The organism is Neisseria sp. RH3002v2f, from assembly GCF_014596375.1.
GTDB classification, from domain to species: domain Bacteria; phylum Pseudomonadota; class Gammaproteobacteria; order Burkholderiales; family Neisseriaceae; genus Neisseria; species Neisseria cinerea.
Genome location: NZ_MAYZ01000001.1, coordinates 1 through 50,483 on the forward strand (window position 1 = coordinate 1; position 50,483 = coordinate 50,483).

At 50.9% G+C, this 50,483-nt stretch carries 54 protein-coding genes and 2 pseudogenes; 32 read left to right on the top strand and 24 right to left on the bottom strand.

What is annotated here, in order from left to right; genetic code table 11:
• From BBW69_RS00005 to BBW69_RS00015, 3 genes are all read left to right on the top strand, one after another.
• The coding region (locus BBW69_RS00005; RefSeq protein ID WP_188210012.1) for a glycosyltransferase family 39 protein at positions 1-1,613 on the top strand (1,613 nt) is incomplete at its 5' end.
• Positions 1,614-1,741: 128 nt separating this feature from the next.
• On the top strand, positions 1,742-2,347 hold the full coding sequence (locus tag BBW69_RS00010; protein ID WP_039854120.1) for a glutathione S-transferase N-terminal domain-containing protein: 606 nt from the start codon (positions 1,742-1,744) through the stop codon (positions 2,345-2,347).
• A gap of 68 nt (positions 2,348-2,415) precedes the next feature.
• Positions 2,416-2,799 (top strand): ClpXP protease specificity-enhancing factor, encoded by a 384-nt coding sequence (locus tag BBW69_RS00015; RefSeq protein ID WP_107859665.1) that lies wholly within the window; start codon positions 2,416-2,418, stop codon positions 2,797-2,799.
• Positions 2,800-2,997: 198 nt separating this feature from the next.
• Here BBW69_RS00015 and BBW69_RS00020 read toward each other — a convergent pair whose 3' ends face one another.
• The 3 genes from BBW69_RS00020 to ltgA all read right to left on the bottom strand — a co-directional run bounded on the left by BBW69_RS00020 (position 2,998) and on the right by ltgA (position 6,086).
• Complete coding sequence (locus BBW69_RS00020; RefSeq protein WP_188210013.1) at positions 2,998-3,444, bottom strand: GatB/YqeY domain-containing protein; 447 nt, start codon at positions 3,442-3,444, stop codon at positions 2,998-3,000.
• Positions 3,445-3,750: 306 nt separating this feature from the next.
• Positions 3,751-3,963 carry a 30S ribosomal protein S21 gene (gene rpsU / locus BBW69_RS00025; RefSeq protein WP_002214819.1) on the bottom strand — a complete coding sequence of 71 codons (213 nt, stop codon included), beginning with the start codon at positions 3,961-3,963 and terminating at the stop codon, positions 3,751-3,753.
• Between the two features lie 293 nt (positions 3,964-4,256).
• On the bottom strand, positions 4,257-6,086 hold the full coding sequence (gene ltgA, locus BBW69_RS00030) for a lytic transglycosylase LtgA (protein WP_188210014.1): 1,830 nt from the start codon (positions 6,084-6,086) through the stop codon (positions 4,257-4,259).
• A 380-nt stretch (positions 6,087-6,466) separates the two neighbouring features.
• Between ltgA and BBW69_RS00035 the strand changes: the two genes are divergently transcribed.
• The 3 genes from BBW69_RS00035 (at position 6,467) to BBW69_RS00045 (ending at position 8,954) form a co-directional block, all read left to right on the top strand.
• Positions 6,467-7,204 carry a methionine ABC transporter ATP-binding protein gene (locus BBW69_RS00035; RefSeq protein ID WP_108043521.1) on the top strand — a complete coding sequence of 246 codons (738 nt, stop codon included), beginning with the start codon at positions 6,467-6,469 and terminating at the stop codon, positions 7,202-7,204.
• 1 nt (position 7,205) lies between these two features.
• Complete coding sequence (locus BBW69_RS00040; protein WP_003777092.1) at positions 7,206-7,892, top strand: methionine ABC transporter permease; 687 nt, start codon at positions 7,206-7,208, stop codon at positions 7,890-7,892.
• A gap of 195 nt (positions 7,893-8,087) precedes the next feature.
• Entirely contained in the window at positions 8,088-8,954 is an 867-nt protein-coding gene (locus BBW69_RS00045; RefSeq protein ID WP_188210015.1) for a MetQ/NlpA family ABC transporter substrate-binding protein, read from the top strand.
• A 61-nt stretch (positions 8,955-9,015) separates the two neighbouring features.
• Here the strand turns inward: BBW69_RS00045 and BBW69_RS00050 are convergent, their stop codons facing one another.
• Complete coding sequence (locus BBW69_RS00050; protein WP_188210040.1) at positions 9,016-9,585, bottom strand: UbiX family flavin prenyltransferase; 570 nt, start codon at positions 9,583-9,585, stop codon at positions 9,016-9,018.
• A gap of 156 nt (positions 9,586-9,741) precedes the next feature.
• Between BBW69_RS00050 and BBW69_RS00055 the strand changes: the two genes are divergently transcribed.
• The 17 genes from BBW69_RS00055 (at position 9,742) to BBW69_RS00135 (ending at position 24,894) form a co-directional block, all read left to right on the top strand.
• Positions 9,742-10,602, top strand: a complete 861-nt coding sequence (locus BBW69_RS00055; protein ID WP_107859537.1) for a ParB/RepB/Spo0J family partition protein — start codon at positions 9,742-9,744, stop codon at positions 10,600-10,602.
• Positions 10,603-10,739: 137 nt separating this feature from the next.
• Positions 10,740-11,078 (top strand): hypothetical protein, encoded by a 339-nt coding sequence (locus tag BBW69_RS00060; RefSeq protein ID WP_188210016.1) that lies wholly within the window; start codon positions 10,740-10,742, stop codon positions 11,076-11,078.
• Between the two features lie 363 nt (positions 11,079-11,441).
• Positions 11,442-11,795, top strand: a complete 354-nt coding sequence (locus BBW69_RS00065) for an ATP synthase subunit I (RefSeq protein WP_107859536.1) — start codon at positions 11,442-11,444, stop codon at positions 11,793-11,795.
• A complete protein-coding gene (gene atpB, locus BBW69_RS00070) occupies positions 11,785-12,651 on the top strand; it encodes a F0F1 ATP synthase subunit A (protein ID WP_003676099.1) in 867 nt (288 codons plus the stop codon). Before BBW69_RS00065 ends, atpB begins: the two co-directional genes overlap by 11 nt.
• Positions 12,652-12,707: 56 nt before the next feature.
• Positions 12,708-12,944: a F0F1 ATP synthase subunit C gene (gene atpE, locus BBW69_RS00075; protein ID WP_003676106.1), complete on the top strand. Its 237-nt coding sequence runs from the start codon at positions 12,708-12,710 to the stop codon at positions 12,942-12,944.
• Positions 12,945-13,017: 73 nt separating this feature from the next.
• On the top strand, positions 13,018-13,488 hold the full coding sequence (locus BBW69_RS00080) for a F0F1 ATP synthase subunit B (protein ID WP_003676108.1): 471 nt from the start codon (positions 13,018-13,020) through the stop codon (positions 13,486-13,488).
• A gap of 4 nt (positions 13,489-13,492) precedes the next feature.
• On the top strand, positions 13,493-14,026 hold the full coding sequence (locus BBW69_RS00085) for a F0F1 ATP synthase subunit delta (RefSeq protein ID WP_004519004.1): 534 nt from the start codon (positions 13,493-13,495) through the stop codon (positions 14,024-14,026).
• A gap of 10 nt (positions 14,027-14,036) precedes the next feature.
• Positions 14,037-15,584: a F0F1 ATP synthase subunit alpha gene (gene atpA / locus BBW69_RS00090; RefSeq protein ID WP_188210017.1), complete on the top strand. Its 1,548-nt coding sequence runs from the start codon at positions 14,037-14,039 to the stop codon at positions 15,582-15,584.
• 24 nt (positions 15,585-15,608) lie between these two features.
• A complete protein-coding gene (atpG, locus tag BBW69_RS00095) occupies positions 15,609-16,484 on the top strand; it encodes a F0F1 ATP synthase subunit gamma (RefSeq protein WP_107961178.1) in 876 nt (291 codons plus the stop codon).
• A 38-nt stretch (positions 16,485-16,522) separates the two neighbouring features.
• A complete protein-coding gene (gene atpD / locus BBW69_RS00100) occupies positions 16,523-17,920 on the top strand; it encodes a F0F1 ATP synthase subunit beta (RefSeq protein ID WP_003676115.1) in 1,398 nt (465 codons plus the stop codon).
• A 10-nt stretch (positions 17,921-17,930) separates the two neighbouring features.
• The gene (locus BBW69_RS00105) at positions 17,931-18,353 is read left to right on the top strand and encodes a F0F1 ATP synthase subunit epsilon (RefSeq protein ID WP_188210018.1); all 423 of its coding nucleotides are present in this window, start codon (positions 17,931-17,933) and stop codon (positions 18,351-18,353) included.
• 172 nt (positions 18,354-18,525) lie between these two features.
• On the top strand, positions 18,526-19,431 hold the full coding sequence (gene glyQ / locus BBW69_RS00110) for a glycine--tRNA ligase subunit alpha (RefSeq protein ID WP_002224116.1): 906 nt from the start codon (positions 18,526-18,528) through the stop codon (positions 19,429-19,431).
• A 76-nt stretch (positions 19,432-19,507) separates the two neighbouring features.
• Positions 19,508-19,918, top strand: coding sequence for a YggL family protein (locus BBW69_RS00115; RefSeq protein WP_188210019.1), 411 nt, complete (start codon positions 19,508-19,510; stop codon positions 19,916-19,918).
• A gap of 20 nt (positions 19,919-19,938) precedes the next feature.
• Positions 19,939-22,002 (top strand): glycine--tRNA ligase subunit beta, encoded by a 2,064-nt coding sequence (gene glyS, locus BBW69_RS00120; RefSeq protein ID WP_188210020.1) that lies wholly within the window; start codon positions 19,939-19,941, stop codon positions 22,000-22,002.
• Positions 22,003-22,065: 63 nt separating this feature from the next.
• Positions 22,066-23,064, top strand: coding sequence for a glycosyltransferase family 2 protein (locus tag BBW69_RS00125; protein WP_188210021.1), 999 nt, complete (start codon positions 22,066-22,068; stop codon positions 23,062-23,064).
• A gap of 46 nt (positions 23,065-23,110) precedes the next feature.
• Positions 23,111-23,950: a glycosyltransferase family 25 protein gene (locus BBW69_RS00130; protein WP_188210022.1), complete on the top strand. Its 840-nt coding sequence runs from the start codon at positions 23,111-23,113 to the stop codon at positions 23,948-23,950.
• Between the two features lie 101 nt (positions 23,951-24,051).
• Positions 24,052-24,894: a glycosyltransferase family 25 protein gene (locus BBW69_RS00135; protein ID WP_188210023.1), complete on the top strand. Its 843-nt coding sequence runs from the start codon at positions 24,052-24,054 to the stop codon at positions 24,892-24,894.
• 230 nt (positions 24,895-25,124) lie between these two features.
• Here BBW69_RS00135 and BBW69_RS00140 read toward each other — a convergent pair whose 3' ends face one another.
• A complete protein-coding gene (locus BBW69_RS00140) occupies positions 25,125-25,850 on the bottom strand; it encodes a 16S rRNA (uracil(1498)-N(3))-methyltransferase (protein ID WP_003676133.1) in 726 nt (241 codons plus the stop codon).
• Positions 25,851-25,962: 112 nt separating this feature from the next.
• Between BBW69_RS00140 and BBW69_RS00145 the strand changes: the two genes are divergently transcribed.
• Positions 25,963-26,757: an inositol monophosphatase family protein gene (locus BBW69_RS00145; RefSeq protein WP_188210024.1), complete on the top strand. Its 795-nt coding sequence runs from the start codon at positions 25,963-25,965 to the stop codon at positions 26,755-26,757.
• A 215-nt stretch (positions 26,758-26,972) separates the two neighbouring features.
• Here BBW69_RS00145 and BBW69_RS00150 read toward each other — a convergent pair whose 3' ends face one another.
• The 10 genes and pseudogenes from BBW69_RS00150 to BBW69_RS00195 all read right to left on the bottom strand — a co-directional run bounded on the left by BBW69_RS00150 (position 26,973) and on the right by BBW69_RS00195 (position 35,502).
• Positions 26,973-27,458 (bottom strand): YchJ family protein, encoded by a 486-nt coding sequence (locus tag BBW69_RS00150; RefSeq protein ID WP_188210025.1) that lies wholly within the window; start codon positions 27,456-27,458, stop codon positions 26,973-26,975.
• Between the two features lie 64 nt (positions 27,459-27,522).
• Positions 27,523-28,269 carry a 3-oxoacyl-ACP reductase FabG gene (gene fabG, locus BBW69_RS00155; protein WP_188210026.1) on the bottom strand — a complete coding sequence of 249 codons (747 nt, stop codon included), beginning with the start codon at positions 28,267-28,269 and terminating at the stop codon, positions 27,523-27,525.
• Between the two features lie 61 nt (positions 28,270-28,330).
• Positions 28,331-29,896, bottom strand: coding sequence for a glutamine-hydrolyzing GMP synthase (gene guaA, locus BBW69_RS00160; protein ID WP_188210041.1), 1,566 nt, complete (start codon positions 29,894-29,896; stop codon positions 28,331-28,333).
• 48 nt (positions 29,897-29,944) lie between these two features.
• The gene (locus BBW69_RS00165) at positions 29,945-30,361 is read right to left on the bottom strand and encodes a hypothetical protein (RefSeq protein WP_107859526.1); all 417 of its coding nucleotides are present in this window, start codon (positions 30,359-30,361) and stop codon (positions 29,945-29,947) included.
• A 56-nt stretch (positions 30,362-30,417) separates the two neighbouring features.
• Positions 30,418-32,286: a lipid A export permease/ATP-binding protein MsbA gene (gene msbA, locus BBW69_RS00170; RefSeq protein ID WP_188210027.1), complete on the bottom strand. Its 1,869-nt coding sequence runs from the start codon at positions 32,284-32,286 to the stop codon at positions 30,418-30,420.
• 138 nt (positions 32,287-32,424) lie between these two features.
• Positions 32,425-33,351: an ACP S-malonyltransferase gene (gene fabD, locus BBW69_RS00175; protein WP_188210028.1), complete on the bottom strand. Its 927-nt coding sequence runs from the start codon at positions 33,349-33,351 to the stop codon at positions 32,425-32,427.
• Between the two features lie 25 nt (positions 33,352-33,376).
• Complete coding sequence (locus BBW69_RS00180; RefSeq protein WP_188210029.1) at positions 33,377-33,748, bottom strand: DUF1294 domain-containing protein; 372 nt, start codon at positions 33,746-33,748, stop codon at positions 33,377-33,379.
• Between the two features lie 45 nt (positions 33,749-33,793).
• Positions 33,794-34,756: a beta-ketoacyl-ACP synthase III gene (locus BBW69_RS00185; protein ID WP_188210030.1), complete on the bottom strand. Its 963-nt coding sequence runs from the start codon at positions 34,754-34,756 to the stop codon at positions 33,794-33,796.
• 26 nt (positions 34,757-34,782) lie between these two features.
• Entirely contained in the window at positions 34,783-34,986 is a 204-nt protein-coding gene (locus BBW69_RS00190; RefSeq protein WP_107996321.1) for a hypothetical protein, read from the bottom strand.
• Between the two features lie 16 nt (positions 34,987-35,002).
• Positions 35,003-35,502 (bottom strand): annotated as a pseudogene (locus BBW69_RS00195) (hypothetical protein).
• Between the two features lie 38 nt (positions 35,503-35,540).
• Between BBW69_RS00195 and BBW69_RS00205 the strand changes: the two are divergent.
• From BBW69_RS00205 to BBW69_RS00220, 4 genes and pseudogenes are all read left to right on the top strand, one after another.
• A pseudogene (locus BBW69_RS00205) lies at positions 35,541-36,404 on the top strand (hypothetical protein).
• A gap of 18 nt (positions 36,405-36,422) precedes the next feature.
• The gene (locus tag BBW69_RS00210; protein ID WP_188210032.1) at positions 36,423-37,115 is read left to right on the top strand and encodes a hypothetical protein; all 693 of its coding nucleotides are present in this window, start codon (positions 36,423-36,425) and stop codon (positions 37,113-37,115) included.
• Positions 37,116-37,153: 38 nt separating this feature from the next.
• The gene (locus BBW69_RS00215) at positions 37,154-37,891 is read left to right on the top strand and encodes a PP2C family serine/threonine-protein phosphatase (RefSeq protein ID WP_188210033.1); all 738 of its coding nucleotides are present in this window, start codon (positions 37,154-37,156) and stop codon (positions 37,889-37,891) included.
• A 138-nt stretch (positions 37,892-38,029) separates the two neighbouring features.
• Entirely contained in the window at positions 38,030-38,347 is a 318-nt protein-coding gene (locus BBW69_RS00220) for a hypothetical protein (protein WP_188210034.1), read from the top strand.
• A gap of 547 nt (positions 38,348-38,894) precedes the next feature.
• On the opposite strand, the gene plsX is transcribed toward BBW69_RS00220, so the two are convergent.
• From plsX to BBW69_RS00240, 4 genes are all read right to left on the bottom strand, one after another.
• A complete protein-coding gene (gene plsX / locus BBW69_RS00225; protein WP_108043509.1) occupies positions 38,895-39,950 on the bottom strand; it encodes a phosphate acyltransferase PlsX in 1,056 nt (351 codons plus the stop codon).
• A 100-nt stretch (positions 39,951-40,050) separates the two neighbouring features.
• Positions 40,051-40,578, bottom strand: coding sequence for a phosphoribosyltransferase (locus BBW69_RS00230; RefSeq protein ID WP_003676168.1), 528 nt, complete (start codon positions 40,576-40,578; stop codon positions 40,051-40,053).
• A gap of 172 nt (positions 40,579-40,750) precedes the next feature.
• Positions 40,751-40,930 carry a 50S ribosomal protein L32 gene (gene rpmF, locus BBW69_RS00235; RefSeq protein ID WP_002240035.1) on the bottom strand — a complete coding sequence of 60 codons (180 nt, stop codon included), beginning with the start codon at positions 40,928-40,930 and terminating at the stop codon, positions 40,751-40,753.
• 33 nt (positions 40,931-40,963) lie between these two features.
• Positions 40,964-41,467 carry a DUF177 domain-containing protein gene (locus BBW69_RS00240; protein WP_188210035.1) on the bottom strand — a complete coding sequence of 168 codons (504 nt, stop codon included), beginning with the start codon at positions 41,465-41,467 and terminating at the stop codon, positions 40,964-40,966.
• A gap of 147 nt (positions 41,468-41,614) precedes the next feature.
• Here BBW69_RS00240 and BBW69_RS00245 point away from each other — a divergent pair, with 147 nt between their 5' ends.
• Complete coding sequence (locus tag BBW69_RS00245; RefSeq protein WP_188210036.1) at positions 41,615-42,205, top strand: nucleoside triphosphate pyrophosphatase; 591 nt, start codon at positions 41,615-41,617, stop codon at positions 42,203-42,205.
• Positions 42,206-42,266: 61 nt separating this feature from the next.
• Positions 42,267-42,977: an SAM-dependent methyltransferase gene (locus tag BBW69_RS00250; protein ID WP_188210042.1), complete on the top strand. Its 711-nt coding sequence runs from the start codon at positions 42,267-42,269 to the stop codon at positions 42,975-42,977.
• A gap of 94 nt (positions 42,978-43,071) precedes the next feature.
• Here BBW69_RS00250 and yidC read toward each other — a convergent pair whose 3' ends face one another.
• The 4 genes from yidC to rpmH all read right to left on the bottom strand — a co-directional run bounded on the left by yidC (position 43,072) and on the right by rpmH (position 45,649).
• Positions 43,072-44,709 (bottom strand): membrane protein insertase YidC, encoded by a 1,638-nt coding sequence (yidC, locus tag BBW69_RS00255; protein ID WP_188210037.1) that lies wholly within the window; start codon positions 44,707-44,709, stop codon positions 43,072-43,074.
• Positions 44,710-44,875: 166 nt separating this feature from the next.
• Positions 44,876-45,097 (bottom strand): membrane protein insertion efficiency factor YidD, encoded by a 222-nt coding sequence (gene yidD, locus BBW69_RS00260; RefSeq protein ID WP_107961198.1) that lies wholly within the window; start codon positions 45,095-45,097, stop codon positions 44,876-44,878.
• 49 nt (positions 45,098-45,146) lie between these two features.
• Positions 45,147-45,512, bottom strand: coding sequence for a ribonuclease P protein component (gene rnpA / locus BBW69_RS00265; protein WP_107961199.1), 366 nt, complete (start codon positions 45,510-45,512; stop codon positions 45,147-45,149).
• A gap of 2 nt (positions 45,513-45,514) precedes the next feature.
• Entirely contained in the window at positions 45,515-45,649 is a 135-nt protein-coding gene (rpmH, locus tag BBW69_RS00270; RefSeq protein ID WP_002214728.1) for a 50S ribosomal protein L34, read from the bottom strand.
• 272 nt (positions 45,650-45,921) lie between these two features.
• Between rpmH and dnaA the strand changes: the two genes are divergently transcribed.
• Entirely contained in the window at positions 45,922-47,469 is a 1,548-nt protein-coding gene (dnaA, locus tag BBW69_RS00275; protein WP_107961205.1) for a chromosomal replication initiator protein DnaA, read from the top strand.
• A gap of 79 nt (positions 47,470-47,548) precedes the next feature.
• Positions 47,549-48,652 (top strand): DNA polymerase III subunit beta, encoded by a 1,104-nt coding sequence (dnaN, locus tag BBW69_RS00280; RefSeq protein ID WP_188210038.1) that lies wholly within the window; start codon positions 47,549-47,551, stop codon positions 48,650-48,652.
• Between the two features lie 208 nt (positions 48,653-48,860).
• Here dnaN and ppk1 read toward each other — a convergent pair.
• Positions 48,861-50,483: polyphosphate kinase 1 (gene ppk1 / locus BBW69_RS00285; protein WP_188210039.1), on the bottom strand; the 1,623-nt coding region annotated here is incomplete at its 5' end.

Here is a 50,483-nt window from a genome sequence, read left to right on the forward strand (position 1 = left end):
CAAAAACCCATGAAAAACCGTGGCTGCTGATGTTGATGGCGTTTGCCTGGTTGTGGCCGGGTGTATTTTCACATGATTTATGGAATCCTGCCGAACCTGCCGTTTATACCGCCGTCGAAGCATTGGCAGACAGCCGCGTTCCTTTGGTTGCCCATCTGTTCGGGCATGCCGACTTCGGCATACCGCCCGTTTATCTTTGGGTTGCCGCCGCGTTCAAACATTTGCTGTCGCCGTGGGCTGCCGACCCATACGATGCCGCACGCTTTGCAGGCGTATTTTTTGCCGTTATCGGACTAACTTCCTGCGGTTTTGCCGGTTTCAACTTTTTGGGCAGACACCACGGGCGTAGCGTTGTTTTAATCCTTATCGGCTGTATCGGGCTGATTCCGACCGTACACTTTCTCAATCCTGCCGCCGCCGCTTTTGCCGCCGCAGGGCTGGTGTTGCACGGTTATTCTTTGGCGTGCCGCCGTGTGATTGCCGCCTCTTTCCTGCTCGGTACGGGTTGGACGCTGATGTCGTTGGCAGCAGGTTATCCGGCAGCATTTGCCCTGATGCTGCCCTTGCCCGTACTGATGTTTTTCCGTCCGTGGCAAAGCAGGCGTTTGATTTTGACGGCAGTGGCATCACTTGCTTTTTCTTTGCCGCTTATGACCGTTTACCCGCTGCTCTTGGCAAAAACGCAGCCCGCACTGTTTGTACAATGGTCGGATTATCATATGTTCGGCACCTTTGGCGGTTTGCAGCACGTTCAGACGGCATTTAATTTATTTTATTATCTGAAAAATCTGCTTTGGTTTGCATTGCCTGCACTGCCGCTGGCGGTTTGGACGGTTTGCCGCACACGCCTGTTTGCGACAGATTGGGGGATTTTGGGCGTCGTCTGGATGGTTGCCGTCATGGTGCTGCTTGCCGTCAATCCGCAGCGTTTTCAGGATAACCTCGTTTGGCTGCTGCCGCCGCTTGCACTGTTCGGCGCGGCGCAGCTGGACAGCCTGAGGCGCAGTGCGGCGGCTTTTGTCAACTGGTTCGGCGTTATGACATTCGGACTGTTTGCCGTATTTCTGTGGATAGGGTTTTTCGCCATCAATTACGGTTGGCCCGCCAAACTTGCCGAACGTGCCGCATATTTCAGCCCGTATTATGTTCCTGATATCGATCCCATTCCCATGACCGTTGCCATATTGTTTACCCCCCTGTGGCTGTGGGCAATTACCCGTAGGCACATACGCGGCAGGCAGGCAGTAACCAATTGGGCCGCAGGCGTTACCCTGACATGGGCGCTGTTGATGACGCTGTTTCTACCGTGGCTGGACGCGGCGAAAAGCTATGCGCCGGTCGTACGCGGCATGGAGGCATCGCTTTCTTCTGAATTGAAACAGAAACTTGCAGACGGCATTGAGTGTATCAGCATAGACAGCGGCGATCTGCACACACGAACCGTCTGGACGCAGTACGGTACATTGCCGCATCATATCGGCGATACCCGATGCCGCTACCGTATAACCCGACTGCCTAAAAATGCCGATATACCGCAGGGCTGGCAGACGGTATGGCAGGGTTCGCGTCCGCGCGATAAAGGCAGTAGATTTGCCCTTATTCAGAAAATTTAAGAAAGCAATTTAAAAACAGTGAATTAACTCTAATTTCTGGATTAAGTGTATGCAATCGCATATAATTGTGCGATTAAGTGTTTATGAAACAGCCGTTTTACAGGCATCACATAGGAGCAACAATCATCATGATGACCCTTTATTCCGGCATTACCTGCCCCTTCAGTCACCGCTGCCGCTTCGTCTTATACGAAAAAGGCATGGATTTTGAAATCAAAGACGTCGATATTTACAACAAACCCGAAGACCTCGCCGTCATGAATCCGTATAACCAAGTTCCCGTACTGGTCGAGCGCGATTTGGTGCTGCATGAGTCCAATATCATCAACGAATACATTGACGAACGTTTCCCCCATCCGCAGCTTATGCCCGGCGATCCCGTTATGCGCGGCCGGGGACGCCTGGTGTTGTACCGCATGGAAAAAGAACTGTTCAGCCTCGTTCAAATTTTGGAGAACCCTGCCTCCACCAATAAGGAGCAGGCAAAAGCGCGCGAAGCCATCGGCAACGGTCTGACCATGCTCGCCCCTTCATTCAGTAAAAACAAATACATTCTCGGCGATGACTTTTCCATGATTGATGTCGCCCTCGCACCGCTGTTGTGGCGGCTTGACCATTACGATATCAAATTGGGCAAAAGTGCCGCGCCGCTGCTCAAATACGCCGAACGGATTTTCCAACGCGAAGCCTTTATCGATGCGCTGACACCTGCGGAAAAGGCGATGCGCAAATAAGTTTGAAATGCCTGTAAAACCTGACGGTTTCAGGCATTTCTATATTCAGGCACATCATGGGGTACATTATGACCACTTCCACCAAACCTTATATCCTCCGCGCACTTTGCGAATGGTGCAGCGATAACGCCTTTACCCCTCACATCCTTGTCTGGGTAAACGAGCATACGCGCGTTCCCATGCAGTATGTCCGCGACAATGAAATCATGCTCAACATCGGCGCAACCGCCACCCAAAACCTTCAAATTGACAACGATTGGGTCAGCTTTTCTGCCCGTTTCGGCGGAAAGGCACACGACATATGGATACCTGTCGGACACGTCCTCAGCCTTTTTGCACGGGAGACCGGAGAAGGTATGGGGTTTGAGTTGGAGGAGTACAGCCCTGATTCCCCGGTAGAACCGGAGCCTCAGGCCGTGCCTGCTAAAAAAGGTCTGAAATTGGTCAAATAAATCTATGCCGTCTGAACGGAATCGTGTTTCAGACGGCATTTTATCCGATGGGGCATAAACGGAATCCGTTTATCAGCAAAACCTGTTTCGGCGTATCGAAACCGCGTTGCCCCTGTCAATTCGATATTGGGACATTGAAAATGCCGTCTGAACCTGCGATATGGGCTTCAGACGGCATTTTTCCTTATATTCATACAATCAGGCGGTTAGTACGGTTTTCAAGATTTTGTTGACTTCACCCATGTCGGCTTTACCTGCGAGGCGGGTTTTCAGCAGCCCCATGACTTTACCCATATCCGCCATACCTGCCGCGCCGATTTCGGCAACGGCAGCTTCGACCTCGCTACGGATTTCGTCGGCGGAAAGCATTTGGGGAAGGTAGCGGTGTAGTACCTCGATTTCGGCGTTTTCTTTGTCTGCCAAATCCTGGCGGCCGGCTTCAGTATAGATTTTTGCGCTGTCTTTGCGCTGTTTGACCATTTTGGTCAGGATGGCGGTGATTTTGGCATCGTCCGCTTCGGTGCGTTCGTCCACCTCAAACTGTTTGATGGCGGCGTTGATAAGGCGGATGGTGCCGAGCGACAATTGATCTTTGGCACGCATAGCTGTTTTCATGTCTTCGGTAAGGCGGATTTTCAGGCTCATGATGTTCTCGCTGGGAAGGGTTTCAGATTCGGATTCTAAGGTTAAGGGAAGGTGAATCAATCCCCGTACATAAGGATGGTAAGTTTTTGTGTGTCGGTAGGGTGGGTATTGTCAGGACATATCCGGTATCAACCGGTTCGTACTGTCGGGCTTCCGAGTTTGGTTAATGGTTAATAACGGCAATCCGTGTGTTGCTGGCGGAAAATGGGCTTGCTGTCAGGCGATAAACGAAACACACCGCAGAGCAGGTCTTGCGGTGTGTCCTCATATCACAGGGCTGACCTGTAATCTGTACTGCTTGGATGTTTAGTACATTTTAGGAGGCAGTTGTTGGCTGCGCAGGCGTTTTTGCAGGCGTTTTACGGCTGCCGCTTTTTTGCGTTTGCGTTCGGTAGTCGGTTTTTCGTAGGCTTCGCGGGCGCGCAGCTCGGTCAGCAGACCGGTTTTTTCTACGGCGCGTTTGAAACGGCGCATGGCAACTTCAAATGGTTCATTCTCTTTTACGCGGATTGCAGGCATTTTATTTCCTTTAATAAATTCTGTTGTTTCATCTGCCCATAATATCGATGGAAAGGGTAGGGCAGACGGTGTTGTAGGTTTTCCGTATCGCTGTGCCTTTCGGCGGCGGGATACGCGCCGTGATGGAAACATCACCTCCTCACAGGTCGGCTTATGCCGTGAACTGCTTAACTTAAAAAAGCAGAAAAAAATAATTTTCCGATTCTCTTATATTTGCGGTTTAGTGTCAATGTGGTTTGATAAAAATGCCGCCTGGGGCTTTAGGGTGTTTTCTTTCAGACGGCATCGATACGTCAGCGTGCAGGAACGGTGCCCATACGCTGTTTGAGCGGAACGTACGGTGTCCCGAAGAGGCTGGCATAGTAGGCGGCATTGGTCATCACTTTTTTGACATAGTCTCGCGTTTCGGAAAACGGGATGGTTTCGGCATATACCGCACCCTCAAGGGGGATATCCGCCTGCCATCGGCGCGCCCTGCCGGGGCCGGCGTTATAGCCTGCGGTAGCGAGGACTTCGTTGTTTTGCAGGCGGCGTTTGGTGTCCGCCATATACCACGTTCCCATACGGATATTGCCGTCGGCGGTGTAAAGTTGTGCGGCATCCATACCGATTTTGCCGGCAATTTCGCGTGCTGTGGCAGGCATGACCTGCATCAGCCCCTGCGCGCCCACGCCGGATTGCGCGCCCATGACGAAACGGCTTTCTTGACGAATCAGGCCGTAAACCCACGCCGGATCGACATCGGCATTTTGCGCGTGGCGGATTACAGTGTCTTTAAACGGCGAAATGTAGCGCAATGTGTAGTTGAGTTTATGGTCGGTGCGTTCTGCGCTGTTGATCGCCATGTCGTAAAACTTATGGTCAAATGCGGTTTGCGCGGCGGTCAGTAGGTTGTCCTCATTGAAGCCGCGTGTGGCAAAACGCCATTCCGCCTGAGCCTGACGGCGCATTTTTGCATCGCCGGCGGATTGGCTGTTTTGGAACAATACCAGTGCGCGTTTGACTGCACCGTCTTCCGACATGCAGCGGACGCTGTTTGTGTCGGCATCGGGCACATTGTTGCGCGTATCGATTTTCCGACCCAACTCTTCCCCTGCCAGTACGGCATAAAAATTTCTACCTGTTGCGGCTGCCTGTTCATAGAGTTTTGCCGCCTGCTGCAAGTTACCCAGCGCAGCATGGCTGCGTGCCAGCCAGTAGAGCCAGGTCGGGCTTTTTTGCAGTTTTTCGGGCATATGCGAGATAACGGAAGCCAGTTCGTCCCAACGTCGGGCACGCATGGCGGCACGGGCGTACCATTCGATTTGGTCGTCGGTCAGTTGTCTGCGGTCGGAAACTTTGCCGTAATAGTCTAAGGCGGCGGGTACATTGAGGTTTTGCGATTGATGCTGCCCCAGTACGCCCCACGCGAAACTGCGTTGTTCGGGGCTTAAACTGTTTTCCATTTCGGACAGCAGGGCGGCGGCATTTGGCGATTTGCGTGCTTCTTTGCCGATGACGTTCAACAGGGCGTATTCGCGCGATCCTTGAGTGCCGGCATCAAGCGGGCTGCCCAATGCGGCTGCCAGATTGCGTGCGTCTGTGGTTTGGCTGTTGGCTAACAGTCCGCGAACACGCCTCCAGGCATCGTTGCCGTCCAACAAGCCGGATGCGGCTGCCTGTTCCAACAGTTTAGTGCAGCCCGAAGGCAGTTTGCCCGTATTTTTGACCAGTTCGGCGGCACGTCCGTAGTCGTTGCGTTTCAAGTCGGCATAGCATTCGACTTCTTGGGTGCGTCCCTCAGGTTCGAGTTTGGCGTATTCTTGTTCAAATAGTTTCCACTGCTTGCGTGCGCCTAAGGATTTGAGCCACTCGTTGCGGACATTTTCCGTCATCGCACTGTTGCCGGTATTTTCCAAATAGGCTGCGACGGCGGCATCGTTGTTCTGTTTTGCCGCATCAAGCGCAGAAGGGTAGTTGCGGTAATCTTCCAATGTTTTTTCTTCAGGTTCGGCAGGGCGGGACGGAACGGCCGATGATTCGGCGGCCTTTATCTCGCCTCCGGGCGCGTTTGTCGAAGAGCATGCGGCGAGTGCCAAAGCAGCAAGCAGTGGCAGTGAATGCTTTAGAATGAATGGATGCATCGAATTTCCTTAAAAATTGAAACCCTGAAACAATCAGGGTTGGAAGATAAGATGCCGTCTGAACCGGCATTTTCTGGATTATATGCTGAAAATGCATTGCTTTCAGAACACTTTTGGTATCATAAAATATATTTTTCAATAATTTACCGTTTTGGCGTGTGGTGTTGCACATTCAGGGGATATCGCGCGGTATCGTTTGGGCTTCTGCCGTCAATCGGTTTTGTTGACAAAAAAATACTTTCCCGATAGTATCATACGGAAACTAACTTGCCGATTTGACACAGCTTGCGGGCATAACAGCTAAAGCGTTCCGACAATTTCAGCTTTATCTTTTACGCCCGTTGTGCCCGACATCGGGCGTTGTTGTATGGAAAAAAACGATGATTATCTTGAATAATGTTTCCAAACGCTATCAGACGCGCGACAAAGCATGGTTTGCCGCCGTCGAGCCGACGCATTTGGAAATAAAAGACGGCGAAATTTTCGGTCTGATGGGCTATTCTGGCGCGGGCAAATCCACCCTGTTGCGCCTGATTAACCTGTTGGAACGTCCCGACACGGGCAAGGTCAACGTTTGCGGACAAGAGCTGACTGCGCTCGATGCCGCCGCATTGCGTCAGGCGCGGCAGAATATCGGCATGGTGTTTCAACAGTTCAATCTTTTGAGCAACCGTACCGTTGCTGACAATGTCGCCTTTCCTTTGGAAATCGCCGGATGGTCGTCTGAAAAAATCAAAGAACGTGTTAAAGAATGCCTTGAAATCGTCGGCCTGACCGAACGCGCTGACCACTACCCTGCCCAGCTTTCAGGCGGGCAGAAACAACGCGTCGGCATCGCCCGCGCGCTCGCGCCCAAACCCCAAGTCATCCTCGCCGATGAACCCACTTCCGCCCTCGATCCCGCCACCACGCGCAGCGTCTTGGAATGTTTGGAAGACATCAACAAACGCTTCAACGTTACCATCGTCATTGTAACCCACGAAATGAGCGTCATCCGCCGCCTGTGCGACCGCGCCGCCCTCTTGGATAAAGGCAAAGTGGTGGAAATCGTCGAAGTACGCGGCAACCAAATCCACGCCCAATCCGAAATCGGGCGCGAACTGATTCGGGAGGACTGATATGGCAGACTTAACATTCGAACAAGCCGTTTCCACCATCGTCGGCATGAAAGACGAAATCGTCCGCGCTTTGGGCGAAACCTTCGTTATGGTCGGGCTGTCCACCACGATTGCCGTCATCTTCGGCACCCTGTTGGGCGTATTGCTTTTCGTGACTTCCAACCGCCAGCTGCATTACAACAAGCCGGTGAATTTCCTGCTCGACAACTTAGTCAACCTGATGCGCGCCTTCCCCTTCGTCATCCTGATGATTGCCATGATACCCGCCACTCGCGCCATCGTCGGCAGCACCATCGGCCCGATTGCCGCCTCGCTGGTATTGAGCGTGTCCGGCCTGTTTTACTTCGCCCGACTGGTGGAACAAAACCTGCGCGAAGTCCCCAAAGGCGTGATTGAAGCCGCCACCGCCATGGGCGCATCGCCGCTTGCCATCGTCCGCAAAGTCCTCTTGAACGAAGCGCGCGCGGGCATGGTTTCCAGCATCACCGTCCTTGCCATCGGTCTGCTCTCATACAGCGCGGCGGCAGGTATGATCGGCGGCGGCGGTTTGGGCGACCTCGCCATCCGCTACGGCTACTACCGCTACCAAACCGAAGTCATTATTTTCATCGTCGCCATCCTCGTGCTGCTCGTTATCCTGATTCAAAGCATCGGCAACGCATTGGCGCGGAAATTGGACAAACGTTAAACCTAAAATGCCGTCTGAAGCCCGGATGAAGCCGGCCTTCAGGTCTGAGGACGATACGGCGGGATGAAATATCCGCCGTACTGTTAAAAATGCTATAGAATCTTTTCTGCGGCAAATGCCGTCTGAATGCCAAACCATGGCGGATTTATTGCCTGCAGTTTTAGTTTGAAACTTTCCCACATATCAGGAGATAACATGACAAACTTCTTCAAAACCCTTTCTGCCGCCACACTCGCGCTTATTTTGGCGGCTTGCGGCGGTCAAAAAGACAGCGCGCCCGCAGCCTCTGCTGCCGCCTCTTCAGCCAATAACGGCGCGGAGAAAAAAGAAATCGTCTTCGGTACAACGGTCGGCGACTTCGGCGATATGGTCAAAGACCAAATCCAACCTGCGTTGGAGAAAAAAGGATACACCGTCAAACTGGTTGAATTTACCGACTATGTGCGCCCGAATCTGGCATTGGCGGAGGGCGAGTTGGACATCAACATCTTCCAACACAAACCTTATCTTGACGACTTCAAAAAAGAACACAATCTGGACATCACCGAAGCCTTCCAAGTGCCGACCGCACCTTTGGGATTGTATCCGGGCAAACTGAAATCGCTGGAAGAAGTCAAAGACGGCAGCACCGTATCCGCACCCAACGACCCGTCCAATTTTGCCCGTGCTTTAGTCATGCTCAACGAATTGGGTTGGATTAAACTCAAAGACGGCATCAATCCGCTGACTGCATCCAAAGCGGATATTGCCGAAAACCTGAAAAATATCAAAATCGTCGAGCTTGAAGCCGCGCAACTGCCGCGCAGCCGTGCCGACGTCGATTTTGCCGTCGTTAACGGTAACTACGCCATGAGCAGCGGCATGAAGCTGACCGAAGCCCTGTTCCAAGAGCCGAGCTTTGCTTATGTCAACTGGTCTGCCGTCAAGACTGCCGACAAAGACAGCCAATGGCTTAAAGACGTAACCGAGGCCTATAACTCCGACGAGTTCAAAGCCTACGCGCACAAACGCTTCGAGGGCTACAAATACCCTGCAGTATGGAATGAGGGTACCGCCAAATAAGGCCGTTGTATAAAATGATGCCGTCTGAACCGTATCCGTGTTCAGACGGCATTTTTGTCCTTTAGTCCGCTATCCCCTGCCATTCCGCCGAATCCGGCGTATCGATTCCGAAAAGCGACAAAGCGTGTGCAACACTGTGTGTAACAATATCGTCTGCAGTTTGCGGTTTGCGGTACATCGCAGGAACAGGGGGAAACACCACGCCGCCCATTTCTGTTACCCGTTTCATATTCTCCAGATGGGCAAGGTTCAACGGTGCTTCGCGGACCATCAGTACCAGCCGCCGCCTTTCCTTCAAAACCACATCCGCCGCACGTGTCAGCAGATTGTCGCCGAAGCCGTGTGCGACAGAGGCAAGCGTCCTCATCGAACAGGGTGCAACCAGCATCCCGTCCGTTTTAAACGTACCGCTGGCAATACATGCCCCGATATTGCCAATCGGATGGACGAAGTCAGCCAAGGCATATACTTCGTCTTTCGTATAATCCGTTTCCGAAGTCCGGGCCATCTCCGCACCTTTCGATACCACAAGGTGCGTTTCGACATCTTGCGTAAGCAGAAGCCGCAATGCTTTAATGCCGTAAGCAAAGCCGCTTGCCCCGCTGATACCGACAATCAACCGTCGAGTCATCATCCGCCTTTCCGTTATGCCGCAGGCAGCGGCAAAGCGGTTATTATAGTGAAAAAAACGATTCGAGATAAACACGGATACAAATTGTCGGCAACACTCAATATCCGATAAAATACCGACTTTATCATTACATTTGAACACGTAAGGGAGAAAGGCATGGCAAAAGTAAAAGGCGGATTGGGGCGCGGTTTGGATTCGCTGCTCGCCAACGGCGCAGACAACAGCAGCGGCGACCGATTGACCACGGTTGCAGTTAAAGATATCCAGCCCGGCCGCTATCAGGCGCGTGTTCAAATCGATGACGAAGCCTTGCAGGAGCTGGCGGATTCGATTAAAGCACAAGGCGTGATACAGCCCGTCATTGTGCGGGAACACGGTTTGTCCCGGTATGAACTGATTGCGGGGGAGCGGCGATGGCGCGCCTCCCAGCTTGCCGGTCTGACCGAAATCCCCGTCGTTATCAAGACTATCAGCGACGAAACCGCACTGGCTATGGGGTTGATAGAAAACCTTCAGCGAGAGAATCTCAACCCTATCGAAGAAGCGCAGGGGTTGAAACGTCTTGCCGACGAGTTCGGACTAACCCACGAAACCATAGCCAAAGCCGTCGGCAAAAGCCGAAGTGCGATTTCCAACAGCCTGCGCCTTTTAAGCCTGCCCGAACCCGTGCAGGAAATGCTTTACCAACGCCGCTTGGAAATGGGGCATGCCCGTGCGTTGCTGACCCTCCCCGTCGTAGAACAGCTTGAGTTGGCGCAAAAGGCCGTTAAAAACGGCTGGTCGGTGCGCGAAGTCGAACGCCGCAGCCAAATTGCCCATCAGAACAAACAGTCCGAACCCAAAAAAAATACTGCTTCCGACATCAGCCGCCTTAACGATTTGCTGACTGAAAGGCTGGGTGTCAACGCTGAAGTCAAAACCGTTAACCACAAAAAAGGCAGGATTGTCCTGTATTTCGATACACCCGAAACGTTCGGCCACCTGTTGGAGCAGTTGGGAATAGATTACCAGCCTTAATTTTGTGCAAAATGCCGTCTGAAATATAGAGAATAGCTTTCCAGATTTTAAGTGGGAAATATAATTCCCTTGACATTTTTTTTCTGCTTCACGTAAGAATCGTTTTCCTGTTTTCATTTTTAATTTTCGAGGAAATTATGAACACACGTATCATAGTTTTAGCTGCGTTCGTTGCGTTGGCATTAGCAGGTTGCGGCTTAATCAATAATGTAACCGTTTCCGACCAGAAACTCCAGGAACGTGCCGCGTTTGCTTTGGGCACCAGCCCCGATGCCGTAAAAATTAGCAACCGCAGCAATGAAGGCATACGCATCAACTTTACCGCAACTGTGGGTAAACGCGTGAGCCAGTGCTACGTTACCAGTGTAACCGGCACAATCGGCGTTACCACTTCCGATGCAATTTGTTCGGGTGGCGGAGCGCACAAAGGCAAAGATCAATGCAATGCCTTGCTTAAAGCGGCAGGTCGCTGCTAATCCTTTATTCGAAAAAGGTCGTCTGAAAATATTTTCAGACGACCTTTTATTTATTGAGCAAACTCCCCAAACTGCCGACAATCCGACCGATAAACTGCTATAATTTCGCGTTGATTTTTTATTATTTCCATGTAAAGCAAACAAATCACGTAAGAATATTAAAAGTGTAAAGAAATTTCGGACAAGCTCCTCAATATCCTGTAATCATATGTAATATGTGTTAGAATAGCGGAGTTGAATTTTGGGGAGCCGCTTGTCTGTATCGGTGGCGAGTTTCACAAAGATTAACATATTGCTTGACGTAAGAAGGCTTCTAAATTATATTAGCCGCGCCTCAAATCCGAGGTGGAATCATTCTTTTTTATGAAGCAGATTATTATCCTGCAATTTGCAGTATTATCCGTATGTTCTCTAGTTTCCCTTGTTATATGGGGGTATTCGGGGTTTCTATCGGCAATCGGCGGCGGCCTGTCCTATCTGCTTCCCACGCTTGTTGCAGTTTTACTTTTAAAACTTTTCAGTGGGGATCCCTTCCTGCAAAGCAGGATGTACGTCTTCGGAGAGATTTTAAAAGTAGTGCTGTCGCTGTTGTCCATGTTCGCCATGTTTTCAATATGGCATCAATCGCTGGTGTTTGCCCCGTTTCTGATGGGGTTGATCGGTGTCAGCCATCTGGTTTTTTTAGTATTGTTGAGAGTGAAAGATTATGGCAGGTGAAACCATTACCGCTGCCGACTACATCAAGCACCATTTACAGAGCTTGACCAGTTTGTCGGATGTTACTCAGGGTCAGGGCCTGAAAAATATTGCCGATTTCTCGTTTATTAATCTGGATGCGATTTTCTTCGCCGCTCTGTTGGGCGTAATCGGCAGCTTCCTGTTGTGGCGTGGTGCAAAAAAAGCAACAGCAGGCGTTCCCGGACGTTTCCAGGCTGCAGTGGAAATCTTGTTCGAGTTTGTGGACGATATGTGTAAGAGCATCATCCACAATGAACAGTCTAGAAAAGCCATCGCCCCTTTGGGTTTGACACTTTTTGTCTGGATTTTCCTGATGAACGCGATGGATATGCTGCCTGTTGACCTGTTACCGTGGGTTTGGCAGCATCTGACCGGTAATCATCACGCCCTGTTGCGTGTTGTGCCTACCGCTGATTTGAATACTACTTTGGCTCTTGCCGTCGGAGTGTTGCTTATCTGTATTTATTACAATATCAAAATTAAAGGGTTCGGCGGCTGGTTTCACGAACTGTTTAGCGCGCCTTTCGGTGCAAAACTCGCACCTGCGAACTTCCTGCTGAATTTGGTCGAGTTTCTTTCTAAAACCGTATCCCACGGTATGCGGTTGTTCGGCAATATGTATGCTGGCGAGTTGGTATTCTTGTTGATAGCCTTGCTTGGCGGTGCTTGGGCAGCTTCTGGCAGCGTTGAAGTGATGGATCCGATTCTGTTTGTCTTCCACATTATTGCCGGATTGGCATGGGCGATTTTCCATATTCTGGTTATTACCTTGCAGGCGTTTATTTTTATGGCATTGGCGTTTGTCTATATCGGACAGGCACATGATGCGCACTGATTTTCCTAAGTAGTTTGTTTTTGTAGTTTAACCTTTGTTTCTTTAAGGAGTTTAAAATGGGTTTGATTGCTATCGCATGTGGTTTGATCGTTGCATTGGGCGCACTGGGTGCCTCTATCGGTATCGCAATGGTCGGTTCTAAATATTTGGAATCTTCTGCTCGTCAACCTGAGCTGATTGGTCCTCTGCAAACCAAACTGTTCTTGATCGCTGGTCTGATTGACGCGGCATTCTTGATCGGTGTGGCTATTGCCCTGTTGTTCGCCTTCGTTAACCCGTTTGGTGCTGCGTAATCAAGACGGAGAAATCCGTTCAGATACAGGCTTACCGTCTGTTTGATTAACCCAGATACGAAGGTTAAGTAACGTGAATATTAATGCAACCTTATTTGCGCAAATCCTAGTTTTCTTTGGCTTGGTTTGGTTTACGATGAAATTCGTATGGCCTCCGATTGCCAAAGCATTGGATGAGCGTGCCGCAAAAATCGCCGAGGGCTTGGCTGCCGCCGAGCGCGGTAAGAGCGATTTTGAGCAGGCAGAGAAAAAAGTTGCAGAACTTATGGCCGAAGGGCGTCATCAGGTAACCGAAATGGTTGCCAACGCCGAAAAACGTGCTGCAAAAATTGTAGAAGAAGCTAAAGAGCAAGCTTCTCATGAAGCAGCACGCATTGCAGCCCAAGCAAAAGCTGATGTAGAGCAAGAAGTTAACCGTGCACGCGAAGTGTTGCGCGAACAGGTTGCTTCATTGGCTGTTAAAGGTGCGGAATCTATCCTGCGTAAAGAAGTTGATGCTTCCAAACATGCAGATTTGCTCAGTGCCTTAAAACAGGAGCTGTAATCTTATGGCAGAGTTCGCAACGATTGCCAGACCTTATGCGAAAGCATTGTTTAGTCTGGCTCAGGAAAAAAACCAAATCGAGTCTTGGTTGGGCGAACTGAAAGAACTCGCAGCGGTTGTTCAAGATGAGAAAGTCATCGCTTTCATCGAGCAGCCGGAAACGGGAGCTTCCGAAAAGGCAGAAACGCTCAAAGGTCTTGTCGGTATCAAAAATGTCGAATTGGCAAATTTTATTACCGTTTTGGCCGAACAAAAGCGTTTGCTGGTATTACCGGAAATTTATGCCCAATATCAAGATTTGACCTTGATACACAACAATACGAAATCGGCAGTAATTTACAGCGCGTATGAGCTCAGTTCTCAGCAGCTGGCCGATGTTACCGATATCCTGACAAAACGCTTCAACAGCAAATTGGATGTGGTGGCTAAAGTTGCCCCTGAATTAATCGGCGGCATCAAAGTAGAGGTGGGTGATCAGGTCTTGGATTTGTCCGTACAAGGCAAGCTGAATGCTTTGTATGCGACTATGACAAATTAGGAGAGTTTTCATGCAGCTTAATCCTGCTGAAATTAGCGATTTGATTAAAGCCAAAATCGAAAATCTGTCCGTCAATACAGAAGTGCGTACCCGTGGTACTGTCGTTTCTGTTACAGACGGCATTGTGCGCATTCATGGCTTGTCAGACGCGATGCAAGGTGAGATGCTCGAATTCCCCGGTAACACTTTCGGTCTGGCCATGAACTTGGAGCGCGACTCCGTCGGTGCCGTAGTGTTGGGTGAGTACGAACACATTAAAGAAGGCGATACAGTTACTTGTACCGGCCGTATTTTGGAAGTGCCGATTGGTCGCGAATTGGTTGGCCGCGTAGTTGATGCATTGGGTCGTCCTATCGATGGTAAAGGTCCAATCAACACAACATTGACTGCTCCAATCGAAAAAATCGCACCGGGTGTGATTGCGCGTAAATCGGTTGACCAACCAATGCAAACCGGTCTGAAAGCCATTGACTCTATGGTTCCGGTTGGTCGTGGCCAACGTGAGTTGATTATTGGTGACCGTCAAACCGGTAAAACAGCCGTAGCACTGGATGCCATCGTTAACCAAAAAGGTACAGGCGTTATCTGTATTTATGTGGCTATCGGTCAAAAAGCATCTTCTATTGCCAACGTAGTACGCAAATTGGAAGAGCATGGCGCGATGGAACATACTATCGTGGTTGCTGCAACTGCTTCTGAAGCCGCTGCACTGCAATACATCGCTCCTTACTCCGGTTGTACCATGGGTGAATTCTTCCGTGACCGCGGTGAAGATGCATTGATCGTGTATGATGACTTGTCTAAACAAGCCGTTGCATACCGTCAAATTTCCCTGCTGTTGCGCCGTCCTCCTGGTCGTGAAGCATATCCTGGCGACGTATTCTATCTGCACTCCCGTCTGTTGGAACGTGCGGCTCGCGTCAGCGAAAACGAAGTTGAAAAACTGACCAATGGTGAAGTAAAAGGCAAAACCGGTTCTCTGACTGCGTTGCCAATTATTGAAACCCAAGCCGGTGACGTATCAGCATTCGTACCAACCAACGTAATTTCGATTACAGACGGCCAAATCTTCTTGGAAACCGACTTGTTCAACGCCGGTATCCGTCCTGCAATCAATGCCGGTATTTCCGTATCGCGCGTGGGTGGTGCAGCACAAACCAAAGTCATCAAAAAACTGGGTGGCGGTATCCGTTTGGCGTTGGCACAGTACCGTGAATTGGCGGCGTTCTCGCAATTTGCTTCCGATTTGGACGAAGCAACACGCAAACAGCTGCAACACGGTGAAGTGGTTACTGAATTGATGAAACAAAAACAATTCAGCACATTGAACACTGCCGAAATGGCATTGACTTTGTGGGCGATCAACAACGGTTCTTACGCAGATGTTCCGGTATCCAAAGCCTTGGCTTTCGAAGCAGAATTCTTGAGTTTCGTACGTACGCAACATCCTGAGGTTCTGGAAGCGATTAATGCATCAGGCGCAATGTTTGACGAAAGCGAAAAAGCATTGACCGAAGCCATGAAATCTTTCAAATCTTCTTACGCTTACCAAGCATAAGTATTGAGATGAAAGGAGTCTGAAATGGCAGTCGGAAAAGAGATTCTCACCAAAATCCGTAGTGTTCAAAATACCCAAAAGATCACTAAAGCGATGCAAATGGTGTCGACCTCTAAAATGCGGAAGACTCAAGACCGGATGCGCTTGGCGCGTCCGTACGCCGAAAAAGTGCGTACAGTGATGAGCCATCTTGCACAGACTAATGCCGATCATGGTATCAAATTGTTGGAGCCGCACCGCGAAGTGCGTCGTGCCGGTTTCATTTTGATTACCTCGGATAAAGGTTTGTGCGGTGGCTTGAACGCAAACGTACTGAAAAAGTTTTTGGCGCAAGTTCAAGAGTATCAGGAACAAGGCATCGAAGTCGAAGTCGTGTGCCTGGGTAGCAAAGGTTTGGCTGCATGCCAAAGCATCGGTTTGAATGTTATTGCCAGCGCAACTAATTTGGGCGACACCCCAAAAATGGAGGCGTTGCTTGGCCCTTTGACCGAAATCTTCCAATGTTATGAAAAGCATGAATTAGACCGTATCCATATGGTTTACTCATGTTTTATCAACACGATGCGCCAAGAGCCGCGTATGGAAGTGTTGCTGCCTATCGGTGAAAATGTTATTGACGACAAAGCGGGTCATTCTTCATTCGCTTGGGAATACCGCTACGAGCCGAGTCCTGTCGCCGTATTGGAATATTTGGTTCGCCGCTATTTAGAGTCTGTGGTTTATCAGGCATTGAGCGACAACATGGCATCCGAACAAGCCGCGCGTATGGTAGCGATGAAAGCCGCAACCGACAACGCAGGCAATGCCATTAAAGAGTTGCGCTTGGTGTACAACAAATCGCGTCAAGCCGCGATTACCACAGAATTGTCAGAAATTGTAGCAGGTGCAGCGGCAGTTTAATGCCGTCTGAAGCCTGAACAGGAAATTAGGATACGATAATGAGCCAAGGCAAAATCGTACAAGTTATTGGTGCGGTGGTTGACGTGGAATTTCCACGCGACGCTATCCCGCATGTTTACGATGCCCTGAAATTGGACGAGAACGGTCTGACTCTGGAGGTTCAACAGCTTCTGGGCGACGGCGTTGTCCGTACTATTGCAATGGGTAGTTCAGATGGCCTTAAACGCGGTATGTCTGTAAGCAATACTGGTGCGCCAATCACTGTGCCGGTAGGTAAAGGTACATTGGGTCGTATTGTCGACGTATTGGGTACGCCCGTTGATGAAGCAGGTCCGATCGATACCGACAAAAGCCGTGCCATTCACCAAACTGCTCCGAAATTCGACGAGTTGTCTTCAGCTACCGAATTGTTGGAAACCGGTATTAAAGTGATCGACTTGCTGTGTCCGTTTGCTAAAGGCGGTAAAGTAGGTCTGTTCGGTGGTGCCGGTGTGGGCAAAACCGTGAACATGATGGAATTGATTAACAACATCGCCAAAGCGCACAGCGGTCTGTCCGTATTCGCAGGTGTGGGTGAGCGTACCCGTGAAGGTAACGACTTCTACCACGAGATGAAAGATTCCAACGTATTGGATAAAGTAGCCATGGTGTATGGCCAAATGAACGAACCTCCGGGCAACCGTCTACGCGTTGCTTTGACCGGTTTGACTATGGCCGAATACTTCCGTGACGAAAAAGACGAAAACGGTAAAGGTCGCGACGTATTGTTCTTCGTTGACAACATCTACCGTTACACTTTGGCCGGTACCGAAGTATCTGCACTGTTGGGCCGTATGCCTTCTGCAGTGGGTTACCAACCGACATTAGCTGAAGAAATGGGTCGTTTGCAAGAGCGTATTACCTCTACCCAAACCGGTTCCATTACTTCCATCCAAGCCGTATATGTACCTGCGGATGACTTGACTGACCCGTCTCCGGCGACAACTTTCGCCCACTTGGACGCCACCGTCGTATTGAGCCGTGATATTGCCTCTTTGGGTATTTACCCGGCAGTTGACCCGCTTGATTCTACTTCACGCCAATTGGATCCGATGGTATTGGGTCAAGAGCACTACGACGTAGCGCGCGGTGTACAGTCTACTCTGCAAAAATACAAAGAATTGCGCGACATCATCGCCATTCTGGGTATGGACGAATTGTCTGACGAAGACAAACTGACTGTAATGCGTGCCCGTAAAATCCAACGCTTCCTGTCTCAACCGTTCCACGTTGCCGAAGTGTTTACAGGTTCTCCAGGCAAATATGTCGCTCTGCGCGATACTATTGCCGGTTTCAAAGCCATTTTGAACGGCGAATACGATCATCTGCCCGAGCAGGCATTCTATATGGTCGGCAGCATTGAAGAAGCAGTAGAGAAAGCGAAAACCTTAAACTAAGGAGGTCGGCATGAGCGTCATGCAAGTTGAAGTGGTCAGTAGCGAGCAAAACATCTATTCGGGCGAAGCCAGCTTTGTAGTGGTTCCGACCGTTCAAGGTGAGCTTGGTATTTACCCGCGACACGAGCCGATTATGAGTTTGGTGCGGCCGGGAGCTTTGCGTTTGACTGTTCCCGGCGAGGATAAGGAGGTCCTGGTTGCTGTTTCCGGTGGCGTCTTGGAAGTTCAACCTGATAAAGTTACCGTTTTGGCGGACGTTGCCGTCCGTAGTGCGGAGATGGATCAGGCACGTGCGGAAGAGGCGAAAAAAGCTGCCGAAGCCGGTATCTCTCAAGCCAAAGACGATAAGGATTTGGTAGAGGCATACAAGGCATTGGCTGCCGCAATTGCACAGCTCAAGACTTTGGACTATATCCGTTCGCACAAAAAATAAAACTTGTGTGGTTTGGGAAAGCACGGTCGTTTGGCCGTGCTTTTTATTTTCCGGATTTAAATTAAAAAATTATCCATCCCCTGGTTTCAAATCAGGCTGTCTTCGAGATAAATCTATTCAAGCGGCTATGGAAACAGTAAAATAAAACCTTTATTTTATCGAACAATAAGTCATGCTCACCTTTCAACAAATCATCTTTAAACTGCAAACATTTTGGGCAGACAAAGGCTGCACCGTCATCCAACCTTTCGACATGGAAGTCGGCGCAGGTACTTCCCACCCCGCCACCTGCCTGCGCGCACTCGGCCCCGAGCCTTGGTTTGCCGCCTACGTCCAACCCAGCCGCCGACCCAAAGACGGCCGCTACGGCGACAACCCCAACCGCTTGCAACACTATTATCAATTCCAAGTCGCGCTCAAACCCGCCCCCGCCAATATTCAAGACCTCTATCTTGATTCCCTGCGCGAATTGGGCATAGACCCTAAAGTCCACGACATCCGCTTCGTCGAAGACGACTGGGAAAATCCCACCCTCGGCGCATGGGGCTTGGGCTGGGAAGTTTGGCTCAACGGCATGGAAGTAACCCAGTTCACCTATTTCCAACAAGTCGGCGGCATCGACTGCACGCCCGTACTCGGCGAAATCACCTACGGCATTGAGCGCTTGGCGATGTACCTGCAAGGCGTAGAAAACGTCTATGACCTCGTTTGGGCAAAAACGCTGGACGGGAATACAGTAACTTACGGCGACGTGTACCACCAAAACGAAGTCGAACAATCCACCTACAACTTCGAATACAGCGATGCTGATTGGCTGCTGCGCCAGTTCAACGACTACGAAGCACAAGCCAAACGCCTGCTCGCCGAAGAAAACGCCAGCCTTGCCTTGCCTGCCTACGAGCTCGTCCTCAAAGCGGGGCATACGTTCAACCTATTAGACGCACGCGGTGCCATTTCCGTTACCGAGCGCGCCACCTACATCGGCCGCATCCGCGCGTTGAGCCGCGCTGTGGCGCAAAAATATGTCGAAAGCCGCGAAAAACTGGGCTTTCCCTTAATGAAGGCAAATGCCGCCTAAGGGGGCGACGATTTTTTACGTTCGGGCGGCCCGATATGGCAGCCGTCCGTAAACCATTATATATTTTAGGAAAATCATGCCTGTCTATTTCCGCACCCCAAGCAGGAAACGCCTGCACAAAATGAACCGCCGCCAGCATAAAAAGCTGCATTTGGGCGAGTTTCAAACATTGATTTTCAGCGTTCAAGGCAGTTTGCATCAATCTGCGGATGATGCCGAAGCGTTTGGCCGTTTTATGGACGAGCTTATCGCGTATCTTGTGGTAAACGGCTTGGAAATGGCGGGTGGGGGCGATTGCGGCGATTTTTCGTGCCTGTTTCAAAAATCCGGCGCCCGAGGCTTGGGCGAAACCGAGAAAAAGGCCATTATCTCTTGGCTGGCAGGCCGTGAAGATGTCGCCACTTTGTACGCCACCCCGCTGGTTGATGGTTTTTATGGGGATGACGGCTGGGAAAATTACAGCGAAACCTATAAACAGGCAGATTAACCAAATTCAAAGAAAGCCGAATGATGACCCAAACCCTTTTAATCGAACTTCTCACTGAAGAACTCCCGCCAAAAGCCCTCAATAATCTGGGCAACCATTTTGCCGCTTCCGTTGCCGAAGGCTTGGAAAAAGCGCAACTGATTGACGGCGCAGCCGAATACACTGCCTATGCTTCTCCGCGCCGTTTGGCCGTTCAAGTCAAAAACGTGAAGGCCGTTCAAGCCGACCAAAAAATCGTGAAAAAAGGCCCGGCTGTGGCGAATGCCATGAAAGACGGCGCGCCGACCAAGGCTTTGGAAGGTTTTGCGCGCGGTGCGGGGGCGAAAATCGAAGACTTGACCATCGTCCACGACGGCAAGCAGGATGTGTACGCCTACGAATATGTCCAAACTGGCAAACCGTTGGGCGAACTCTTGGAAGACATTATCAATCAAGCTGTTAAGAAGCTGCCGATTCCGAAAGTAATGCGTTGGGGCAGCAGCACGTTTACTTTCGTGCGCCCCGTTCACGGGCTGATTGTGCTGCACGGCGGCGACATCGTAAACGTCAGCGTTTTAGGCCTGCAAAGCGGCAATCAAACCTTGGGACACCGCTTCCTCTCCAGCGGCGAAATCACCATTGAAAACGCCGACAACTACGCTGCACAGATGCGCGAGCAAGGCAAAGTGGAAGCCTCGTTTGCCGAACGCAAAGCCGCTATTCAGACGGCCTTGAACGAGCAGGCAGGCCGTCTGAACGCGACGGTTGCCGCTGATGAAGCATTGTTGGACGAAGTGACTGCATTGGTCGAATGGCCTGTGGTATTGGAAGCCGGTTTTGAAGAACACTTCCTCGCCGTGCCTCAAGAATGCTTGATTCTGACCATGCAGCAAAACCAAAAATACTTCCCGCTGCTCGATCAAAACAGCAAACTGATGAACCGCTTCCTGCTGGTCTCCAACCTGCAAACCGAAGATCCGTCACACATCATCCAAGGCAACGAACGCGTATTGCGCGCGCGCCTGTCTGATGCCGAGTTCTTCTACAAACAAGACCAAAAAGCGACTTTGGAAAGCCGCCTGCCGAAATTGTCCAGCGTGGTTTACCACAACAAAATCGGTTCGCAAGCCGAGCGCATCGAGCGTCTGCAAAGCATTGCCGCCCATATCGCCAAAGCATTGGGCGCGGATGCCGCCGCAGCCGAGCGCGCCGCACGTTTGGCCAAAGCCGACTTGGTAACCGAAATGGTCGGCGAGTTCCCCGAACTGCAAGGCACCATGGGCAAATACTATGCTCGCTTGGACGGCGAAACCGAAGAAATCGCCGAAGCCATCGAGCAACACTACCAACCACGTTTTGCCGGCGACAACCTGCCGAACGGCAAAGTGGCAACCGCCGTTGCTTTGGCCGACAAACTGGAAATCTTGGTCGGCATTTGGGGCATCGGTCTGATTCCGACCGGCGACAAAGACCCCTACGCCCTGCGTCGCGCCGCCTTGGGTATTCTGCGGATGCTGATGCAGTATGGCTTGGACGTAAACGAGCTGATTCAGACGACCTTCGACAGCTTCCCCAAAGGTTTGCTCAACGAAAAAACGCCGTCTGAAACCGCCGACTTCATGCAGGCGCGTTTGGCCGTGTTGTTGCAAAACGATTATCCGCAAGACATCGTTGCCGCAGTATTGGCGAAACAGCCGCGCCGTTTGGATGACGTAGTGGCCAAACTGCAGGCCGTTGCCGCGTTCAAACAGCTGCCCGAAGCCGCCGCATTGGCCGCAGTCAACAAACGCGTGCAAAACCTGCTGAAAAAAGCCGATGCCGAGTTGGGCGCGGTTAATGAAAGCCTGTTGCAACAGGACGAAGAAAAAGCCCTGTATGCCGCCGCGCAAGGCTTGCAGCCGAAAATTGCCGCCGCCGTTGCTGAAGGCAATTTTCAGACGGCCTTATCAGAACTGGCTTCCGTCAAGCCGCAAGTCGATGCCTTCTTCGACGGCGTGATGGTGATGGCGGAAGACCCCGTCGTAAAACAAAACCGCCTGAACCTACTGAACCGTTTGGCAGAGCAGATGAACGCAGTAGCGGATATCGCGCTCTTGAGCGAGTAACCGTTGTATAGTCCAAATGCCGTCTGAAGCTTTCAGACGGCATCAAATTATCGGGAGGATAAATTGCAGCCCCTAGTCAGCGTTTTAATCTGTGCCTATAACGTAGAAAAATACTTTGCACAAGCACTGGATGCCGTAGTTCGGCAGACTTGGCGGAATTTGGAAATTTTTATTGTTGATGACGGTTCGACGGACGGTACGCTTGCGATTGCCAAAGATTTTCAAAAACGGGACAGCCGTATCAGAATTCTTGCACAAGCTCAAAATTCAGGTTTGATTCCCTCTTTAAATACCGGGCTGGAAGAAATTATCAAGTCGGGGAAAGGGGAATACATTGCACGCACAGACGCCGACGATATTGCCTCTCCCGATTGGATTGAAAAGATTGTAAGTGCCATGGAGAAAGACCGGGACATCATTGCCATGGGTGCGTGGTTGGAAGTTTTGTCGGAAGAAGGCGACGGTAACCGGCTGGCACGGTATCACAGGCACGGTGCAATTTGGGATAAACCGACCCGGCATGAAGACATCGCTGCCGTTTTTCCTTTCGGAAACCCTATACACAACAACACCATGATTATGAGGCGCAGTGTCATTGAGGGAGGCTTGCGTTACGATACCGAATGCGATTGGGCGGAAGATTACAAATTTTGGTACGAAGTCAGCAAACTGGGCAGGCTTGCTTATTATCCCGAAGCTTTGGTCAAATATCGCTTCCATGCCAATCAGGTTTCATCCAAATACAGCACGCGTCAGCACGAAACCGCTCAAGGCATTCAAAAAACCATCAGAAACGATTTCTTGCAGTCTATAGGTTTTAAAACCAGGTTTGACAGTCTTGAATACCGCCAAACAAAAGCAGTAGCGTACGAATTGCTGGAGAAGGATTTGCCGGAAGATGATTTTGAGCGGGTACGCCATTTCTTGTATCAATGTTTCAAATGGACAGATACGCCACCTTCAAATGCATGGCTGGATTTTGCGGCAGACGGCAAGATGAGGCGGCTGTTTACCATGAGGCAATACTTCAGCATTTTACGCCGGTTGTTGAAAAACCGTTGAGAACCGCAGGTTCGGTAGTCCGATAGATAAGGAACAGGAAGATTTAATGGAAAACCGTATTATCAGCCTTGCTTCCGCCAAAGAGCGCAGGGCGCATATTGCCGATACTTTCGGTAGGCACGACATTCCGTTTCAGTTTTTCGACGCACTGATGCCGTCTGAAGCACTGGAACAGGCGATGGGCGAGTTGGTTCCCGGTTTGGTTCGGCACAACCTGTTGAGCAGTGTGGAAAAAGCCTGTTTCATGAGCCACGTTGTATTGTGGAAGCAGGCGCTGGACGAAGGCGTACCGTATATTGCCGTATTTGAGGATGATGTCTTACTCGGCGAAGGGGCGGAGAAATTCCTTGCCGAAGACGGCTGGCTAAAAGAGCGGTTTGACCCGGATTCCGCCTTTATCGTCCGTTTGGAAACGATGTTTATAAAAGTCATCGCCAGGCCGTGTGGGGTTCCTGATTATGAAGGCAGACATTTCCCATTATTGGAAAGTGAGCATTGGGGGACGGCAGGTTATATTATTTCCCGTGAGGCGATGCGGTTTTTCTTGCAACATTTCGCAATGTTGCAGCCGGAACAGATAAAACCTATCGACCTAATGATGTTCAGTGATTTTTTCGATAAGGAGGGGATGCCTGTTTATCAGGTCAGTCCGGCCTTATGCGCCCAAGAATTGCATTACACTAAGTTTCATAATAAAAGCAGCGTGTTGGGTAGTTTATTGGAAGATGAGCGAAGTAAAATCCAAAAACAAAATATTTCTCAAACACATAAAGACAGGACACTGAAAGAGCGATTGATTCATGCATTGACAAAAATCAGCAGGGAAAAGAAAAAACGGGAGGAAAGAAAGAAAATGAGTGAGGCGGTTATCATACCGTTCCGATAAATATCCCGGTGTAAAACCAAAGCTATATGTGTTTCTGATTCAAAAATTTTTTTGATGTGTTTATTGTGAACGGGACGGTTCCGGTTTTAAGGGAGGTTCTGATGAGAAATTATGTTATCAGCCTAGCTTCTGCCAAAGAGCGCAGGACGCACATTGCCGATACCTTCGGCAGGCACGACATTCCGTTTCAGTTTTTCGATGCACTGATGCCGTCTGAAGCACTAGAACAGGCGATGGGCGAGTTGGTTCCCGGTTTGGTTCGGCACAACCTGTTGAGCGGTGTGGAAAAAGCCTGTTTCATGAGCCACGTCGTATTGTGGAAGCAGGCGCTGGACGAAGGCGTACCGTATATTGCCGTATTTGAGGATGATGTCTTACTCGGCGAAGGGGCGGAGAAATTCCTTGCCGAAGACGGCTGGCTAAAAGAGCGGTTTGACCCGGATTCCGCCTTTATCGTCCGTTTGGAAACGATGTTTATAAAAGTCATCGCCAGGCCGTGTGGGGTTCCTGATTATGAAGGCAGACATTTCCCATTATTGGAAAGTGAGCATTGGGGGACGGCAGGTTATATTATTTCCCGTGAGGCGATGCGGTTTTTCTTGGAAAGGTTTGCCGTTTTGCCGGCAGAGCGGATTAAAGCGGTAGATTGGATGATGTTTACTTATTTTTTTGATAAGGAGGGGATGCCTGTTTATCAGGTCAGTCCGGCCTTATGCGCCCAAGAGCTGCATTTTTCGATGTATAACCGTCAGATCAGCCGTCTGGGCAGTGATTTGGAAGAAAGCAGGGAAAAGGGAAGGAAACATTGCCGTTTGTTGAAGCTGTTTTTTAATGTTAGGCGTGCCTGGGGTAAATTTGACAGGGAAAAGAAAAAGAAAGCAGAGCGCCAAAGACAGGCGGAGCTTGAGAGAGATTACGGCAGGTCGGTTATACCGTTCGAATAGGCTGCGGCGGTGCGGTAAATGCCAACAAGAATTTTTTATATCGTCATGCCTTACGGTGTGTCATATGGTGTGTGGGCATAGGGATTTGGTGCTCGGGAATGATGGAGGGGCAATCTGTATTTCCGTTACGGAGAGGCGGTAATTGGTTTTTTCTCATTTTGATTCGCTATATAATGAAGTGCCGTCCGAACAGGTTTCAGACGGCATTTTCTGTAAGGGAATATGCAGCCTTATGAAAAGTCGCCCCACAGTGTCTGCATGGCGGCAAGGGCGGCAAGGGCGGCGGTTTCTGTGCGTAAAATCCGTTTGCCGAGTGTGACTGCCTGAAAGCCGGCATCAAATGCATATTGCTCTTCTTGTTCCGTCCAGCCGCCTTCGGGGCCGACCATAAAGACGATGGAACCGGATTGTGGGCGGATGTCGGCAAGTTTGCAGGCGCGGTTGATGCTCATAATCAGCCTGGTGCTTTCGGAAGGTATTTGCCTGAGGGATTCACGATAAGTGGTGATGGGCAGTACGGGCGGTACAGTGTTCCTGCCGCTTTGCTCGCAGGCGGAAATGACGATTTCCTGCCACCGTGCGAGGCGTTTGTCGGCACGCTCCCCGTTGAGGCGGACGATGCAACGTTCGCTGATGACGGGTTGTATGGCGGTTATGCCGAGTTCGACGCTTTTTTGCAGGGTAAAGTCCATGCGTTCGCCGGAAGATATGGATTGGATAAGTGTGATGTGCAGCGGGGATTCTGTATCGGCCGTTTCTTCGCGTAGAATCTCGGCCTCGGCGCGGCGTTTTTCCAAGACGGTCAGCCGTGCGGCGTGTGCCTTGCCTTTGCCGTCAAACAGGATGATTTCCGTACCGGTGCGGATGCGCAGGACGTTGAGGTGGCGGATGATGTTGTCGGGTAGGTTGACGGTTTGTCTGACGGAGAGGTTTTCAGGCAGGTAGAATCGGGACATGGTTTTCAGGGGTGGAGATAATGTTGTGCCGTACGGCTGTTTCCGGGTACGGCGGATTTTAAACGGCAATTATACGTTTGTGCGCCGTAACCTCAAAATATAAGGATAGGAAGTGTTACACCGTTTGCAGAAAGTTGTGCGCCATATTGCCCAAACCGAGGTAATGCCGCGTTTTTTGAATACGCCCTCCCACCGTAAGGAGGACGGTTCCGTGCTCAGTGAGGCCGATCTTGCCGCACAGACGGCTTTTGCTGCCGCGTTGCCGCTTTTAATCGACAGTCCGATGTTGGGCGAAGAAATGACGGTGCAGGAACAGTTTGCTTTGTGGGCGGAATATTCCAGAGAAAAGGGGCTTTGGGTTGTCGATCCGATAGACGGGACGAACAATTTTGTCAACGGGCTGCCGCATTTTGCCGTATCGGTGGCGTTTATCCGCAACGGGCATGCGGAGTTGGGTGTGATTTACAATCCGGTCAGCGGGGAATGTTTTTATGCCGAACGGGGGCAGGGTGCGTTTCTTAATGGGACACGCCTGCCTTTGCGTCTCGTGGATAAGAAGTTGAATGAGGCAATCGCGGGTGTGGAAATCAAATATCTCCGTTCCGGAAAGCTTTCCAGCCGTATGAGTACGCTTGCGCCTTTTGGAACGATACGAAGTATGGGCAGCAGTACGCTGGACTGGTGTTATCTGGCTTGCGGACGTTACGATGTTTATGTTCATGGCGGGCAGAAGCTGTGGGACTATGTTGCGGGTGCGTTGATTTTCGAGGAGGCGGGCGGCAGGCTGACGACTTTGGAAGGCGATGAATTCTGGAGCGGACAGCATGTGTTCAAACGTTCGGTTATTGCGGCGCTCGAACCTAATTTATTTGAACGCTGGGTCAGGTGGATAAGGGAAAATCAGTAGGTTCCAGACATATTTGTTAATATATTTTCAAAATTAATGTTTCTTAACATTAATAAAGGTACAATGCTTTTGCTGGTTAACACTGTCGTTTCTCCCTTTTCGGCAGTGCAGCAAGTAAGACGTTTTCCCGCAATGTATTGACCATTCATACTTACCCTTGGTATGAATGGTTTTTTTTATATTGAAAATGCCGTCTGAACATTTAGACGGCATTTTTATACGTTCGGTCTCAGATATTTCCCACAGCAGGCTTTGAATTTCTTTTCGGAACCGCAAATGCAGGGCTGTTTCATGGTAGGCAGCGGAACGGTCGGATCGATGAAATACCATTGCTCCGCTATTTTCACGAATGCCGACAGCTCGTGATGCACTGCTCGGTTTTCCCCGTCTTGGAAGTAGGCTTTAAATTCAACTTGGGCGTGGTCTTTGCCGAGTCTCTTGTGCGAGATGACGTTCAAGCCCAGCCATTCGGTTTCTATACTCCATTGCATCAGTTCGGCGGCATTGAGGAATGCTTGTTGTGCCGGAACGGTGGTGGCAACGATGTAGTCGATGATGTGCAGGACGTAAGCGCTGTATCGGGAGCGCATGAGCGTTTCGGCTGTCGCCGGCAGGATATGGCGCAGATGAAGCGGTTGGCAGCAGCCGGTATAGTCCGTGTCTGAACCGCATGGGCAGGGCAGGGAGTGGTGAGTGTTCATTTTGCCTGAGAATGCAAATGCCGTCTGAAAAGGTTTCAGACGGCATGGTTAAAAAGCCTGTCCGTCAGGGCATCAACATGCCGCCGTTGACGTGCAGCGTTTGACCGGTAATGTATTTTGCCTGATTGGAAGCCAAGAACAGGACTGCATCGGCAATATCTTGCGCTTCACCGAATTTGCCCAACGAAGTTTGCGCTTCAAAGGTTTTGCGGGTTTCTTCCGGCAGGGCGCGGGTCATGTCGGTATCGATAAAGCCGGGGGCGACGCAGTTGACGGTAATGCCGCGGCTGCCGACTTCGCGCGCCATGGATTTGGAGAAACCGATTAAGCCTGCTTTTGCCGCGGCATAGTTGGTTTGACCGGCATTGCCCATCACGCCGACGACGGATGTGATGTTGATGATACGGCCGGCGCGCTGCTTCATCATGCCGCGTAAGACGGCTTTAGAAGCGCGGAACACGGATTTGAGGTTGACCTGCATGATGTCGTCCCACTCTTCTTCTTTCATGCGCATCAGGAGATTGTCGCGGGTGATGCCGGCGTTGTTGACCAGAATATCCAGCTTGCCGAACGCTTTTTCGATGTCGGCAATCAGGCTTTCGATGGTTTCGGGTTCGGCGGAATCCAATGCACGGCCTTCACCGCCCCATTGCGCCAACCGCTCTCTAATCGCCGCCGCACCGCTCTCGCTGGTCGCCGTACCGATGACTTTGGCACCGGCTGCCGCCAGCGTATCGGCAATCGCTGCACCGATACCGCGCGATGCGCCTGTTACCAATGCGACTTTGCCGCTTAAATCTTGTGTACTCATGTCTTTTCCTTTTTTCCGATAACCAAAGGACTGTGCCGTATTGAACAGCACAGTCGGTCGTTTATTCCCATTCAATCGTGGCAGGCGGTTTGCCGCTCACATCGTAAACCACGCGGTTGATGCTTTTGACTTCGTTGATGATGCGGTTGGACACGCGTCCGAGCAGTGAGTATGGCAGTTCTGCCCAGTGTGCGGTCATGAAGTCGCTGGTGATGACTGCGCGCAGCGCGACGACGTAGTCGTAAGTGCGCCCGTCGCCCATTACGCCGACGGATTTTACGGGCAGGAATACGGCAAAGGCTTGGCTGGTCAGGTCGTACCAAGATGTGCCGTTTTCATCGGTAGTATTGCGCAATTCTTGAATGAAAATATCGTCTGCTTGACGGAGCAAGTCGGCGTATTCTTTTTTTACTTCGCCCAAGATGCGCACGCCAAGACCCGGGCCCGGGAACGGATGACGGTATACCATTTCGCGAGGTAGACCCAAAGCGACGCCCAATTCGCGTACTTCGTCTTTGAACAAATCACGCAACGGCTCAAGCAGCTTGAGCTTCATGTTTTCAGGCAGGCCGCCGACGTTGTGGTGCGATTTGATGGCGTGGGCTTTTTTGGTTTTTGCACCTGCGGATTCGATTACGTCAGGGTAAATCGTGCCTTGCGCCAGCCATTTGGCGTTGGTGAGTTTTTTCTCTTCGGCATCAAATACTTCGATAAATTCTGCGCCGATGATTTTGCGTTTTTTCTCGGGATCGGTAACGCCGGCGAGTTTCGCCATGAATTGCTCTTCGGCATCGACGTGAATCACTTTCACACCCAAGTTGCGGGCGAACATATCCATCACCATTTTGCCTTCGTTCAAGCGCAACAGACCATGGTCAACAAACACGCAGGTCAGTTGGTCGCCGATGGCGCGGTGAATCAGCGCGGCCGCTACAGAAGAGTCCACGCCGCCGGACAGACCTAAAATCACTTCGTCGCTGCCGGCCTGTTCGCGGATTTTGGCAACGGCTTCTTCGATGTAGTTCGGCATCGTCCAGCTCGGTTGTGCGCCGCAAATATCCAAGACAAAGCGGTTTAACAACGCACGGCCTTGTTTGGTGTGGGTCACTTCGGGGTGGAATTGGATGCCGTAGAATTGTTTCTCAGCGTTTTCCATCATGGCAATCGGGCAAGACGGGGTATCGCCGATGATGGAGAAACCGGTAGGCAGTTTGGACACTTTATCGCCGTGGCTCATCCATACGTCGAGTGTGTTTGGTGCATCGTCTTGAATGCCGCGTGTCAGCTCGCTGTCGATGGTTTTAACTTGCGCGTAGCCGAATTCGCGTTGGTTGCCGGGCTGCACTTCGCCGCCCAAGTGGTGCGCCATAAATTGCATGCCGTAGCAAATGCCCAAAACCGGAATGCACAAATCAAAAATACCGGTATCGGCTTGATAGTCGGATTCGTAAACGGAATTAGGGCCGCCGGAGAGGATGATGCCTTTCGGATTGAAGGCTTTGATTTCGTCCAAAGGCATGTCGAAGGAATGCAGCTCGCAGTAAACATGAGCTTCGCGCACGCGTCGGGCGATAAGCTGAGTAACTTGCGAACCGAAGTCGAGGATGAGGATTTTGTCTTGGGTCATCATTGTGTTTTCAATGGGTGGTGTTTGAAAAATGCCGTCTGAACAAAATCAGTGGGCTAAGAGGAGGTTGACGACGGCATCGGTCTGTTGGTCGATGGTGTCGTTGGAATTTTTGATGGTGTATTTGACACGTCTGACTTCGTATTGTGGCGTGCGTATCAGTACGGCGATTTTCTTTATTTGTTTGGTGTTGCCGGTTGAGTGGTAGCGTAGATTGTATTTGCATTCGGGTGTATATAGGCGGCTATCGCCCAAGGTAACGGTTTCGCTGCTGATACCTTTTGCACTAAGGGACGCTGCCAAATTTTGATGATAGGTGGCAGGGGTGCTTTTGCTGTTTGGAATGATGCAAATATGTTTGATTTGGGCAATGTCTTCAGGCTTGCCGGTTTTGATGTAGGTGCTGCTGGAGCAGGCACTAAGCAGGAAAAATGCACCTGTAATAGTCAATAGGGTATATTTCATTATTGTTCCTTTTTCGGTGGTTTCAATTTTAGCCAACCTCGCGGAGATTGGAGTGTTTATGCCGTCTGAAAGGCGGCGGTATCTTTTCCGGAGATGTTCCTCAGCATGGTGTAGTAGCCGTTTTGGGACATGAGTTGATCGTGTGTGCCTTGTTCGATGATTTTGCCGCCGTCCATGACGATGATGCGGTCGGCGGATTCGATGGTGGTCAGGCGGTGGGCGACGATGATGCTGGTACGGTTTTCCATCAGGCGTTCGAGTGCCTGTTGGACGAGGCGTTCGGATTCGTTGTCCAGTGCGCTGGTGGCTTCGTCAAGAAGCAGTATCGGTGCGTCTTTCAAAACGGCGCGGGCGATGGCGACGCGTTGCCGTTGGCCGCCGGAAAGTTTGCTGCCGTTCGCCCCGATGTGCTGGTGCAGTCCGAGCGGGGAACTGTCAATCAGGCTTTGCAGGTTGGCGGCTTGGAGGGCGGACAGGACTTCGGATTCGCTTGCATCGGGACGGCTGTAGCGGACGTTTTCAAACAGGGTGTCGTCAAACAGGAATACGTCTTGGGAGACAAGGGCAAATTGGGCGCGCAGGTAATCGAGTTTGATGTCGGCGATGTCGGTGCCGTCTATGCATATATTGCCGGCAGACGGTTCGACAAAGCGGGGCAACAGGTTGACGACGGTGGATTTGCCGCTGCCGGAACGTCCGACAAGGGCGATACGCTCTCCTTGCCTGATGTCCAAATTGAAGTTGTCGAGGGCTTTGATGCCGTCTGAACGGTATTCGACGTCGATATTGCGGAAGCTGAGGCTACCTTTGATGTGTTGCGGCGTCAGTGTACCTTTGTCCTGTTCCGGTGGGGTATCGAGAAACCCGCATACGCCGTCGGCGGCAAGGAACATAGTCTGCATGGGGATGCTGACGTTGGCAAGGCTTTTGATAGGGGAGAGCATTTGCAGCATGGCGACGATGAATGCCATAAATTCGCCGATGGTGGTGTAGCCTTTTTGGCTTTGCCACAGGGCGGTGAAGATGACGACGGCGAGCGCGGAGGAGGCGATGAATTCGCTGAACGGTGAGCGTGCCGCCGTTGCCTGCGTGATTTTTTTGCTGAGCCGGACAATGGTGCTGTTGATGGCGTCAAAGCGGTTTGCGGCCTGTTTTTGTCCGCCGAAGAGCTTGACGACGCGGTGTCCCTGATGAACCTCGGCAATAACGTTGTTCATCGTGCCTATGCTTTTTTGCGAGTCGGCAATGACATGTTTCAGGCGGTTGCGGTAGTAACGCGACAGCATGGACAGCAGGGGGAACATGAGGACGACGATGAGGCTGAGCTGCCAGTTGAGGTAAAGTAGGACGATGGTCAGTCCGATGACGATCATGGTGTCGCGGGTCAGGACGATGAAGACGCTGCTGGCGTTGCTGATTGCCTGTTCGGTCAGGTTGAGCATATTCATCAGTACCGTGCCTGACGGGGTTTCCTGATGGTAGCGTGAGGAGAGGGTCAGCATTTTGGCGAACATGTCTTTACGGATGCAGCTGATCGCCATGACGGAAACCCAGGTCATGAAATAGGTGCTGACGAAGCGGCAGATTCCTCTGATGATGACGAGGGTGATGAGAAAGAGGGGGACGGTCCAGATTTTGTTTTCCGTTCCCCAAATCATGTAGGTAAACTGTTCGCGCCAGTTTTGCAGGGTGGAGAGGATACCGGAGGCGGCAGACAGTTCGGGCGGCGCGGCGGGTGCGGCAAAACCTTGGTTGACCAGGGGGGCGATGAAGGCGGCAAGATAGCTTTCGGTGGCGGCAACGCCGAAGATGGCAATCAGCGCGGCAACAATGCGGATTTTGTAGGGGCGGATATATGCCGTCAGGCGCATGAAGTTACGGGCGTCTTCTTGTTTGAACAGTCCGAAAGTCAGTTTTTCTATCATGTCGGTGGGGCGGAAACTGTAATGGTATCCGCTGTCGGTGGTTTGGTCGTCATCGATTATAGCGCAAATATGCGGCTGTTTGCCGTTCGGATGTGAAAAGCAGCCTGAGGCGTGCAGGCTGCTTTTTGCGGAACGAAGTCAGTGTGCTTCTATAAAGGCGGCAATCTGTCCGGCATCGGTCAGTGCGCTGCACGCGGCGGCCTTGTTGATGCGTTTTGCCAGACCTGCCAAAACTTTGCCCGGACCGCATTCGGCGGATTCGGTGATGCCGTCTGAAACAAGGGCGTTAACGGTTTCCGTCCAGCGTACGGGGCTGTAAAGCTGGCGGACGAGCGCGTCTTTGATTTTGTCGGCATCATCGTAGGCGGCAACGTCGGCATTGTGGATAACGCGGATTTGCGGCTGTTTGATTACAACCGATTTCAGGGCCTCGGCAAGTTTTTCGGCGGCAGGCTTCATGAGGCTGCAATGGGAAGGTACGGACACGGGCAGCGGCAGGGCGCGTTTGGCACCGGCTTCTTTGGCGGCGGTCATGGCGCGCTCGACGGCGGCGGCATTGCCTGCAATCACGACTTGTCCGGGCGAGTTGAAGTTGACAGCTTCAACCACTTCATCCTGTGCGGATTCGGTGCAAATCTGCCTTACCTGTTCATCTTCCAAACCCAAAATTGCCGCCATTGCGCCCACGCCTTGCGGTACGGCAGACTGCATCAGTTCGGCGCGTAGGCGCACGAGTTTGACGGCGTCTGCAAAATCCAATGCGCCGGCGGCGACAAGCGCGGTATATTCGCCGAGACTGTGTCCGGCAACGGCGGCAGGCGTTTTGCCTCCCGCTTCCAAATAGGCGCGGTAAACGGCAACGCCGGCGGCGAGCATGATGGGTTGGGTATTGACGGTTTGTCCGATGATTTCGGAATCGCTACCGTTAATCATCGCCCACAAGTCTTGACCCAATATGGCGGATGCTTCGTCAAATGTGTTTTTGACGACGGTCTGCCCTGTAAAGCCGTTCATCATGCCGAGGCTTTGAGAACCTTGTCCGGGAAAGAAGAATGCAAAAGACATGGTATTCCTTTATTTGGTTGGATAATCAGGTATTCTGCCCGAGTTTTACGAAAAATTCAGGCGGGACAAAATAATAAATCAGGATGAAGGTTGCCAGGACATTGCCTGTAACAGTCAGGAGAAGCATGAATGCAAAACGCTTTTTCGCTGTCTTATGTCTGAAGGTCATGCTGCCGAAATACGCGCCCGCCCAGCCGCCGAGCAATGCGGGCAGGAGCAGGCGGTATTCGGGAATGCGGTACTTTCCCTGTACGGCACGCCTTTTGTCTATGCCGTAAAGTGCAAACGTGTAGAGGGATAATATTGAGTAACACACACCCAATATGGGGAAAAACATCAAGACGACAGGTAAGAATGCCGCACACGCAATCGGTTTGAGGAGGGTTGGCCGCTTCATGGTAAGGGAAATGCCGTCTGAAAACCTGTTTCAGACGGCATCAGGTTAATATTCCATCAATACCGCACCCCACGCGAAACCGCCACCGATGCCTTCGAGCAGCAGATTTTGACCGCGTTTGATTTGTCCGCTGCGGATGCCCGTATCCAAAGCCAGCGGAATCGAGGCGGCGGACGTGTTGCCGTGGTCTTGGACGGTCAGGATGACTTTGTCCATACTCAGCCCCAAATGTTTCGCGGTAGATTCGATAATGCGGCGGTTTGCCTGATGGGGAACAATCCAGTCGATTTGTTCGGCGGTATAACCGGCTTCGCCGATAACTTCATCGGCGATTTTTGCCAGCATTTTGACGGCGAATTTGAATACGCCCGGTCCGTCCATAGTGATATAAGGCGATCCGCAGATTTTTCCGTCGGCGATTTGTCCGGGCGCATTGAGCAGGTTCAGGTAGTTGCCGTCTGCCTTCAGCTTGCCGTGGATGATGCCCGGTTTGTCCGACGCGCTTAAAACCACCGCGCCCGCACCGTCGCCGAACAATACGCAGGTTGTACGGTCGTTCCAATCGACGATGCGGCTGAAGGTTTCCGCACCGATGACCAGTGCGTTTTTCGCCATGCCGCTTTGAATGTAGGCGTTTGCCGTAGTCAGCGCGTACATAAATCCCGCACACACTGCCTGTACGTCGAAGGCGGGGCAGCCGTTGTCTATCCCCAGTTTTTGCTGCACGATGGTTGCAGTAGACGGAAACTGCATATCCGGCGTTGCCGTTGCCACAATAATCAAATCGATTTCGCCGCTGTCCAACCCGGCAGCATCCAGGGTGCGACGGGCCGCTTCGGCTGCAAGGTCGCTGGTTTTCTCGTTTTCGGCTGCAATATGGCGGAACTTAATGCCCGTACGCGCGGTAATCCACTCGTCAGAGGTATCTACCTTTTGGGCAAGGTCGTCATTGCTGACGCGGTTGGCAGGAAGATAGCTGCCCGTGCCGGAAATTTTGGCATACTGCATGGGAACGGCCTTTTTGGAGAGTTGGTTCAGATTCGGCTATTGTAAGCGAAAAACAGATGATTGCCCAATACGGACAGGGTGCAAATGACGGAAACAGGGATGGGGGTGTGGTTTGGGATACAGATGGTTTTCAGATGCAGATTGCCGTGGACAGGCAGGGCGGGGTTGCCGATACGCTGTTTTAAGCGAAGGAAATGCCGTCTGAAAACCAAACCTGCTTCAGACGGCATTTTGATTGTTGGGTTTTTAATCCGGTTTACGCTTGTTTTGATTCGAATTTTTAACTAATTCAAATGCTTCAGATCGATATTGCCTTTGCCATTTTTCCCAATCTAACGGCTTTCCCGAGTGTTCCCAATCTTCTAAAACCGACATTTTGAACATTTCCATTTCACACCAATATTCGGCATATAAACGTGATTGATTGGGAATGTCGGCTTCTGCCCGATCGGCAAAATGCAAAAAATGAGAAATATCGCAAACTATATTATTTTCAGGAACTTCTTCGGCAAATAGATTCTTGACTGACTGTAACGCTTCAGTCTAATATTTTTCTGTCCATTACTCCTATTTTCAGGCTTTCCTGATGTTTCCCAATCTTCCAATGCAGAGGCATTCAAGACTTCCAATTCCCACCAGCAATCGTAATAACGAGAGGATTGGTTGGGAATCTCATTTCCCGTTTCGGAAACAAATTGGGCAAAACTAAAAATATCCTTAACGATTTTTTCAAATCTATTTTCCATAGCCCCTTAATCTATCAACAAGGATAAAAGGAGAAACCATGAAACTTATTTTCTCACGAAAAGGTTTTGACAGTTCAGCAGGAGGTATACCAAGCCCCATCCTACCTGATGGAAGAATGATTTCCCTGCCTATACCAGCTAACCCGTATGATAAGAAAACCTTACATGATGTTTATTTGGACGGCATCGATCTTCATCAAATGGTTGATGACTTATCTGGAGGAAAGGCCCCGAAACACATCCATTTAGATCCGGAGCTTAGCCGACATCCTCGACAGACTCCTTCTAATTGGTGACCTGCATTTGGGCAGGTAAATGCTGCACAAACTCATTTAAGTAACCATCAGGTGGGTATAGGTGATGTGTTCCTATTTTTTGGCTGGTTTAAAGAGGTAGAACAATCTGCAACCGGACGGTGGCAATATAAAAAAGCTGCTCCTGATATCCAAGTTATGTTTGGTTGGCTTGAAATAGGGGAAATTTTCAACACTATTAAAGATAGAGAACAGGCATTATCAACATACCCATGGCTAATCGATCACCCTCATTTTAATCAGGCAGACTACACACATCCTAGCAATACAGTTTATCTTGCTAAGAACAAATCGGTATATTCTGATACGACTCCATTTGGTGGCGGAGTATTCCCGTCTTTTTCTCCTGCTTTACAATTAACAAAAAATGGAATGGGGCGTAGCGTTTGGCAATTGCCGAAATGGTTTTATCCAGTTGATGGCCATGCCCTATCGTACCATTCGAACTTGGATTGTTGGGAATATTCAGACGATTCCCAAAGTATTGTGCTTCATAGTGCCAAACGGGGGCAAGAATTTGTCATAGACAGTATATATTATCCCCAGCTGGAAAACTGGCTTACCAACATTATTAAAAACCACGTCTAACAGTGCAAGGAGTTAATCATGAAATTAAAACTGAGCAGTAGCAATCGTTTCTACACCTACAAAGTCGCCTACGATTTCGGCACTGCACCAAACCCTGATTTTGATACATGCACCTTAGCCATTTGTAAACCGGTGATCCGGCGGACAGCCAAAGTAGGAGATATCATTGTTGGTTTGGATTGCCTTAAAGATCAGGATCGTATCATCTACTGTATGCAGGTTGATGAGGTTTTAACATGGCCAGAATATGTTGCACGCTGCGAGACCGATAAATCCTTAAACGGGAAAATTCCAAAAAATAAAAACGAAGCAGGAGATTGCATATGGGTAGAAGAAAGATTTGAGAGTTATGAACCACTGCCGTCATGGTCTGGGCATGGTCAAAGCGAATTTAATTCAGATGTTTTGACAGGGAAAAATGTACTATTGGGTAAAAAATTTTGGTATTTCGGCAGAGGAGATAAATATGAAATCCGACTGCCCAAAGAATTGCTCAATATCATTCCTAACCGAGGGCACCGCTCGAATTCCAATAGCGAATATAAAGATGCATTCATTGCTTTCTTCAATATGATATTGGATAAAGAAAAAATTCCGCTCGGGAAAAATGGGACTCCTAAGAACCCGCCACAAACCCAACAAAAACAGAAAACATGCTCCCACAAGGATGTACCACTAGAGTCACCCAAACCTAAGAAATGCTCTTATTAGTTCAATAGAAAGGAAAGGGCTAGACTGCAAGGATCCACATGTTTCAGATCGCCTATTTTCAAATGGCCGGAGCCGGTAAAACTCGAAATCAAGATGCCTTGTTTGACGGTACGGCAGTTCGACAGGTAAAACTGCACAAAACCAGTTTATCTGAAGTAGCCGGCACCGTACGGCTGGCCGTAGCTGATGGTGTATTCAGCAGCCCAGCCCCGCATTTGGCCAGTCGGTTTTGGATGGAAGCCTTTGCTCGCGAAGGCGATGCCGAAGGCCGTTTCCTACGGAACTTGCATGACAGCTTCTGCGACACGTTAGCCGACAGATATTTCGGTTCGGCCTCTACCTTTGCTTCGGCAATAGTCGAAGCAAACGGTTTATGCCGTATCTGTAATGTCGGCGATAGCCGTATTTACCATATATCCTCTCATGGCCGCTGGCGGCAACTGAGTCATGATCACACAGTGTTAGCCGATTTAATTGAACAGGGAGAAGCGCAGCCAGACACGGAATATGCTGGTATTTACTATGCCCTAGCACATTGCCTGGTAGCAGATTATGAAGAAAAGCATTTTAAAATATTTACCAACTCTCTTACCTTGCAAAAAGGTGAGGCAGTTCTCGTCTGTTCCGATGGTCTACATGATGCACTAGCCCATAACCGCTTAGAAGAATTATGGAATGCTTACCATTCATTGTCTGATAAGCTGGAAGCTTTACGCCGAGCAGTAAAACGGTTTCCATTCCATGATGATTGTTCGGTAGCAATATGCCTGATATAAGCCCTGTTTTTGCTAGTATAGTCTCGCAGAACCGTTCTATCAAAAGCCTGAAATGATTGTTGCCTTCTGTTTTAACTGACCATATAATTTACTGAATTTTCTCTGCTTTTTCCATTTCTCAACACATAGGAGCAAATCATGCCTGATATTACTTTACCCCGTGATTGGGTATGCAATGGTAGGGAGTTGAAACCGAAAAGTGGCGCAACATCCAGGGAAACCTGGGTTTTCGACGGTAGGGAAATAAAACCTAAAATTGGTGGCACATCAAAGGATACTTGGCTTTTCGATGGTCGGGAATTAAAACCAAAATTTGGTGGGACCTCTCGCGATATATGGGTCATTGATCGGGATAAATTAAAACCAAAAAACGGGGCTAGTAGCAAAGATAACTACAACCTGAATGGTGAACCCATTTTAGTGGCATTCGCCCAGTTGGTATTAAAACTTTGGTAATAAAATAGTCGGCTGAAGCCATCAACATAATTTGAAACTTTTGGCACAATTGAAAGCTATCCGACAAATTTCTTATGATCTTCAGAGAAAAAAGTTAGTCAGATCTATCTAAATACTGGCAGCAGTAATAGAAAAGGCTACCTGAATTTTAGCTTGGCGGAGCTCCGCTGTGCTAGCTTTCAGGTAGCCTTTTAAATGCTTGGTGTGGAAATCAACAGCGTTGTTTATACTTTTAACTTTTGCTTGAAGACCCGTTTGGGCAGCTATTCGGCATTGTCAAGAATGTCGATAGACACGGGGAACCCGCTCTGTTCTTGATAATGATGGTGGAAAACGGTCGATATGTTTGGCGATCATGGCTTGTGCGGTTTGCCGGAAGAAGGTACTTATGGAAAATCCCCTAAATGTCTTGGTGGTAATTTAGGGGATTTTGGGGGAATTTTGCAAAGGTCTAGGTTTGTTTTTTCTTGCCATGATTGGGTTGGGACGAAGATAAGCAGATGCCGTCTGAAACGGTTGGTTTTCAGACGGCATAGGGTATGTTTCTTTACAAGTCGGCGGCGATTTCGTTTTGGACGGCTTTGGCAGCTTCGAGTGCGGCGAGCTGTTCGGCTACGCCTTGTTCGATTTTGGAAAGGCTGGCAGACTTGGCTTCATGGTAGGCTTCTTCGAGGGCATAGCGGAAACCGGTTTCGTCTGTGCCGCCGTGGCTTTTAATCACGATGCCGCGCAGCCCGAGCAGGATGGCTCCGTTGAATTTGCGCGGGTCGAGTTTGTTTTTCAACCCTTTGAGGGCGGGTAGGGCGGCAACGGCGGCAAGTTTGTTGAACAGGTTGCTTTGGAATTCGCGGCGGATGGCCCCGCTCATGAATTTGACTGCGCCTTCGATGGTTTTGAGCATGACGTTGCCGACAAAGCCGTCGGCGACGACGACATCTGCTTCGCCGTAGAGGATGCTGTTGCTTTCGATGTTGCCGATAAAGTTGAGTTTGCTGTTTTGCAGCAGTTTGTAGGTTTGTTTGACGGTATCCGTACCTTTAATGTCTTCTGTGCCGACGTTGACCAGCCCGATGCGCGGCTGTCCTTTTTGAGGATGGAGTGCATGTACGAGTTCGCTGCCGATAACGGCAAATTGGGCGAGCTGTTCGGGGGTGCAGTCGACGTTCGCGCCAAGGTCGAGTGCAAGGGTAACATGGTCGGTGTCGGACGGGAGGAATTTGGCGATGGCGGGGCGTTCGATGCCGGGTATGGTCTTGAGGACGAAACGTGCGGTTGCCATGAGCGCGCCCGTGTTGCCTGCGGATACGGCGGCTTGGGCTTTGCCTTCTTTAACTTGGTTGATGGCAACGCGCATAGAGGAGTCTTTTTTGTTCTTTAGGGCGGACTGGGGTGATTCATCCATGCCGACAACTTGGGTGGTATGGCAGATGTCAATAAGTTCCATCGGCGCGCCTGCTGCGTTCAGGGCTTGGCGGAGCTGTGCTTCGTCGCCGGTCATAATCAGGCGGACATCGGGGTGTGCTTGGAGGAATGCGGTTGCGCCGGGTACGGTAACGGCAAGTCCTTGATCGCCGCCCATGGCATCTACGGCCAATGTAATCATAGGGGTTTCTCCGGTGGGTGTTTCCGGCAGGTCTTCGGTCTGCGGCGGTAGCGGGGTGGATTGCAGACGGCATATGCTTGCATATGCCGTCTGAAGGCGGTCAGTTTTGGTTGTTTTCGGCAAGGCGGTTGTGTTCGTCTATATCGTGTGCATCCCATGGATAGTTAATCCACCAGTCGTCTACGGTGATGCCGCTGAAATAGGGAATGCCTTCGGGGATTTTACCTGCTTTGGCTTTAATTTTTTCGTGCAGTACGGCGACGCCGATGGTGCCGAAGTCTTCTTTGAGCAGCTCTGTCAGGCAAAATTCCATGGTAACGCGGCTGTCGTCCACTTCGTCGACAACAAGGACGTTTTTACCCCGTAAGGCTTCGGGGACGGGGTCTAGCCATTGGACTTTTTTGACTTCTTCTGTAACCTGTCCTTCGTTGTCGCTGTCGTAATAAGCGGTGGTTACGGCGTAGATAGGAATTTCCAGAAAACAGCGCAGCATACGTGCAGGAATAAAGCCGCCGCCGCCGATAGCGATCATGGCGTCGTATTTGACGCCGGAGTTCCGGATTTTTTCTGCCAATGCTTTGATGACGCGGTGGATATCATCGTAGGTGTACCAGATTTTTTGTTTCATCGGAATTTCCTTGGTGCTTTCGGGTATGTTTTCAAAATACGGGATATTATACGGAACGGTTTGTCTCTGTATATTGACCTATGGCGAAAGTTTGTACGGATGTTGCATCCAATACAAAAAAAGCCAGTAATTGCATGGCAATGTTCTGGCTTTTTCAGTCAGTCGAACGGGATTATTCGCCCTTGGCTTTTACCACTTTGCGGCCACGGTACATGCCGTTTGGAGAAATGTGGTGTGGGCGGTGTACTTCGCCGGTTGCGCTGTCAACGGACAGTGAAGGCGCAGTCAGCGCGTCGTGTGAACGGTGCATACCGCGTTTGGAAGGGGATTTTTTGTTTTGTTGAACGGCCATTTCAAGCTCCTAGATAAATAAACTGTGTCCTAATTAACTGCTTTTCAAACCTGCTAAAACAGCAAAGGGGTTTGGTTTGTCCCGATTGACTTCTTCCAGTGTCCCATTATCGCCGCAGTCTTCGTGTCGAGGGGAGAAGGGGAGCGACATCAGGATTTGGTCTTCGACCAGGGTTTGTACGTCAAGCTCTTTTTCGAGCAGCATGCCTTCCAATTCTTCATCGGCAAGCATGGCTTCGTCCAAATCCCCTTCATCGGCAAACAGGACGATACGGCTGGTTTCGTCGAGCAGAAACGGTACGGGCGTAATGCAACGCTGGCAAACCAGGGGCATATCGGCTTTGACGTTCAAGTCGAGAAACAGGCGTTGCAACCGGTCGCGGCCGCCTTGCAGCGTAAACGACACGCGTGTCTGTTTGTCGGCCGGATAATCGTGCGAACTGACGCGTTCATCCAATTCTTCGAGCAGGAAGCTGCTTTGCAGGTTCTGCCCTTCGGCGGCGAAAACTTCTGGGTCAATCAAATTAGGGTCTGACATAAACGGGGTATGATATAATTTAGACGTTCTAACGTCAATATTTTTAAGAAAAATGTTATGACGCACCGGAGGCGGGTATCCGAGTTTCGGCTTATGTTCGGATTTTAACGCCCGTTTGGGTGTATTTTCAACTACAAGGAGGATGGGATGGGTTTGGCATTGCCTTTAATTTTGGGTACGAGTTCGGTTTTCCGGCGCGAACAGATGGAGCGGCTCGGTATTGATTTTCAGGCGGTATCGCCTGATTTCGACGAAACGCCGATGCTGGGGGAGTCTGCCCCTCAAACGGCATTGCGCCTTGCTGAGGGTAAGGCGAGGTCGTTGGCCGGACGTTTCCCCCAGGCGTTGATTGTCGGTGCGGACCAGGTGGCGTGGTGCGACGGCAGGCAGTGGGGCAAGCCGATGAACCTTGCTAATGCGCAAAAGACGTTGATGCATTTGAGCGGCAGGGAGATTGAGTTTTACAGTGCGGTCGTTCTGCTAAATACGGTTACGGGTAGGATGCGGCAGCATATCGATAAGACTGTGGTCGTGATGAGGAAGTTGGACGAGCTGCATATACTCCGCTATTTGGAGCGCGAGCCTGATGCGGTTTATTGCTCGTGTGCGTTGAAGAGTGAGGATTTGGGTGCATTGTTGATCGAACGGATTGAAAGCAGCGATCCGAATGCTTTAATCGGTTTGCCGGTTTTCCGTCTGGTCGATTTTTTGAAAAATGAGGGAGTGGATGTTTTGTAACTGCCTGTTTATGCCGTCTGAAAGGCTCAGACGGCATTTTTAACTGACGAGTGAGGGAATGATGTCTCCTGTTTTGTATTTGATTCCTACGCCTTTGGGTACGCCTGACACGCCGTGCCTGTTGCCGCATGAACAACAGGCGGTTGTCGGGCTGACGGATTTTGTTGTGGAAGCGGAAAAAACGGCGCGTGCGCATTTGAAACATTTGGGCGTGACTACGCCTATCCGCGAGCTGAATCTGCAAACGTTGAATGAACACACGGATTTGAAGACTTTGCCGGAATTGCTGAAACCTTTGCAAGAAGGGCGCAGTATGGGCATTGTCAGTGAGGCGGGTTGCCCGGCTGTGGCTGATCCGGGTGCGAATTTGGTGGCATTGGCGCATAAACACGGTTTTGAAGTACGGCCTTTGGTCGGGCCGTCCAGCCTGCTGCTGGCGCTGATGGCTTCGGGTGCGAATGGGCAAAACTTTGCATTTAAGGGTTATTTGCCGTCTGAAAAAAACGAGCGGATTCAGAGTTTGAAGGCTTTGGAGCAACGTTCGCGCCAGCAGAATGAAACGCAGCTGTTTATCGAAACGCCGTATCGCAATGATGCTTTGTTGTCTGATGCGGTGGAAAACCTGCATCCTGAAACGCGCTTATGTGTGGCTACGGACTTGACTTTGCCGACACAGGAAATCATCAGCCAGACGATTGCGCAGTGGCGAAAAAGAAAAGAAATGCCGAATTTGAAAAAACGCCCGACGATTTTTGTGTTGCATGCTGCTTAAAACTGGATTGGATTCAATCTCAAACTGTATTTGTTTGAGGAAATAAAAAAGGCCGTCTGAACAACAGACGGCCTTTGTGTTGCCTAAACCTTTATCAAGAAACGACTTCGCCTTGGGCGCGTTGTTTTTCGATACTGCGGTTGATGTGCCATTGCTGAGTGATGGTCAGGAGGTTGTTGACTACCCAGTACAATACCAGACCGGCAGGGAAGAAGAAGAACATGGCTGAGAAAACCAGCGGCATGATTTTCATCATTTTTGCCTGCATCGGGTCGGTCGGCGGCGGATTGAGGAATGTTTGGGCAAACATGGTTACCGCCATAATCACAGGCAGGATGTAGTAGGGGTCGGAGCGGCTAAGGTCGGTAATCCAGCCCAGCCAAGGTGCCTGACGCAATTCTACGGAGGCGAACAATGCCCAGTACAAGCCGATGAAGACGGGGATTTGCAACAACATAGGTAGACAGCCGCCCAGCGGGTTGATTTTTTCGTCTTTGTAAAGCTGCATCATCGCTTGTTGTTGCGCCATACGGTCGTCGCCGTATTTCTCTTTGATGGCTTGCAGTTTGGGTGCGGCGGCGCGCATTTTTGCCATCGAGCGGTAGGACGCGTTGGTCAGCGGGTAGAGTACGGCTTTGACGATGATAGTCAAAACGACGATTGCCCAGCCCCAGTTGCCGATGATGTTGTGCAGTTGGTTCAGGAGCCAGAATAGGGGGGAGGCGAACCAGTGTACTTTGCCGTAGTCTTTTGCCAGTTGCAGGTTGTCGGCGATGTTTGCGATAACAGATGTGGTCTGCGGGCCGGCGTAGAGGTTGATGGATGCTTCAGATTTCGCGCCGTTTTGGATGGCGGCTAAAGGCACGCTGACGCTGGTGCTGTACAGGTTGTCATTGCGGCGTTTGATGTCGATACGGCAGTCGCCAGCGGTACAAACGCTTTGTCCGCCTTTGGGTTGGAGGATCCAGGTGGACATGAAGTGGTGTTCAATCATGCCGAGCCAGCCGGTTTGGGTTTTGCGGGCGTATTCGGCTTCGTTTTTGCCTGATTTGGCATCGTCGTCCAAGTCGGAGAAGCTGACTTTTTGGAATTTGTCTTCAGGAGTGTACACGACGGGGCCGAGGTAGGAACGTGTGAAGTAGCCTTGGCCTTCGGGTTGGCTGTGGTCGCGCACGATGCGGTAGTCCGCGCTTAGGTTGGCGGGCTTGCCGCTGGTGTTGGTAATGTCGAAACGGACGTTGACGAGGTAGCTGTCTTTGGTAAAGGTATAGACTTTGTCGATTTTCAGTCCGTTGGTTTCGGGCGCGCTCAGGCGGACTTCGACTTTGTCGCCGTTGAGGCTGTATTGTTTTTGGGAGGCGGTAAAGTTGACGCCTTTCAGGATGTTGTTGCCTTGTGCGTCCAAAAGCTCGGATTGGGCAACGTAGGTGTATTCTTTGCTGTCGTCAAACAGGGAGAAGGGTTTGTTTTCGTTGCCGTTTGCTTTGTATTTGAGCAGGGTCATTTGACGCAGGTCGCCGCTTTTTTCGTCGATGACGGCTTTGACCGTATCGGTCGTTACGGTAATCGGCGTTGCTGGGGCGAGCGCGGCTTCGGCGGAAGCAGTTACGGCCTGTTGTTGTGCTGCCTGTTGGGGAGCGGGGACGGGCTTCGGAGTGGGGAACATCTTTTCCCATCCGATCATAATCACCAGTGCGATGGCGAAAAACGCCGTGAGTCTTTTAAAATCCATAAGAGTTTCCTGAATGGTCGGAAATGCCGCAGGTTGCGGATTCCGATAGACGGGGAATAACGGCAGGCTTTATACCCGGCGGTTGTGCCGCCTGCCCGAAGCTTCAGACGGCATTATATAGAAACCGATGGGAAATAAAAGAAAAGCGTGCAGTTTGAATATCGGGTCAGGGAACGGGGTCGTGTCCGTGTCCGCCGAGGGGGTGGCATCGGGCGATGCGTTTTGCCGCAAGCAGGCCGCCTTTGAATGCGCCATATTTTTTGACTGCTTCGACGGCATATTGCGAACAGGTCGGCGTATAGCGGCAGCGGGGCGGAATCAGCGGGCTGATGCAGTATTGGTAGAGCCTTATCAGAACCAGCAGCAGTTTGGATAACAGAAAGTTCATGGAGGATGCCTTATATGTAAACCCGCCGGCGCATGCCGTATCGCCCGATTTATGCCTGTTTTTTGTAGTTTGGATCCGAACCGCCCAGCATGAGCTGCGCCAGTTCTTCCCGTGCCTGTGCCGCAGTGTCCCTGCCGAATTTCCGATGGGCGCGGACAACGAAATCTTGCGGCGGCAGCTTGTTTTTATTTAATCTGAACCAGTCGCGGATAACGCGTTTCATGTAATTCCGTTCGTTGGCCCGTTTGGCCGTTTTTTTGCCGACGACCAGCCCGAGGCGGGGGTATCCCAGTCCGTTGCCGTCTGAACGGGAGACTTGCAGGAGGTCGCGGCTGCGGCGTTTCCTGAATGCAAAAACGGATGAAAAATCATCCGTTTTTAACAAGCGGTACTGCCTTCCGAAGCGGTAGTCCAAAATTATACCGCCAGGCGTTTGCGGCCTTTGGCGCGGCGTGCGGCCAATACTGCGCGGCCGCCGCGTGTTTTGGAGCGCACCAGGAAGCCGTGGGTGCGTTTGCGTTTGGTAACGGAAGGTTGATAAGTGCGTTTCATGATGTTTCCTAAAAATCGGTAGATAGATAAACTGTGAATTACACTCTAATTTGCTGCTTTTGTCAATCAATATAGAAACTTTGCTGGAGAATCAGCCGATTGCCGCGCATCTCTGTGGATAAATTTTTACGCGGGTTGTGGATAAAATATTCGTGAGTCGGTATAATCGGGCAGTCGCGTTTTAAACCGACGTAGGGTTAAGGTAATTGTTTTCTATATGAAAATATTATCTTTTTTCCATGATTCCACTTTTTACCGATTCGAGCTTATTTATGACACTAGCAGAGTTCTGGCCGATGTGCCTCCGCCGCCTTCGCGATATGTTGCCTCCGGGGCAGTTTGCGCAATGGATTGCACCCCTTACGGTCGGTGAAGAAGGGGAAGTGTGGGTGGTGTACGGTAAAAACCAGTTTGCCTGCAATATGCTTAAGAGCCAGTTTGCCGGGAAAATCGAGGCGGTGATGCAGGAATTGGTGCCTAACCGTGCCGCATTCATATTCAAACCCGGCGAAGGCATACGCTATGAGATGGCGGATGTCGGGGTTGTAGAAAAACCGTCCGTGCACGAGGTGCAGGATGAATTGCCGGTGCAGGCGGAGTTGTCGGATGAAATGCCGTCTGAAGGGCCTGCCAAATCCGTACAGGCGAAAACGGCGGAGGATATTGTGGCGGAACGTATGAAAAACCTCCTGCATGAGCCGCGCCATACTGCCGAACCTGCTTCCCGTCCGGAATCGGAGGTACTTGCGAAAGCTCGGACGGATGCGCAGCGTGATGCGGAAGAGGCGCGTTACGAACAAACCAACCTGTCTCCGGATTACACGTTTGATACGTTGGTAGAAGGTAAGGGCAACCGCCTTGCAGCTGCCGCCGCGCAGGCGATAGCGGAAAGTCCGGGACAGAGTTATAACCCGTTTTTCCTCTATGGCAGTACGGGTTTGGGTAAAACCCACTTGGTTCAGGCCGTGGGTAACGAGCTGTTGAAAAACCGCCCCGATGCGAAAGTGCGCTATATGCATTCGGACGACTATATTCGCAGCTTTATGAAGGCGGTTCGCAACAATACCTATGACGTATTCAAGCAGCAATACAAGCAATACGACCTGCTGATTATCGACGACATCCAGTTCATCAAAGGCAAAGACCGTACGATGGAGGAATTCTTCTATCTGTACAATCATTTCCACAACGAGAAAAAACAGCTCATCCTCACTTGCGATGTGTTGCCTGCGAAAATCGAAGGCATGGACGACCGGCTCAAATCGCGTTTCTCTTGGGGTTTGACTTTGGAACTCGAACCGCCCGAATTGGAAATGCGCATCGCCATTTTGCAGAAAAAGGCAGAGGCGTCGGGTATCAGCATTGAAGACGAGGCGGCATTGTTTATTGCCAACCTGATCCGTTCCAATGTGCGCGAATTGGAAGGTGCGTTCAACCGTGTCAGTGCGAGCAGCCGCTTTATGAACCGGCCGGTTATCGATATCGATTTGGCGCGTACGGCTTTGCAGGATATTATTGCCGAGAAGCATAAGGTCATTACCGCCGATATTATTATTGATGCCGTTGCCAAATATTACCGTATCAAAATCAGCGATGTGCTCGGTAAGAAACGGACACGAAACATTGCCCGTCCGCGCCAGGTGGCGATGAGCCTGACCAAAGAGCTGACCACGTTGAGCCTGCCGTCTATCGGCGATTCGTTCGGCGGGCGCGACCATACGACCGTTATGCACGGCATCAGGGCCGTGTCGAAACTGCGTGAAGAGGATCCGGAATTGGCCCAGGATTATGAAAAGCTGCTGATTCTGATTCAAAACTGATGGAAAACGTTTTCAGACGGCATGATATTGCACAAGCCGTCCGAAGGGTAAAGATACAAACCGATTCAAAGGAGCGAACATGTTGATTTTACAAGCCGAGCGCGACAGCCTGCTCAAGCCGTTGCAAGCCGTTACCGGCATTGTCGAACGCCGCCACACCCTGCCTATCCTGTCCAATGTGCTGATTGAGGGCGGGGACAGTCAAACCCGGCTTTTGGCAACCGATTTGGAAATCCAAATCGATACCTCCGGTCCGGAATGCAGTGCGGCGGATTTTCGTATTACGACCAATGCCAAGAAATTTCAGGATATTTTACGGGCACTGCCGGCAGGTGCATTGGTTTCGTTGGATTGGGACGACAACCGCCTGACGTTGAAGGCGGGCAAGTCCCGTTTTGCCCTGCAAACCCTGCCTGCCGAAGATTTTCCGCAAATGAATATCGGCGAGGATGTCAGTGCCGTTTTCGAGTTGGAACAGGAAGCCTTCAAGTCCATGCTTTCACAGGTTCAATACAGTATGGCGGTGCAGGACATCCGCTATTATCTCAACGGTTTGCTGATGCAGGTTGAAGGCGGGCAATTGCGCCTTGTGGCGACAGACGGACACCGGCTTGCTTATTCGGCTTGCGCCATTGATGCGGATTTGCCGCGAACCGAGGTTATTTTGCCGCGCAAAACGGTTTTGGAGCTTTTCAAACTGTTGAATAATCCGTCCGATCCGATTCAAGTAGAACTCTTGGACAAGCAGGTTCGCTTCCGTTGCAACGGCACAACCATCGTCAGCAAAGTCATTGACGGCAAATTCCCTGATTTCAACCGTGTGATTCCTTTGGATAACGACAAGATTTTCGTGTTGTCGAGGGCGGAATTGTTGGGCGCGTTGGAACGTGCATCGATTCTTGCCAATGAAAAATTCCGCGGTGCGCGATTGTTTTTGCAGCCCGGCCTCTTGAGCGTTGTGTGCAGCAATAACGAACAGGAAGAAGCGCGCGAAGAAATCGAGATTGCCTATCAGGGCGGCGGACTTGAGGTCGGTTTCAATATCGGTTATCTGATGGACGTGTTGCGAAATATTCATTCCGACGATGTGCAGCTTGCTTTCGGCGATGCCAACCGTTCGACCTTGTTTACTGTACCGAACAATCCGAATTTCAAATATATCGTGATGCCGATGCGCATCTGATTGGTTGACCGCAAGTGTGCGTGTGGAAAGAATAACCCCGAAACAGAGGAGACGGTTTCGGGGTTTTCCGTATTCGGCGTATATCGGCACATACGGTGTCCGGTATGGTTTGCCGCGACAAGGTGGATTGGCCGGTAAAACGGATGTCGTCTGAAATCCTGTTTCAGACGGCATTTTGACGGGGCATGGGTCGGCTTTGGTAGGACGGTCAGCCGCCGTGCAAAACCCACAAATCGTTTTGCAGGTCGACTTCGGATTCGCCTTCGGCAGGTGTGGCTCTGATATAGCTGCCGTCCGGCTGCATCAGCCATGCATGGGTGTTGTCGTCCAGTGCCATGGTCAGTCCTTCATGTATAACGCGCTTTTTGAGGGTTGGCGTGGTAACGGGCGTTGCTACTTCAATGCGGCGGAAGAAGTTGCGCCCCATCCAGTCTGCGCTGGAAATGAACGTATCGTCCGCGCCGTTGTTGTGGAAGCAGTAAATCCGTGAGTGTTCGAGCTGTCTGCCGACGATGGAGCGGACGCGGATGTTTTCGGACAATCCTTTTACACCGGGACGCAGGGTGCACATGCCGCGCACAATCAAGTCGACTTGCACGCCTGCCGCGCTAGCTTGGTACAGCGCATCAATCACGCTCGGTTCGATAAGCGAATTCATCTTGGCAGTAATCCGTGCCGGCTTGCCTGCTTTGGCGTGTGCGGTTTCCTGCCTGATGCGGTTGATGACCATTTTGTGCAGGGTAAAGGGGCTCTGATAGAGCTTGTTCAGACGGCCGGGTTTGCCCAAACCTGTGATTTCCATAAACAAAGTGTTTACGTCGGCGGTAATCTGGTCGTCGTCGGTAATGATGCCGAAGTCGGTGTAGATGCGCGATGTGCCTTGGTGGTAGTTGCCGGTACCGAGGTGGGCATAACGTTTGAGCACGCCGTCCTCGCGGCGGATTACCAGTGCCATTTTGGCATGAACTTTGTAGCCGAATACGCCGTAAACGACGTGTGCACCTGCATTTTCAAGCTGTTGCGCCCAGTTGACGTTGTTGGCCTCATCAAAACGCGCCATCAGTTCGACCACGACGGTAACCTGTTTGCCTGCCAACGCGGCCTTCATCAAGGCGCGTACGAGTTCGGAATTGCTGCCAGTGCGGTAGATGGTCATTTTGACGGCAAGGACGGCGGGGTCTGCGGCGGCTTCGCGTATCATATGGACGACGGGGTCGAAGGACTGGTACGGATGGTGCAGAAGAATGGGTGCACGGCGTATCAGTTTGAATATCGAGCCGTTTTTACCCAAGGCTTTCAACCTGCCTTGTGTATGGGACGGAAATTTTAAATCAGGACGGTCAACCAAATCGGGAACGGCGTTGAGGCGTACGAGGTTGACCGGACCTTTGACTTGGTAAAGTTCGGCAGCGGTCAGCCTGAATTGCGACAGCAGGAAGTCGTGGATGTAGGCGGGGCAGGTGTCGGCGACTTCAAGGCGTACGCCGTCTCCGTATTCCCGGTCGTGCAGTTCGTTTTGGATGGCGGCCCGGAGGTTTTTGAGGTCTTCTTCATCGACGGTCAGGTCGCTGTCGCGGGTGAGGCGGAATTGGTGGCAGCCTTTGACCGTCATGCCGGGAAAGAGTTTGCCGACGTGGGCGTGCAGGATGGAGGAGAGGAAGACAAAGCCGCTGCCGCCTTGGCATAATTCTGCAGGCAGGGGGACGACGCGCGGCAGGATGCGCGGTGCCTGGACAATCGCCATACCCGAGGGTCTGCCGAATGCGTCTGTGCCGTCGAGTTCTACGGCAAAGTTCAGCGATTTGTTCAGCGGGCGTGGGAACGGGTGGGA

Coding starts and splice junctions, on each gene's coding strand:
- BBW69_RS00105 (WP_188210018.1), top strand. CDS start 17,931: ATGAGCGTCATGCAAGTTGAAGTGGTCAGTAGCGAGCAAAACATCTAT.
- fabG (WP_188210026.1), bottom strand. CDS start 28,269: ATGAGTACACAAGATTTAAGCGGCAAAGTCGCATTGGTAACAGGCGCA.
- BBW69_RS00180 (WP_188210029.1), bottom strand. CDS start 33,748: ATGAAGCGGCCAACCCTCCTCAAACCGATTGCGTGTGCGGCATTCTTA.
- atpB (WP_003676099.1), top strand. CDS start 11,785: ATGGCAGGTGAAACCATTACCGCTGCCGACTACATCAAGCACCATTTA.
- BBW69_RS00230 (WP_003676168.1), bottom strand. CDS start 40,578: ATGAAACAAAAAATCTGGTACACCTACGATGATATCCACCGCGTCATC.
- dnaA (WP_107961205.1), top strand. CDS start 45,922: ATGACACTAGCAGAGTTCTGGCCGATGTGCCTCCGCCGCCTTCGCGAT.
- BBW69_RS00115 (WP_188210019.1), top strand. CDS start 19,508: ATGCCTGTCTATTTCCGCACCCCAAGCAGGAAACGCCTGCACAAAATG.
- BBW69_RS00010 (WP_039854120.1), top strand. CDS start 1,742: ATGATGACCCTTTATTCCGGCATTACCTGCCCCTTCAGTCACCGCTGC.
- fabD (WP_188210028.1), bottom strand. CDS start 33,351: ATGTCTTTTGCATTCTTCTTTCCCGGACAAGGTTCTCAAAGCCTCGGC.
- BBW69_RS00065 (WP_107859536.1), top strand. CDS start 11,442: ATGAAGCAGATTATTATCCTGCAATTTGCAGTATTATCCGTATGTTCT.
- BBW69_RS00240 (WP_188210035.1), bottom strand. CDS start 41,467: ATGTCAGACCCTAATTTGATTGACCCAGAAGTTTTCGCCGCCGAAGGG.
- atpD (WP_003676115.1), top strand. CDS start 16,523: ATGAGCCAAGGCAAAATCGTACAAGTTATTGGTGCGGTGGTTGACGTG.
- BBW69_RS00085 (WP_004519004.1), top strand. CDS start 13,493: ATGGCAGAGTTCGCAACGATTGCCAGACCTTATGCGAAAGCATTGTTT.
- atpG (WP_107961178.1), top strand. CDS start 15,609: ATGGCAGTCGGAAAAGAGATTCTCACCAAAATCCGTAGTGTTCAAAAT.
- BBW69_RS00220 (WP_188210034.1), top strand. CDS start 38,030: ATGCCTGATATTACTTTACCCCGTGATTGGGTATGCAATGGTAGGGAG.
- BBW69_RS00135 (WP_188210023.1), top strand. CDS start 24,052: ATGAGAAATTATGTTATCAGCCTAGCTTCTGCCAAAGAGCGCAGGACG.
- BBW69_RS00140 (WP_003676133.1), bottom strand. CDS start 25,850: ATGTCCCGATTCTACCTGCCTGAAAACCTCTCCGTCAGACAAACCGTC.
- yidC (WP_188210037.1), bottom strand. CDS start 44,709: ATGGATTTTAAAAGACTCACGGCGTTTTTCGCCATCGCACTGGTGATT.
- glyS (WP_188210020.1), top strand. CDS start 19,939: ATGATGACCCAAACCCTTTTAATCGAACTTCTCACTGAAGAACTCCCG.
- rpmH (WP_002214728.1), bottom strand. CDS start 45,649: ATGAAACGCACTTATCAACCTTCCGTTACCAAACGCAAACGCACCCAC.
- BBW69_RS00055 (WP_107859537.1), top strand. CDS start 9,742: ATGGCAAAAGTAAAAGGCGGATTGGGGCGCGGTTTGGATTCGCTGCTC.
- BBW69_RS00050 (WP_188210040.1), bottom strand. CDS start 9,585: ATGACTCGACGGTTGATTGTCGGTATCAGCGGGGCAAGCGGCTTTGCT.
- BBW69_RS00210 (WP_188210032.1), top strand. CDS start 36,423: ATGAAATTAAAACTGAGCAGTAGCAATCGTTTCTACACCTACAAAGTC.
- rpmF (WP_002240035.1), bottom strand. CDS start 40,930: ATGGCCGTTCAACAAAACAAAAAATCCCCTTCCAAACGCGGTATGCAC.
- glyQ (WP_002224116.1), top strand. CDS start 18,526: ATGCTCACCTTTCAACAAATCATCTTTAAACTGCAAACATTTTGGGCA.
- BBW69_RS00130 (WP_188210022.1), top strand. CDS start 23,111: ATGGAAAACCGTATTATCAGCCTTGCTTCCGCCAAAGAGCGCAGGGCG.
- BBW69_RS00040 (WP_003777092.1), top strand. CDS start 7,206: ATGGCAGACTTAACATTCGAACAAGCCGTTTCCACCATCGTCGGCATG.
- BBW69_RS00060 (WP_188210016.1), top strand. CDS start 10,740: ATGAACACACGTATCATAGTTTTAGCTGCGTTCGTTGCGTTGGCATTA.
- BBW69_RS00045 (WP_188210015.1), top strand. CDS start 8,088: ATGACAAACTTCTTCAAAACCCTTTCTGCCGCCACACTCGCGCTTATT.
- plsX (WP_108043509.1), bottom strand. CDS start 39,950: ATGATTACATTGGCCGTAGATGCCATGGGCGGCGATCAAGGACTTGCC.
- BBW69_RS00215 (WP_188210033.1), top strand. CDS start 37,154: ATGTTTCAGATCGCCTATTTTCAAATGGCCGGAGCCGGTAAAACTCGA.
- BBW69_RS00015 (WP_107859665.1), top strand. CDS start 2,416: ATGACCACTTCCACCAAACCTTATATCCTCCGCGCACTTTGCGAATGG.
- BBW69_RS00185 (WP_188210030.1), bottom strand. CDS start 34,756: ATGCAGTATGCCAAAATTTCCGGCACGGGCAGCTATCTTCCTGCCAAC.
- BBW69_RS00190 (WP_107996321.1), bottom strand. CDS start 34,986: ATGCCGTCTGAAGCAGGTTTGGTTTTCAGACGGCATTTCCTTCGCTTA.
- BBW69_RS00165 (WP_107859526.1), bottom strand. CDS start 30,361: ATGAAATATACCCTATTGACTATTACAGGTGCATTTTTCCTGCTTAGT.
- ltgA (WP_188210014.1), bottom strand. CDS start 6,086: ATGCATCCATTCATTCTAAAGCATTCACTGCCACTGCTTGCTGCTTTG.
- yidD (WP_107961198.1), bottom strand. CDS start 45,097: ATGAACTTTCTGTTATCCAAACTGCTGCTGGTTCTGATAAGGCTCTAC.
- msbA (WP_188210027.1), bottom strand. CDS start 32,286: ATGATAGAAAAACTGACTTTCGGACTGTTCAAACAAGAAGACGCCCGT.
- dnaN (WP_188210038.1), top strand. CDS start 47,549: ATGTTGATTTTACAAGCCGAGCGCGACAGCCTGCTCAAGCCGTTGCAA.
- guaA (WP_188210041.1), bottom strand. CDS start 29,896: ATGACCCAAGACAAAATCCTCATCCTCGACTTCGGTTCGCAAGTTACT.
- atpE (WP_003676106.1), top strand. CDS start 12,708: ATGGGTTTGATTGCTATCGCATGTGGTTTGATCGTTGCATTGGGCGCA.
- BBW69_RS00035 (WP_108043521.1), top strand. CDS start 6,467: ATGATTATCTTGAATAATGTTTCCAAACGCTATCAGACGCGCGACAAA.
- BBW69_RS00020 (WP_188210013.1), bottom strand. CDS start 3,444: ATGAGCCTGAAAATCCGCCTTACCGAAGACATGAAAACAGCTATGCGT.
- BBW69_RS00250 (WP_188210042.1), top strand. CDS start 42,267: ATGTCTCCTGTTTTGTATTTGATTCCTACGCCTTTGGGTACGCCTGAC.
- BBW69_RS00150 (WP_188210025.1), bottom strand. CDS start 27,458: ATGAACACTCACCACTCCCTGCCCTGCCCATGCGGTTCAGACACGGAC.
- BBW69_RS00245 (WP_188210036.1), top strand. CDS start 41,615: ATGGGTTTGGCATTGCCTTTAATTTTGGGTACGAGTTCGGTTTTCCGG.
- rpsU (WP_002214819.1), bottom strand. CDS start 3,963: ATGCCTGCAATCCGCGTAAAAGAGAATGAACCATTTGAAGTTGCCATG.
- atpA (WP_188210017.1), top strand. CDS start 14,037: ATGCAGCTTAATCCTGCTGAAATTAGCGATTTGATTAAAGCCAAAATC.